Here is a 57,671-nt window from a genome sequence, read left to right as displayed (position 1 = left end):
GGCTTACGCCTACCTGGCCATGAAAGACGCCATTGCTGACTCCGGCCTGACCGAAGAGCAAGTGTCCAACCCGCGTACCGGCCTGGTGGCGGGCTCCGGCGGTGCTTCCACGCTGAACCAGATGGAAGCGCTGGACATCCTGCGCGAGAAAGGCGTGAAGCGCGTTGGCCCATACCGCGTAACGCGGACCATGAGCAGCACCGTTTCCGCTTGCCTGGCCACGCCATTCAAGATCAAGGGCCTGAACTACTCCATCGCTTCTGCCTGCGCCACCAGTGCTCACTGCATCGGTACCGCCATGGAACAGATCCAGATGGGCAAGCAGGACATCGTTTTCGCCGGTGGCGGTGAAGAAGAGCACTGGAGCCAGTCGTTCCTGTTCGACGCCATGGGCGCTCTGTCCAGCAAGCGTAACGACACCCCGGAACAAGCTTCCCGTGCCTACGACGCCGACCGTGACGGTTTCGTCATCGCTGGCGGTGGCGGTATGGTCGTGGTTGAAGAGCTGGAACACGCTCTGGCCCGTGGCGCCAAGATCTACGCGGAAATCGTTGGCTACGGCGCAACGTCCGACGGCTACGACATGGTTGCCCCGAGTGGCGAAGGCGCGATCCGCTGCATGCAGATGGCGATGTCCACCGTTGATACCCCGATCGACTACCTGAACACCCACGGCACCTCGACTCCGGTCGGCGACGTCGCGGAAATGAAGGGTGTGCGTGAAGTGTTCGGCGACAAGGCACCAGCAATCAGCTCGACCAAGAGCCTGTCCGGTCACTCCCTGGGCGCCGCCGGCGTTCACGAAGCGATCTACTGCATGCTGATGATGGAAGGCAACTTCATTGCCGGTTCCGCCAACATCGACGAGCTGGACCCGGAAGTGGCCGATCTGCCGGTGCTGACCAAGACCCGCGAGAACGCCACCATCAACACCGTGATGAGCAACAGCTTCGGCTTCGGCGGCACCAACGCCACGCTGGTACTGAAGCGCTGGGAAGGCAAGTAATTCCCCCCGCTTGAGCCACACATGAAAACGCCCCGACTGGTTCGGGGCGTTTTTTTTCGTCTGTAGAAAACTCATGGCCGACACAAATCCCCTGTAGGAGTGAGCCTGCTCGCGATAGCGGTGGATCAGCCAACAGCGTCGGTGACTGACACTCCGTCATCGCGAGCAGGCTCACTCCTACAGGGGGCTACGGTGTTCTAAAAATGAAACTTCTGTCATGAAACTTTGCCCCCTGCGACCGAATGTCGCGGATTACGCGGGCTGCAGCACTGTTGCAAAAAACGCAACAACACCTTGCACAAATCAGCCGTTTACTTAGCAGGCTAACAAATTCTATAACAGAGTCCTGCACACGCCTTGCTGCAGATAACTTGAGATTTGGAGCTAGCAGATGACTGTAAAAGTAACTGAACGCGACGATTCACACATGTCCCACGAAGGCGTAGCCGCCGGTATCCGCATCTGGGATGTGCATCAACAAGACTTGCTGGTCGGCATGTTCCACAACGAGATCGATGCCCACAACTACAAGGCCGAACTGGAAGTGCAAGAACAGCAGCGGGATCTGAAATCCGCCTGATTCAACCACAGCATTGAAAACGACAAACCCCGCCATGAGCGGGGTTTGTCGTTGTTACAGCTTTATCGATTTACCACATCAGATCATCAGGGATCTGATACGCCGCGTACGGATCGTCCTCGGTGCTGACCTCTTCGGTCTGCACGTTGAGCTGGACGATGCGCTGCGGGTCGCGCTCCTGGATCTTCAGCGCCGCTTCACGCGGGATCACTTCGTAGCCGCCGGCATGGTGGACGATCGCCAGCGAGCCGCTGCTGAGCTTGTTGCGCATCAGCGTGTTGACCGAGATACGCTTGACCTTCTTGTCGTCGACGAAGTTGTAGTAGTCCTCGGTGGTCAGCTTCGGCAGACGCGAGACTTCGATCAATTGCTTGACCTGCGCCGCACGCGCCTTGGCCTCGGCTTTCTCTTTCTGCTGACGGTTCAGCTCCTGGTCGCGTTTGACCTTTTCGGCCATGGCTTCCTGAGCTGCACGTTGCTGCGAGTCATCCAGTTCGATCTGGCCTTTATGGGCCAGACGCTGCTGCTTCTGCTTGTCCTTGCTGACCTGTTTGGCCTGCTTTTGGTTGACCAGGCCTGCTTTGAGCAACTGGTCGCGAAGGGAAATACTCATGGGACTTACTCACTTGGGCAGTTGCTCAGCCGCAGCCGGGCACATTCTTTTCCTGACGTTTGGCTTCACCCCACAGGGCGTCCAACTCTTCGAGGGTGCAATCTTCTATGGGACGGTGGGTGTCGCGCAATGCCTGTTCGATAAATCGGAAACGTCTTTCAAACTTGCCGTTGGCGCCACGCAATGCCGTTTCCGGGTCGACCTTCAAATGCCGGGCCAGATTGACCACGGAAAACAGCAGGTCACCGATCTCGTCAGCCACGGCAACGGGATCGTTTTCGGACATGGCTTCGAGGACTTCATCGAGCTCTTCGCGCACCTTGTCGAGCACCGGCAAGGCGTCTGGCCAGTCGAAACCGACCTGCCCTGCGCGCTTCTGCAACTTGGCCGAACGCGACAATGCCGGCAGCGTGGCTGGCACATCGTCGAGCAGTGACAGTTGCTCAGGCGCGGCAGACTTCTCGGCGCGCTCGTCGGCCTTGATCTCTTCCCAGCGCTGCTTGACCTGTTCCTCGCTCAAGCGCGGAACATCCAGCGGCGCGTACAGATCACCAGTCGGAAACACGTGGGGATGACGACGGATCAGCTTACGGGTAATGCTGTCGATCACCCCGGCAAATTCGAAACGTCCTTCTTCCTTGGCCAACTGGCTGTAATACACCACCTGGAACAGCAGATCGCCCAACTCGCCCTGCAAGTGATCAAAGTCGCCGCGCTCGATGGCATCGGCGACTTCGTAGGCTTCTTCGAGGGTGTGCGGAACGATGGTCGCGTAGGTTTGCTTGATGTCCCACGGGCAACCGTACTGCGGATCGCGCAGACGGCTCATGAGGTGGAGCAGGTCTTCAAGGCTGTACATCATTTAGCTGTCTCACCACAAAATCCTGTAGGAGTGAGCCTGCTCGCGATCGCGGTGTATCAGCCACCATTAATGTTGACTGACACTCCCTCATCGCGAGCAGGCTCACTCCTACATTGGTCATCTTCAGGGCGTACGGTTACGCCGCGTTTCGATGATATTCGGCAACTGCGAAATCCGCCCGAGCAAGCGACCCAGCGCATCCAGACCCGGGATCTCGATGGTCAGCGACATCAACGCGGTGTTGTCCTCTTTGTTCGAGCGGGTGTTGACCGCCAGCACGTTGATGCGCTCGTTGAGCAATACCTGCGAGACATCACGCAGCAGACCGGACCGGTCGTAGGCACGGATGACGATGTCCACCGGATAGGTGAGCACCGGCACCGGCCCCCAGCTGACCTGAATGATCCGCTCCGGCTCGCGCCCGCCCAGTTGCAGCACCGAGGCACAGTCCTGACGGTGAATGCTCACGCCACGGCCCTGAGTGATATAGCCAACGATCGCATCGCCCGGCAGCGGCTGGCAGCAGCCGGCCATCTGCGTCATCAGGTTGCCGACGCCCTGGATCTGAATATCGCCACGCTTGCCCGGTTTGTAGCCGGTGGCTTTGCGCGGAATCAACTCCAACTGTTCGTTGCCGCGTTCCGGCTCGACCAGTTGCTGCGCGAGGTTGACCAGTTGCGCCAGACGCAAGTCGCCAGCACCAAGGGCGGCGAACATGTCTTCGGCGGTTTTCATGTTGGCCTTGTCGGCCAGCTTGTCGAAGTCCACCGCGGGCAGACCGAGGCGTGTCAGTTCGCGTTCGATCAGGGTTTTACCGGCGGCAACGTTCTGGTCGCGCGCCTGCAATTTAAACCAGTGAACGATCTTCGCCCGCGCCCGCGAGGTGGTGACGTAACCGAGGTTGGAGTTCAGCCAGTCGCGGCTCGGCGTACCGTGCTTGCTGGTGATGATCTCGACCTGCTCACCGGTCTGCAGGCTGTAGTTGAGCGGCACGATGCGCCCGTTGATCTTCGCGCCACGGCAGTTGTGACCGATTTCGGTGTGCACGCGGTAAGCAAAGTCCAGCGGCGTCGCGCCTTTCGGCAAGTCGATGGCGTGACCGTCCGGAGTGAAGATGTAGACCCGATCCGGCTCGATATCGACGCGCAGCTGTTCCGCCAGACCACCGATATCGCCCAGCTCTTCGTGCCACTCGAGCACCTGACGCAGCCAGGAAATTTTCTCTTCGTAGTGGTTCGAGCCGGATTTGACGTCGGTGCCCTTGTAGCGCCAGTGCGCGCAGACGCCGAGTTCGGCTTCTTCGTGCATCGAGTGCGTACGAATCTGCACCTCGAGTACTTTACCCTCAGGGCCGATTACCGCCGTGTGCAACGAGCGGTAGCCGTTCTCTTTCGGGTTGGCGATGTAGTCGTCGAATTCTTTCGGGATGTGCCGCCACAAGGTGTGGACAATACCCAGCGCGGTGTAGCAGTCGCGCATTTCCGGGACCAGCACACGCACCGCACGCACGTCGTAGATCTGGCTGAATTCCAGACCCTTGCGCTGCATTTTGCGCCAGATCGAATAGATGTGTTTGGCCCGGCCGCTGATGTCGGCATCGACGCCGGTGGCCTGCAATTCGTCCTTGAGCTGGGTCATCACGTCGGCGATGAAACGCTCGCGATCAAGCCGTCGCTCATGGAGCAACTTGGCGATCTGCTTGTATTGATCCGGCTCGAGATAACGGAAGGACAAGTCCTCCAGTTCCCATTTGATATGACCGATGCCGAGGCGGTGCGCGAGCGGCGCATAGATGTCGAAGACTTCGCGGGCGACACGGTTACGCTTTTCGTCGTCGGCGGTTTTCACCGCGCGAATGGCGCAGGTACGTTCGGCCAGTTTGATCAGCGCAACGCGAACGTCATCGACCATGGCGACGAGCATTTTGCGCAGGTTTTCCACCTGCCCTTGCGTACCCATGACCATCGACTGACGCGGACTGAGACTGGCGCTGATGGCCGCCATGCGCTGCACGCCGTCGATCAGTTTGGCCACCACCGGGCCGAAGCGCTGGCCGACGGCCGCGAGTTCGATCTGGCCTTCGCGCACGCCGCGATACAGGACCGCTGCGACCAGCGAATCCTGATCGAGCTTGAGGTCGGCGAGAATCTCGGCGATTTCCAGGCCCGTACTGAAACTGCCGGAGCCTTCGGCCCACAGATTCTTCCTGGCATTGGACTGTTGTTCGGCCTCGCGAGCGAACTCGCAGGCTTCCTTCAAGGCTTCGCGATCCAGTGCCAGATCGACACTGACCGCGTGATCGAGCCAAGCCTCGAGATTGATACTGCCGTCAGTGTTGATCGGCTGGTGTGCTCTCACCTGTACCATCTTGCTTTACCTTCCCTACGACGCAGATTCAATGCGTCAAATCGCTGATCCTTATTGTCCGTTTGCGCTCGCGGGGCTAAAGCGAGCGCTGCGCGGACAGATCAGACGGATTCAGACGAGCCATCCTGGCTCGCTTCAAATAACGCCATGGCCTCGACATGTGCCGTCTGAGGAAACATATCGAGAATCCCGGCACGTTTTAACCGGTAGCCCTGCTTGATCAATTCGACCGTGTCGCGCGCCAGAGTTGCAGGGTTGCACGACACATACACCAACCGTTTGGCACCCAGGGTCGCCAGCTTGCGAACCACCTCGAAAGCACCGTCACGCGGTGGGTCCAAGAGTACCGCAGAAAAGCCGTTTCCGATCCACTGGGCATCGGTCAAAGGCTGGGATAAATCGGCTTGAAAAAACTTTGTGTTATGCAAATTGTTACTAGCGGCGTTGGCTTCGGCGCGATTGACCATGGTCTGCACGCCTTCAACTGCCACCACTTCGCGCACGGCTTTGGCCAGCGGCAAAGCAAAGTTACCCAGGCCGCAGAACAGATCCAGCACGCGCTCGTCGCTGCCAGGTTTCAACCAGTCCAGCGCCTGCGCCACCATTGCTTCGTTGACGCCGGCATTGACCTGGATAAAGTCGCCCGGCCGGTACGCCAGATCCAGATCCCACTGCTCCAGGCGATAGCCCAGCGACTGGCTGGCATCGACCGGTTGCGGCTCGCCTTCGCCATGCAGCCACAATTGCGCTTGATGGAACTGGCAGAAGTCCTTGAGGATGGTCAGATCCGCTTCGGACAACGGCGCCATGTGCCGCAGCAATACCGCCAGCGACGAGCCACTGAACAACTCGACGTGACCCAGCGCTTGCGGTTTGCTCAAACGACGAAGCATCTCCGGCAAACGGGTCATGATCGGTTGCAAGGGCTGTACCAGCACCGGGCATTCGCTGATCGCGACAATGTCCTGACTGCCAGCGGCACGGAAACCGACTTCGAGTTTCTTCGCCTTCATGTCCCAGCGCACCGCGATCCGGGCGCGACGGCGATAGCCGAATTCGGGACCGGTCAGCGGTGCTGCCCATTCTTCAGGTTCGATACCGGCAACGCGCGACAATTGCTCGGCGAGCATGCGCTGTTTCAGGGCAAGCTGTTCGCTGTGAGGCAAATGTTGAACGCTGCAACCGCCGCAACGGCCGGCGTGCTGACACGGTGCCGGGCGGCGCAATTCGCTGGCCTTGAACACGCGCTCGGTGCGCGCCTCGACCACTTTGCCGTGGGCGCCGAGCACCCGCGCTTCGACCTCTTCACCGGCAAGCGCGCCGAGGACGAACCAGGTTTTGCCTTCGAAAAACGCGATACCGCGACCGTCATTGGCCAGGCGCTCGATGCTCAAGCGCTGCTTTTTACCGGTCGGAATTTGCGCGGCCTTGCTGCCACCCGTGGGCTGGAAGCGCAGGCCTCTCTCGTGCTTGGCCATCAGTTGGGCGCGTCGAAAATGCCGGTCGACAGATAACGGTCGCCACGGTCGCAGATGATCGCGACGATCACCGCGTTTTCAACTTCTTTGGACAGGCGCAGCATCGCTGCCACCGCACCGCCTGAGGACACGCCGCAGAAAATGCCTTCCTCGCGGGCCAGACGCCGGGTGACGTCTTCGGCCTCGCTTTGCGCCATGTCGACGATGCGGTCAACGCGGTCAGCCTGATAGATCTTCGGCAGGTATTCCTGCGGCCAGCGGCGGATGCCGGGAATGGCCGAGCCTTCCATCGGCTGCAGACCGACGATCTGCACGCTGTCGCTCTGCTCTTTCAAGTAGCGCGACACGCCCATGATGGTACCGGTGGTGCCCATCGAACTGACGAAATGGGTGATGGTGCCCTGGGTCTGACGCCAGATTTCCGGGCCGGTGGTGGTGTAGTGCGCTTCAGGATTATCGCCGTTGGCGAACTGATCGAGCACCTTGCCACGGCCTTCGGCTTCCATACGCTGCGCCAGATCGCGGGCGCCTTCCATGCCTTCTTCCTGGCTGACCAGAATCAGCTCGGCACCGTACGCGGTCATCGCCGCTTTGCGCTCGGCGCTGGAGTTGTCCGGCATGATCAGGATCATCTTGTAACCCTTGATCGCAGCGGCCATGGCCAGCGCGATCCCGGTGTTACCCGAGGTTGCTTCGATCAGCGTATCACCGGCGTGGATCTGCCCGCGCAACTCGGCGCGAGTGATCATCGACAACGCCGGACGGTCCTTGACCGAACCCGCCGGGTTATTCCCTTCGAGCTTGAGCAAAAGGGTGTTGCTGGTGGCACCGGGCAGGCGCTGCAAACGCACCAGCGGAGTGTTGCCGACGCAATCGGCGATGGTTGGGTACTGCAAGGTCATGGCGTATTCGCAATCCAGACGTGCGGGGGCGCCTATCATACCGGCAAACCCGCGCAGGCCATATCACGCAAAGTGCGGTGCTTATGGTTTATGGGAATAAGCAGCAATAGTCTCACCACTGGTGAGACTTTTACGCTGGGTCATCTTTTTTTGCGGTGATGCAAATGGCCTCATCGCTGGCAAGCCAGCTCCCACAGTGACCCGAGTTGCTCTATTAATAATGTCAGCAGTGCTGACACTGTCTTGTATTGCTCAAACAATCTGCGGGTAAAACACACTCCCTATGGGATGGGAGTAAGCGATAAAAGTCGCACCAGTGGTGCGACTTTTGTGTTGAGCCATTTTCATTGGTGGTGATGCGCAGAGACTCTTCGCGAGCAGGCTCGCTCCCACAGGGAGTAGTGTCATTCGCAGAATAGTGTCAGCAGTGATGACCCTATTAACTGTTGATCACACAATCTGCGGCGAACAGAGATCCAATGTGGGAGCGAGCCTGCTCGCGAAAGCGTCAGACGGCGCAACACAATCATCCGCCAGCAACCGTAAATTCAGCCGCAACCCCACCCCACCATTCTCCGCCCAAATACTTCCGCCCTGACGCTGCACGGCATTGCGCGCGATGCTCAGCCCCAAGCCAAATCCACCGTCCCCAGGCCGCGAGCCATCCAGCCGGGTGAACGGCGAGAAGATCCGCTCCAGATCCCCTTCCGCCACCCCGCCGCCCTGATCTTCCAGCCACAGATGCCAGTAATCGCCATCGCGCCGCCCATCAAGCCGCACGATCCCACCCGCCGGCGAATGCCGAATCGCGTTACGCAGAATGTTCTCCAGCGCCTGCGCCAGCGTATTCAGGTTGCCACGCACCCAGCACGACGCCTCGACCGAACACTGCAATTGCAGGCTCGGCCAGCCGCTTTCATAACAGGCGTTGTCCGTGAGCATTTCCCACAGGGCCTGAATCTGGATCGCTTCCTCGGGCAGCGGCGTGCGGTCGGTATCGAGCCAGGCCAGTTGCAGAGTGTCTTCGACCAGTCTTTGCATACCGTCGACTTCGCGACCGATGCGCTCGCGCAGTTGCACCAGGCCTTGTTCACTTTCGCTGGCCACGCGCAAGCGGCTCAGCGGCGTGCGCAATTCGTGGGACAGGTCGCGCAGCAACTGCTGTTGCAAAGCAACGGTCGATTGCAGGCGCTCGGACATCGAGTCGAACGCTCGCGCCAGCTCTCCAAGTTCATCCGGGCGCTGGGTGATGCCGCTCGACAACCGCACATTCAATTGATCGGCGCGCCAGGCATTGGCCTGTTCGCGCAGGTTGTTCAGTGGCACAACCAACAGGCGATAGAGTCCGACGCACAGCAACAAGGTGAACAGACCGGGAATCACGCCATTAGTGATAACGCGCCAGAACAGCCGATATTTGCCCGGCAGGAAACGCTCGGGTAGCTCGATCACCAGGCTGCCGGCGGACGGTTCTTTGGGAAAAGGTATGCGCAGCCACGGCCGGTTCTGTTTGTGGATCGGCCAGTCGAGACCGCGCAAGAACGTCAGGTGCTGGATTTCCTGTTCATTCAGCGGATCGCTGCTCAGCGACTGCAAGTTGCCGCCGATGACGCCGACCCAGCTGGCTTCACGCAACTCCATGCTCTGCAACCAGTCATCGACCCCGCTGCGGCCGCCGTGCTGCCACGCCTGTTCCGCTTGCGCGGCATAACGGCTGAGCGTGCCGCGTGCCTCGTCGGAGAGGAACTGGTTGCGCTCCTCCATATAACGACCCCACGACCAGCTCAGCCAGATCATCAGCAGACAAAATGCGACCAGCAGAAACGCCAGTTTCCAGAACAACGAATGCCGCCCCGGCAGTTCAGAGCGTTTCATCGGCGGCGCTCAAGACGTAACCCTTGCCCCACACTGTGCGCACTTCACGCTCGGTGTAACCGATGGCTTTGAGTTTGCGGCGGATCTGGCTGATGTGCATGTCGAGACTGCGGTCGTGCGCCGCGTAGCCGCGCTGCAGAACGTGCTGATAAAGGAAGGCTTTGCTCAGCACTTCCTCATCATTGCGGTTGAGGGTTTCCAGCAAGCGGAATTCGCTGCGGGTCAGACCGGCGGGTTGCTCGCGAAAAAACACATCGCACTGTTCGTCATCGAACCTCAGCGTACCGGCGGCTACGGGCATCGCAGGCGCGGCCGGGCGCCGATCCAGCGCAACCCGACGCAGGATCGCTTCGATGCGCACATGCAACTCGGCCATGCTGAAGGGTTTGGGCAAATAGTCATCGGCGCCCAGACGGAAACCGCTGATGCGATCCGCCTCGGCACCGAGGGCCGACATCAGCAGCACCGGCGTCGAATGGCTCTGGCGCAATTGCGTCAACACCTGCAAGCCGTCCATGCCCGGCAACAGGATATCCATCAGCACCACGTCGAACGGCTGGCGTGTGGCGATGCTCAGGCCCTCCTGGCCATTCTGGCACCAGGTCACCTGAAAGCCGCTGCGGCCCAGATGTTCGTGAACATAGGCGCCGAGAACCGGATCGTCTTCGATGGAAAGAATGCGTGGCTGGCCGACGGAAACAGGAGTCATGAGTATCTGCAAGTAATTCTCAGTTGAGCGCGATTATTCAAGATTGCCGGGCAACGGGCAACACAAGGCTGCCCTTTCTGACAAACGAGCACCGGCGCCCTGACCCACCCTGACAGCATTTTTCCGGAGATTGCCTGCGAGCAAATCGCTACACTGCGCCCATGCCGCGTGCCGGATGCACGCATGAGTCAACAGATCAGCGGGATGCAGGAGATAGGCGTGCTCAAGAAACTGGGAATCAAAGGTCGCGTGTTGTTGCTGACCTTGTTGCCGACCAGCCTGATGGCGCTGGTGCTGGGTGGTTATTTCACCTGGACGCAGCAGTCCGACTTGCAGAGCCAATTGATGCAGCGTGGCGAGATGATCGCCGAGCAACTGGCGCCGCTGGTGGCCCCCGCCATGGGCCACGGCAACAGCGATCTGCTGGAACGCATCGCCACTCAGTCCCTTGAACAACCGGACGTGCGCGCGGTGACCTTCCTCGCCCCGGACCGCTCACCGCTGGCCCACGCCGGCCCGACCATGCTCAATCAGGCGCCGAGCGGCGACAGCGCGCATTTGCAACGGCGCAGCGGCAATGACGCGACGCGTTACCTGATGCCGGTATTCGGCAAACATCGCAATCTCGCTGGCGAACTGATCCCGGAAGAGTCCGAGCGTTTGCTCGGCTGGGTCGAATTGGAACTGTCGCACAACGGCATGCTGCTGCGCGGTTATCGCAGCCTGTTTGCCAGCCTGCTGCTGATTGCCGCCGGTCTGGCGGGCGCGGCGCTCTTGGCATTGCGCATGGGCCGCACCATCAACCGCCCGCTGAGTCAGATCAAACAAGCCGTCGCGCAGCTCAAGGACGGCCATCTGGAAACGCGTTTACCGCCGCTCGGCAGTCAGGAATTGGATGAACTGGCGTCGGGCATCAACCGCATGGCCGGCACCCTGCAAAACGCCCGCGAAGAACTCCAGCACAGTGTCGATCAGGCCACCGAAGACGTGCGCCAGAACCTGGAAACCATCGAGATCCAGAACATTGAACTGGATCTGGCGCGCAAAGAAGCGCTGGAAGCCAGCCGGATCAAATCCGAATTCCTCGCCAACATGAGTCACGAGATCCGCACGCCGCTCAACGGCATTCTCGGCTTCACCCATCTGTTGCAAAAAAGCGAACTGACCCCGCGCCAGCTCGACTATCTGGGCACCATCGAAAAATCCGCCGACAGCCTGCTGGGGATCATCAACGAGATCCTCGACTTCTCGAAAATCGAGGCCGGCAAACTGGTGCTCGACCATATTCCGTTCAACCTGCGTGACCTGTTGCAGGACACTCTGACCATCCTCGCCCCGGCCGCGCACGCCAAACAGCTGGAGCTGGTCAGTCTGGTCTATCGCGACACGCCGCTGTCGCTGGTCGGTGACCCGCTGCGTCTGAAACAGATCCTCACCAATCTGGTGAGTAACGCGATCAAGTTCACCCGCGAAGGCACCATCGTCGCCCGAGCGATGCTTGAAGATGAACAAGAAGACAGCGTGCAACTGCGCATCAGCATTCAGGACACCGGCATCGGTTTGTCGAACCAGGACGTGCGCGCGTTGTTCCAGGCGTTCAGTCAGGCCGACAACTCGCTGTCGCGGCAACCGGGTGGCACCGGTCTGGGGCTGGTGATTTCCAAACGCCTGATCGAACAGATGGGCGGCGAAATCGGCGTCGACAGTACCCCGGGCGAAGGCTCGGAATTCTGGATCAGCCTGAGCCTGCCGAAAACCCGCGACGACGCCGAAGACTTGCCGGCCGCGCCGTTGCTCGGGCGCCGCGTCGCGGTGCTGGAAAGTCACGAACTGGCGCGGCAGGCCTTGCAGCATCAGCTGGAAGACTGTGGCCTCGATGTCACGCCATTCAACACCCTCGAAACCTTGACCAATGGTGTCACCGGTGCCCACCAGACCGATCAGGCGATTGATCTGGCAGTCATCGGTATCACCAGCAACGACATGCTGCCCGAGCGTTTGAATCAGCACATCTGGGACCTCGAACACCTCGGCTGCAAAGTGCTGGTGCTGTGCCCGACCACCGAACAGACGCTGTTCCATTTGTCGGTGCCCAATCCACATAGTCAACTGCAAGCGAAACCGGCCTGCACGCGCAAATTGCGCCGCGCCTTGGCCGATCTGGTCAACCCGCGCCAGCCGCGCAATGAGCCGGGCGAACCGCTGTCGAGCCGGGCACCGAAAGTGCTCTGTGTCGACGACAACCCGGCCAACCTGCTGCTGGTGCAAACCTTGCTCGAAGACATGGGCGCCAAGGTACTGGCGGTGGAAAGCGGCTACGCGGCGGTCAAAGCGGTGCAGAGCGAGTCCTTCGATCTGGTGCTGATGGACGTGCAGATGCCGGGCATGGACGGCCGCCAAAGCACCGAAACCATTCGCCAGTGGGAAAGCGAGCGGCATTGCACGCCGCTGCCGATTGTCGCGCTCACCGCCCACGCCATGGCCAACGAAAAACGCGCGCTGCTGCAAAGCGGCATGGACGACTACCTGACCAAACCGATCAGCGAGCGGCAACTGGCGCAAGTGGTGCTGAAATGGACCGGCCTGGCCTTGCGCAATCAAGGACCGGAGCGCATCAGCGACAGTACGGCGGGCAACCATGAACTGCCAGTGCTCGATCACGAGGAAGGTTTGCGTCTGGCCGCTGGCAAGGCAGATCTGGCGGCGGACATGCTGGCCATGCTGCTCGCCTCACTGGAAGCCGACCGCGAAGCCATTCGTACGGCGTGCGAAAACCGCGACCAGAACGCCTTGATCGAACGTGTCCATCGCCTGCACGGTGCCACCCGTTATTGCGGCGTACCGCAATTGCGCGCGGCCTGTCAGCGCAGCGAAACCCTGCTCAAGCAGGACGACCCGAAGGCCGTGGCAGCGCTGGAAGAACTGGAGCGCGCGATCAACCGGCTGGCGGCGCAAGCGAAGATCAGCGCCTGATCCACGGCAATGCCGGCCGACACCGGCAGCGCTAAAGTGGGTTCGGGTGATTCAATCCGTGTCGATGCTCAAGGAGGATTTCATGCGCACGCTCGTTTTCAGTAGCCAGACCTATGACCGCGACAGCTTCCTCACCGCCGATTGCCCAGCGGCTATCGAGCTGCACTTTCAACCGGCAAGGCTCAGCCTCGATACGGCGGCCCTGGCCGATAAACATGAAGTGGTCTGCGCCTTCATCAATGACGACCTCAGCGCTGCAGTGCTCGAACGGCTGGCCGCGGGTGGCACGCGCCTGATCGCCCTGCGCTCGGCGGGTTACAACCATGTCGATCTGGCCGCAGCGAAACGTCTCGGACTGGCCGTGGTGCGCGTGCCGGCCTACTCGCCGCATGCGGTGGCCGAACACGCCGTGGCGCTGATCCTCGCCCTCAACCGGCGTCTGCACCGCGCCTACAACCGCACCCGTGAAGGCGATTTCAGCCTGCATGGATTAACCGGTTTCGATCTGGTCGGCAAAACGGTGGGGATCGTCGGCACCGGGCAGATCGGCGCGACCTTCGCGAAAATCATGCACGGTTTCGGCTGTGAACTGCTGGCCTACGATCCCTTTCCGAACCCGGATGTTCTCGCCTTGGGTGCGCGCTATCTGAGCCTGCCCGAACTGCTTGCGCAGTCGCGGATCATCAGCCTGCACTGCCCGCTCAACGAGCAGAGCAAACACCTGATCAACCGCGATTCACTGGCGCACATGCAGGCCGGCGCCATGCTGATCAATACCGGTCGCGGTGGACTGGTGGACACCCCGGCACTGATCGATGCATTGAAGGATGGCCAGCTCGGCTATCTGGGGCTGGATGTCTATGAAGAAGAGGCGCAACTGTTTTTCGAGGATCGTTCCGACCTGCCCTTGCAGGACGATGTGCTGGCGCGCTTGCTGACCTTTCCCAACGTGATCATTACTGCGCATCAGGCCTTTTTGACCCGTGAAGCACTGGGGGCGATTGCCGCAACCACCCTGCACAACATCGCGACCTGGGCGGCGGGAACGCCACAGAACCAGGTCGAGGGCTGAGCGCTTTTCAGCTTACTTAGGTGAAAGCGAGGACGCCAGAATCAGCAACGCCAGCCAGCCGAAGCCAAAAAAGCGCTGTTTCATCGAGTGGCCGTTGCGCAGCAGGAACCAGACGAAAAACATCGGCAGCAGGAAGATCATGATCTTCAGCCAGCCTTCCACCGGACGACTGCCGTCGGCATTGGCCTGCTCAGTGGCCGGTTGCTCGGTTGGCTGCTGGCGCCGACGCCGCGCGGCGGCCGGCATGACTTTCGGTAAAGGTTGCGGTTCAGGCGCTGGAGCATTGACTTCGGGCACAGCCTTGTTACGCGGCAGGCTGCCAAACGAGATTGTTGCAGCCTGTACTGGCGCGGCTGCGGTCTGCGCGTGCACTGCTTGCTCCGCCATTGGAGCCCCACAATGAATGCACGCGTTGGCTTCGGAGCTGATGCTCTTCTTGCATTCATAACATTCGATCAGCGCCATGTTCCGTTCCTTCAGAGTCGAGGCCGGCAGTTTGCCATGAGCGTCGCCTCAATTGAACCTGATCGAAGGTCACACGCGCGCATCATTCTGCAATCAAGCCCGTGCTAGCATGTCGCGCATATTTGGAGGACCCATGGTCGAACACGATTTCCGCTACACCCTGATGAACCCGCAACACACCCTCACCGAATGCCGCGCCCTTGTTCCGGGCCGCTATCAGGTCACCGGCAATGGTGGCTCGATTCGCATCGGTGACGCCTTGTTGGTCACCCTCAAAGGCAGCAAGGACTTGTCCATGCGCCTGACCGTTGAAACCGTCCGCCACCTGATCAATCCGCCGGGCCAATGGACCGCGATGACCACGGGCCCGGTATTCGGCGAACTGGCGATTCACACCTGGCAGGTCAACTGCGACAGCTGCGCCAAAGAGCTGAGTTTCGAATTCGCCGTGGACGCCAAACTCGGCAAAGCCGCCGAGAAACCGGCTGCCACCGCGCGCATCGCCGAGCTGGGCTGGAAAGCCGTTGGCGACAAGCACCTGTGCCCGAAATGCCAGGAGCCTGCGTGATGAAACGCTTTGCCCTGACCGCTATGGTCGGTGTGGGTCTGGTGGGTTGCGCGGCAGAGCCTGTGCAACTGCAACAGAACCGCAGCTACATTCTGGAGTGGATCGGCGAGCGGCCGTTGATGGATTACAGCCATCTGACCGTGACCCTGGGCGATGATGGCCGCGCCTACGGCAACGGTGGCTGCAACCATTGGTTCGCGCCGTACACGTTGAACGGTGACAAGCTGACCTTCGGCAAAATCGGCAAGACCCGCAAGCTCTGTGCACCAGCGCTGATGGAGCAGGAACAACGCTTTCTGCAGGCGCTGGAGCATGTCGAGCGCTGGGACATCTCGCCGATCGAGCAGATGCGCTTTTGGCCGGCTGAAGGCAAGCCGTTGCGTTGGTGGCTCGAAGAGGGTTAAGCCTCAGGTCCGCCGATGCCCTCACCCTAGCCCCCTCCCAGAGGGAGAGGGGACTGATTGGGGGATATTGGGGAGCTACGCCGACCTGAAAGGTCTTCATCGAATCCATAATCGACTGGGTCTTTTAGGTCGGTGAGTCGGCCAATGCCCTCACCCTAGCCCTCTCCCAGGGGGAGAGGGAACTGATGGGGGGATATTGGGAAGCTACGCCGACCTGAAAGGCCTATGCCGAATCCATAATCGACCGGATTTTGCTTTGGCGAATCTACAATCGACTCGACCTCTCAGGTCGATGTAACTCGCCAGACACCTCGGTCAGCCCCCTCTCCCCTTGGGAGAGGGCTGGGGTGAGGGGCTTTTGACGTTACTTGGTCGCCTGCAACGCCTCAAGCTTGGCCATCACCCCCGCCGCCGTCTGCTCCCCCATCAACTGCTCACGCACCTTGCCCTTGTTGTCGATGATGTACGTCACCGGCAGTGCCTCACTGCGTGGCAACTCGAACAACTCCGCCGGATCCTGCGCTAGCACGGTGAACTTGATGCCGAGCTTCTCGCTGGCGTCTTTCAGTTCCACGCCCTGCACATTGTCGAAGTTGACCCCGAACACGCCAACGTTCTTGCTCTTCAATTCATCAGCCAGATGATTGAGTTCCGGAATTTCAGTCCGGCACGGGCCACACCATTCCGCCCAGTAGTTCAGCACTACCCATTGTTTGTCCAAGCGCTCGGACGCGACCTTCTGACCGTTCTGGTCAATGCCGTAGTCGTTGCCGCAGCCCCCCAGCATCAACGCCCCGATTACCGTCAATGCCGCTGCCAATCGCCGTGTCATGTCGTGTTCCTTGTGAAAATTTGAAGGCGCCTGCGACCCATTGCCTCCGAAGGTTCTGGATTGCGCGCTGCACAGTTAGAATAGCCGCCACTTTACGCCAGAAGCGACCCGCCATGACCGATCTGACGCTTTATCACAATCCGCGCTGCTCGAAATCCCGCGGCGCGCTGGAACTTCTAGAAGCCCGCGGCCTGACCCCGAACGTCGTGCGTTACCTCGAAACCCCTTTGAGTGCGGCGCAAATCAAGGCCCTGCTCGGCAAGCTCGGGATCAGCGCACGCCAGTTGCTGCGCACCGGTGAAGATGAATACAAAATGCTTCAGCTGGCTGACGAAAGCCTCAGCGAAGCGCAATTGATCGACGCCATCGCCCAGCATCCAAAACTGATGGAGCGGCCGATTCTTGAAGTCGGCGCCAAAGCCATCATCGGTCGTCCGCCGGAAAATATCCTGGAGTTGTTGCCGTGAGCGCGCCGTACATTCTGGTGCTGTATTACAGCCGCAACGGCTCGACCAACGAGATGGCCCGGCAAATTGCCCGCGGTGTCGAACAGGCGGGTCTCGAAGCGCGCTTGCGTACGGTGCCAGCGATTTCCACCGAGTGTGAAGCGGTGTCGCCGGACATCCCGGACGAAGGCGCGCTGTATGCCACGCTCGATGACCTGAAGAATTGCGCCGGCCTGGCACTTGGCAGCCCGACGCGTTTCGGCAACATGGCCGCACCGCTGAAATACTTCCTCGACGGCACCAGTAACCTGTGGCTGACCGGCGCCCTCGTCGGCAAACCGGCCGGCGTGTTCACCTCCACCGCCAGCCTGCACGGCGGTCAGGAAACCACTCTGCTGTCGATGATGTTGCCGCTGTTGCACCACGGCATGCTCATCACCGGTCTGCCGTACAGCGAGTCGGCGCTGCTGGAAACCCAGGGCGGCGGTACGCCTTACGGTGCCAGTCATCACGCTGGGGCTGACGGTAAAAAAGGCCTCGATCAGCACGAAGTGGCGCTGTGCCGTGCGCTGGGTCTGCGGCTGGCGAAAACCGCTCAGAAACTGGTGGGCTGAGATGGCGAAGAAGCCGAAGATTCTGCCGAGTATCGAGTGGCTTGAGCCGCGCGTGAAAGCGATGCGGGTTGTCAGCCTGCTGAGCTTTTTCGCTTTGGCCGGATTGCTCGCTGCGTACTATCTGGTCTTCGCCGACCTGCACGGTGCACGGCCGTGGGTGATTCTGCTGGTCGAGCTGATCCCGTGGATCGTCCTTGCCCCGGCGATGATCATGGGCAGCGCCCGTGGGCATTCATGGATGTGTTTTGTGGTGAATCTGTATTTCATCAAAGGCGCACTGGCGGCGTATGACCCGAACCGACAGTGGTTTGGGGTGCTGGAGATGGTTGCGAGCCTGGCGGTGTTCTGCTCGGCGCTGCTGTATGTGCGGTGGCGGTATCAGTTGAATCGCAAACTGGCTGGCGAAGGCGAAATCTCCGTCGCCTGACGAATAGCTATCGCGAGCAGGCTCACTCCTACAGGGGATCTGTGGCGTTTACAAATCCCCTGTAGGAGTGAGCCTGCTCGCGATAGGCGCGACTCGGTCTCAATGGTTGACGGTGTACGCGAGCATCATCGAAATCTGACTCATCGGCCGGCCGCCGCTCTGCTCATGCCATTGATTGAACGCATCCTGCACAATCGCCAGATCGCGCAGACTGGTCGGCGCCTTTTCGACGATCTTCTGTGCATTCAGCGCCGCGACCACGTCATAGCTCGGCACAAACGTATCCTTGCCGACCATGCGCAAAAACCGTGGCGCCGACAGCCCGCCCAGTTGATGACCGTGCTTTTTCAAGTACGTCCACAGCCCGACGATATCGGTCACCGGCCAGTCGGCAATCAGCGCACCGAAACTGCCCTTCTCCTTCTCCACATCGAGAATGAACTGCGCATTGCGCGGCACGCTTTTCAGTTTGCCCAAATGGCGAATGATCCGCGCATCCTGCATCAGGCGCTCGAGATGTTCGGCGCTCATCAACACAACTTTTTCCGGGTCGAACTTGAAGAACACTTCCTCAAAGGCCGGCCACTTGGCGTCGACCAGACTGTGCTTGAGGCCGGCACGAAATACGCGCAGGGCCATGGTCGAGAGGTAGCGGTCGTCGCTGATCTTGCGCAGTTGCGCCGGGGTCTTGGGAACGGGCAGATGGGCTTCCAGTTCAGCCGCCGAACCGAAGCGGTTCAGACAGTATTCGTGCAGCCACTTGTAATCGCGCATGCCCTCTCCTATTGAATGAAGCGAAGAAACCAATGTGGGAGCGAGCCTGCTCGCGAAGTGGGAGTCTCAGTCAACAAATCAGTTGAATGAAACACCGCTTTCGCGAGCAGGCTCGCTCCCACATTTGAAGGTGTTTACAAATTGACGACGTTAACGAAGCGCGAAGCCGCGGTCTCGTCGATTTTCAGGCTGGTGAAGTCGAACAGGTTGCGGTCGGCCAGTTGCGACGGGATCACGTTCTGCAGACTGCGGAAGATGCTTTCGGTGCGGCCCGGGGTTTTGCGCTCCCAGTCCAGCAGCATTTCCTTGACCACCTGACGCTGCAGGTTTTCCTGCGAACCGCAGAGGTTGCACGGGATGATCGGGAATTCCTTGAGGTCCGAATACGCCTGAATGTCTTTCTCGTTGCAGTACGCCAGTGGACGGATCACCACGTTGCGACCGTCATCGGCACGCAGCTTCGGCGGCATCGCCTTGAGGCTGCCATTGAAGAACATGTTGAGGAAGAACGTCTCGACGATGTCGTCGCGGTGGTGACCGAGGGCCATTTTGGTCGCGCCGATTTCGTCGGCAAAGGTGTACAGCGTGCCGCGACGCAGGCGCGAGCACAGCGAGCAGGTGGTCTTGCCTTCCGGGATCAGCTCCTTGACCACCGAGTAGGTGTCTTTCTCGACGATGTGGTACTCGACGCCCAGCTCTTTCAGATAGGCCGGCAGCACGTGTTCGGGGAAGCCCGGTTGCTTCTGGTCCATGTTCACCGCGACGATCTCGAACTTGATCGGGGCAACCTTCTGCAGGTGCAGCAGCACGTCGAGCATGGTGTAGCTGTCCTTGCCCCCGGACAGGCAGACCATGACCTTGTCGCCATCTTCAATCATGTTGAAATCGGCGACCGCCTCGCCGGCCAGGCGGCGCAGGCGCTTTTGCAGTTTGTTCTGGTTGACCGTAAGAGTGCCCATGACGCGAAATCCGTGAGGTGTGACGAAAGGCCGGCATTTTACGCAAAAACCCCGGCGTTGTGGGCACAGGTTGTCGCGGTCAGCCGACAACGGGTTAACAGACCCCGAGGCGATTACCCGCCCTGTTTACAGCGCGATTTGCTCTAAGCCCCTAATACCTGTGCGGGTAAGTCCTTTCTATACTGCGACATAAGGTCGCACACAATCTGAAGACCTGTATTTGCTCGGCCACCTTGGCCCGTAGGCGCTCCGTTGGGGGGCGATGGCAATAACAAGAGGAGTGACTGGCATGATCCATCACGTAGTGGGACTTTTTACCCACCCCGATCAGGAATGGAAGGAAATCCGTGGCGACCAAGAGGAAAGCATCAGCCACATGTACCTCACCCACACGCTGATTCTGGCGGCAATCCCCGCTGTCTCGGCGTTTATCGGCACGACTCAGGTCGGCTGGGTGATCGGCAACCGCGCACCGGTGATGCTCACTGTCGAAAGCGCAATCTGGATGACCGTCATGTCGTATCTGGCCATGCTGGGCGGGGTCGCGGTGATGGGAGCGTTCGTGCACTGGATGGCGCGCACCTATGACGCCAATCCGAGTCTGGCCCGTTGCGTCGCGTTTGCAACCTACACCGCGACACCGTTATTCGTCGGTGGGCTGGCGGCGCTGTATCCGCATATGTGGCTGGGCATGATCGTCGGCACGGCGGCCATCTGTTACACGGTTTATCTGCTGTATGTGGGTCTGCCGACGTTCATGAATATTCCGTCGGACGAGGGTTTTCTGTTCTCGAGCTCGGTGCTTGCGGTGGGTCTGGTGGTGCTGGTCGCCATCATGGCGTTTACCGTGATTGTCTGGGGGCTGGGCGTAGGGCCCGTTTATACCAACTGACTCGACAGGCTGAATACAGGCCGCCGCAAGGCGGCCTTGTCGTTTCGAGGATGACCATTCGGCAGCTCGATGATTCGCAAGTCTGCGGCGTTGCGGCATACTCGACGCCTCTGGAGATCCATCAAGCATGCCCGAGCAACTCAATACCCGCGTCGAAGATTGTTACCAACTCGCTGAATCCTTTTTCAAACGTTCTTTCCCACGCCCAGTCGTCAGTCTCAAGCTGCGCGGGCAAAAAGCCGGTGTCGCGCATTTGCACGAGAACCTGCTGCGCTTCAACCCGCAGCTGTATCGGGAAAACGCCGAACACTTCCTCAAGCAGACCGTGGCCCACGAAGTTGCGCACCTGATCGCCCATCAGTTGTTTGGCGACCGTATCCAGCCGCATGGCGAAGAGTGGCAACTGATCATGCGCGGGGTTTACGAACTGCCGCCGGAATCGCTGCCACACCTATGCAATCAAGCGCCGCAGCGTGACCCGCTATATCTACAAATGCCCGTGCGCGGACAGTGATTTTCCGTTTTCGGCGCAGCGCCATAGTCTGGTGCGGCAGGGGCGGCGGTATTTGTGTCGTAGCTGCCGGAGTACCTTGGTGTTCAGTGGTGAGATGCGGGTGGAATAGTCAGTGTTGTGTTGCCCTGACTGGCGCCATCGCGAGCAGGCTCACTCCTACATTTGGAATGCATTCCCCTGTAGGAGTGAGCCTGCTCGCGATGGGGCCTGTACAAGCACTAGAGAATTGCCTTGGCCCGCCGCAATTCAGCAATCCGCTCAGCACTAATCCCCAACTCCCCCAACACCTGATCCGTATGCTGTCCCAACACCGCGCCAACATGCCGCGGCGCCGGCAACGCTTCGGAAAACTTCAACGGACAGGCCATCTGCGCCTGCGTCGTGCCATCCCCACGCGGCACCTGCGTCACCAACTCCCGCGCCTGCAATTGCGGATGGCGCACCGCCTCACCCAGGCTCAACACCGGCTCGACACACGCATCGATCCCGGCAAACATCTCGCACAACTCAGCAAAGTCATGCTTTTCAAACTCGACCGTCAGCGCGTATTTCAACGCCCGCTGCTGTTCAGGCTTGGGCGACAAGCCCTGCGCCGCCAACTCCGGCCGCCCCAGCGCCGTACACAGTTGCTGCATGAACCCCGGTTCCAGACTGCCTACCGACATCCAGCGGCCATCGCGAGAGCGGTAATAATCGTAGAAGCTGCCGCCGTTGAGCATCTGGTCTTCCCACTCCGGCTGTTCGCCGCACGCCAGATACCCCGCCCCCGCCATGGCATTCAGGCTGAACGCGCAGTCGGTCATGCTCACATCCAGATGCGTGCCCTGCCCGCTCTGCTGCCGCGCAATCACCGCTGCCAACAAGCCGATCACCCCGTGCAACGAACCACCGGCGACATCCGCCACTTGCATGCCCAGCGGCAGCGGCCCGCTGTCGGCACGGCCGGTGTAACTGGAAAGCCCGGCCAGCGCCAGATAATTGATGTCATGCCCGGCGCGATCCTTGTACGGCCCGGTCTGGCCGTAACCGGTGATCGACACGTAGATCAGCCGTGGATTGATCGCCTTCAGCGCTTCATAGCCCAGGCCCAGTCGCTCCATCACACCGGGGCGAAACTGCTCGAGGACGATGTCGTAATCGGCCAGCAACTGCTTGACCACTTCCACGGCTTCAGGCTGTTTCAGATCCAGCGCCAGGCTGCGCTTGTTGCGATTGAGGTAGGCGTGACTGGCCGAGACTCCGCCATCATGCGGCGGCAAAACGCGCAGCAGGTCCAGGCGCGTCGGTGACTCGATGCGCAACACCTCGGCGCCCATGTCCGCCAGCAACAACGAGGCAAACGGCCCCGGCAGCAGCGTCGAGAAATCGAGGATTTTCAGTGAGGCCAGCGGTGCGGACATGGGCGAACTCCTTGGGCGATGCACTCAGCCTAGGCAGCGATACCGCGCACGGCAATCACCGCAAATGTCAGCGGGTGTGACCGTTACGCTCAAACAGCAGGCAAGAAAAAACCCGCCGAAGCGGGTTTTTCATGAAGCGAGGGTTACTTGACGCTGCTAGGCGTCGGGCCTTCAGCCACACCCAGGTCATCTTCCGGACGGGTATCAGCGATACCACGACCGCCCGAGGCCAGCTCGGTTTGCAGCGTGTCGGTGTCCAGCTCTTTCACCCACTTGGCAACCACGATGGTCGCTACAGCATTACCAACGAGGTTGGTCAGGGCGCGTGCTTCGGACATGAAGCGGTCGATACCGAGGATCAGCGCCAGACCGGCCACTGGCAGGTGACCTACCGCCGACAGGGTCGCTGCTAGCACAATGAAGCCCGAACCGGTTACACCGGCCGCGCCTTTGGAGGACAGCAGCAACACTACCAGCAGAGTGATCTGGTGAGTGATGTCCATGTGCGTGTCGGTGGCCTGAGCAATGAACACGGCGGCCATGGTCAGGTAGATCGCGGTACCGTCGAGGTTGAACGAGTAACCGGTCGGGATCACCAGACCCACTACCGATTTCTTCGCGCCCAGACGCTCCATCTTGATCAGCATGCGTGGCAGTACCGATTCCGACGAGGACGTGCCGAGGACGATCAGCAGCTCTTCACGGATGTAACGGATCATCTTCAGCACGCTGAAGCCGTGCATGCGGGCGATACCGCCAAGGACGATGAGGATGAACGCCAGGCAAGTGATGTAGAAGCAGATCATCAGTTGACCCAGCTGCACCAGCGAACCAACACCGTAGGCACCGATGGTGAACGCCATTGCACCGAAGGCACCGATTGGCGCGAGCTTCATGATCATGTTGATGATGTTGAACATGACGTGGGCAAAGCGATCGATGAAGTCGAGGATCGGCTTGCCGTAGGCGCCCAGGCGATGCAGGGCGAAACCGAAGATCACCGAGAACATCAGCACTTGCAGGATGTCACCGGTGGCGAACGCGCCGACGATGGTGGTCGGGATCACGTTGAGCAGGAAACCGACAACGCTTTGGTCAGCGCCAGCCGCTACATAAGAAGCGACTTTCGAAGCGTCGAGGGTGGCGACGTCGATGTGCATGCCGTTGCCCGGTTGCACAACGTTGACCACGACCAGACCGACCAGCAGCGCGATGGTCGAAACGATTTCGAAGTACAGGAGTGCGTAACCGCCGGTCTTGCCGACCGACTTCATGTTCTGCATGCCGGCGATACCGCTGACCACGGTGCAGAAGATGATCGGGGCGATGATCATTTTGATCAGCTTGATGAACCCGTCACCCAGTGGCTTAACCGCGACACCGAACTGCGGGTAGTAATGACCAAGCGCAATACCGATGATGATTGCGATGATCACCTGGAAATACAGGGATTTGTACAGTGGCTGACGAGTCGTCATTGCAGATTTCCTCAAGAGCCTCGCGTGGCAACATCCATCTGTTGACCGCGAAACCTGAATTGCGAACCCTCCTGCACTGGAGGGATTTGTTGTTGGAGCAGCGTTTTCCATCTGGGCCAAACGCACGCTTCTGTGGCTTGTATCGCAAACGTCGTGCCACTTTGGTGCGATTGCCTGCAAGCCTTTTGATATCAGGGATCACAGGTGCATGGATGTCACCATCCGGTGACTCAAGTGTGGCGGATTTCCGCCAACTCGCCGCTTCTCGTCCTACAATTTGGCGGAAATCCGCCTTGTAGGCATGTCCAGCCGCCGGCTACCATCCGGCGCCTGAGGAAGGATCTGCCGCTTATGCGCGAACGCACCATCGCCAGTCATTTTGCCCGTGCCGCCCTCGGCGGCGCACGCCGCGTGGGTTTCGATTACTCGGGCCTGCTGCTGCAACTGGGCATCAGCCCGGAATTGCTCGATGAACCGCGTGCGCGCATTGCTCCGGAACAATTCACCCGGTTGATTCAGGGCCTGTGGCTGGCGCTGGACGACGAATACCTGGGTTTCGGCAACGCCCCGAGCAAGCCCGGCAGTTTCGCGATGATGTGCCATGCCTCGATTCACTGCCGCAATCTGGAGAAGGCACTGCAACGCGGTTTATTGTTTTATAGCCTATTCCCCGAAGCCCCGCGCCTGAGCCTGACGCGCGAAGACGAATGGGTGCGTTTGAGCGTCGATGATTCGCAGATATGGGACCCGGATCACTTTCTCACTGAAAGCCTGCTGGTGATCTGGCATCGCCTCGGTAGTTGGCTGATTGGCCAGCGGATTCGCCTTGAACAGGCGACTTTCAGCTATCCGCGCCCCGAACATGGTGCCGAATACGACCTGCTGTTCCCCTGCCCCATGACCTTCGGCACTGAGCAGAGCAGCCTGTTGTTTCACAGTCGCTATCTGTCTATGCCGCTGTTGCAGGACGAACGCACGCTCAAACATTTCCTCGAACGCTCGCCCGCCGACCTGCTCTCACGCCCGGACGACGGCGACAGCCTGAGCAGCCGCCTGCGTCGTTTGCTCAGTCGTGACAGTGCGAACTGGCCGGATCTGGAAGCGGTGGCGGCGCATATGCACATCAGCCCGCAAACCCTGCGCCGGCATTTGCGTGAGGAAGGCACGAGTTTTCAGGAGTTGAAGGATCAGTTGCGGCGGGATATCGCCATTTATCATTTAGGCCGGGCGGATCTGTCGTTGCAGCAGATTGCCGAGCAGTTGGGATTTTCCGAACCGTCGGCGTTTCATCGGGCGTTCAAGAAGTGGACCGGGCTGACGCCGGGGGCTTATCGGGCGCAGGAACAGTGAGGCGCTAAATCAAAAGCCCCTCACCCTAACCCTCTCCCGGAGGGAGAGGGGACTGATTGGGGGTTGCTCAAGATGTACGCCGACCTGAACGCTCTCTACTGAATCCAAAATCGACTGGCTATTTCAGGTCGATGTAGAACGCCAGACACCCTCAGGATCGGCGTTTCATCGGGCGTTCAGGAAGTGGACGGGGCTGACGCCGGGGGCTTATCGGGCGCAGGAGCAATGAGGCGATAAATCAAAAGCCCCTCACCCTAACCCTCTCCCGGAGGGAGAGGGGACTGATTGGGGGATGCTCAAGATATACGCCGACCTGCAAGCTCTCTATTGAATCCATATTCGCTGCAAATCGCTCAGGTCGATCATTTTCGCAAGACACTTCGGTCAGTCCCCTCTACCTCTGGGAGAGGGTTAGGGTGAGGGCAACTCCCAATCACACCGCAGGAAAATGAATCCTGAACGCCGCCCCGCCCATCGGCGAGTCGCCCAACGCCAGTTTGGCGTTGTAGCTTTCAATAATGTCCTTGACCACCGCCAACCCGATGCCCTGCCCCGGATGCTGGGCATCCAGCCTTTCACCGCGCTCGAGAATCCGCGCACGCTGATCCGGCGGCACGCCCGGGCCGTCATCTTCAACGCACAATTCAATCCCGGCGAGGGTCTCGCGCACGCTGATGCGCACTTCACCCAGACACAGTCGATAGGCGTTTTCCAGCAAGTTACCCAGCATCTCCAGCAACGCGCCCTGCTCGATCGGCACATAACAGTGTTCAGGCAGATCGAATGCCACGCGCACATGCTTGTCGCGGTACACCTTGTCGAGGGTGTCGCAGAGGCTTTTCAGCACTGGTTGCAGGCGCACCTGGTGGCGCACCAGTCCGCTTTTGCGCAAGCTGGCCCGTTGCAGTTGGTAGCTGATCTGCTGGCTCATGCGTTCGATCTGACTCTGCAGCACCCACGCTTGATCGCGTTCTTCGGGACGCTGGGCCATGTCCTCGCTAACCCCTTGCAGTACCGCCAACGGCGTTTTCAAGCTGTGCGCCAGATCATCGAGAGAATCGCGATAACGACTACGTTGCTGGCGTTCACTGTGCAGCAAACGGTTGAGCGAGCCGGTCAGGCGCAGCAACTCACGCGGATGCTGCTCGGTGAGGCTTTCACGGGTGCCGCCTTCGATTTCGTCGAGTTCCTGACTGAGCCGGCGCAAGGCTTTGAGGCCCCAGGTCAGGCCGATCCACAACAGCGCCAGCAGTACGAGTAGCGCAGCGCCGAAGCCCAGATAGAGATTCTCGCGCAGCCCCTCAAGGGTGGTTTCGTACTCGCGCACCGGTTGCAGGGCGACGATGCTGAACGCCGCGCTTTTGCCACCGAGCAATTTCACTTCCACGTCGTAGACGAAGAATTCCTGCCCGTTGGTTTCACGGATCCGCGCGAACTCGTTACCGAGTCCGTCGTAGCGCGGCTTGTAGTTGATCTGCTCTTCCTGGGTGGCTTTCGAGCGCCAGACCAGATGCCCTTCGCGGTCGTAGATGTAGCCGAGCAAACGGAAGTCGGTGAGATTGAAGCGCTCATCCGGCAACTGATTGGGCATCACCAGCCGACCGTTTTCGATGCGTGCGGCCGAGATCAGCGTAGTGACGTCCGAAGCCAGGCGCTGCTCGATCGAGTCCTGCAACGCGAGGCTGAACGCGCCTTGCATCGCCGGCAGCAAGGCGAGCATGAACAACACCGCCAACGTGGTGGCGGCGAGCATCAAGCGAACGCGAAGGGAACGAATCAAGTGCAGCGCTCATTGAACAGGTAGCCGAGGCCGCGCACGGTATCAATCGGCTTGAACCCGGCCGGGCCTTCGAGTTTACGGCGCAGACGGCCGACCAGCACTTCGATGACATTCGGGTCGCGCTCGTCGTCGTCCGGGTAGAGCTGCTCCATCAAGCGATCCTTGGGCACCACTTGTTGATGGTGGCGCATGAGATATTCAAGGATGCGGTACTCGTAGGCGGTCAGCGCCAGCGGTTGCTCGTCAAGGGTCGCCTGTTTGCGATTGAGGTCGAGCAGCAGCGGACCGGCGACGATGGTCGACTGGGTGAAACCGCTGGAGCGGCGCAGCAAGGCATTCAGGCGCGCATCGAGTTCTTCGAACTGGAACGGCTTGACCACGTAATCGTCGGCGCCGGCGGCGAGGCCTTCGACCTTGTCCTGCCAGTTGCCGCGCGCGGTGAGGATCAGGATCGGGAAGGTCTTGCCGCCCGCGCGCAACTGGCGGATCAAGTCGAGACCGCCCATGCCCGGCAGGCCGAGATCAATCACCGCCAGGTCGAAGTTGAACTGTCCGGTCTGGTACAGCGCCTCTTCGGCATTGGCCACGGACTCGACCACATGACCGCTTTCAGTCAGGCGGGTTTGCAGGTGATGGCGCAACAGCGCTTCATCTTCGACGACCAACAGTTTCATAACGCTCTCCCGGGTAAATCCAGAATCTCCAAAAACACACCTGTGGGAGCGAGCCTGCTCGCGAAGGCTGTGTGTCAGTCGATAAATTGATCGACTGATTCACCGCTTTCGCGAGCAGGCTCGCTCCCACATTGAACCTGCTGGCAACTCCTTAGAAATTGTAGTTAGCCGACAGGTAAGTCTGCGCGCTGCTGTTCAAGTCCAGCGAACCTTGCTTGCTGCCACCGCTCTCTTTCATCTCGGTGCTGGCGTTGCTCATCAGGTAACGGTAACCGAGTTCGACCGAGGTGTTCTGCGAGACTTGCTGCAATACACCGAACTGACCGCCGACGGCGTAACCGATGTCACTGTCGCGGCTGTAGCCTGGCGAATCCTGAGTCAGCTTGGTCAGACCCGCCGTGGCACCGCCGAACAGCTTGGTGCTGCCGCCCACCGGGTAAAACAGATCGTAGCTGCCCAGCAGATTTTCCTGACGCAGTTTAATGCCATTGTGCGAGCCCGACACGTTGTCGTAGGTGGCGTAGTAGCGGCCCTGGCTGTTTTGCTGACCGAGGCGCACGCCGTAGGTGTTGTTACCGTCGATGGCGCCGGTGGCGTTCGGGTGGTCGAGGTTGTTGTTGAGTGCGTGGGACTTGTCGATCTTGTCGCTGGTCTGGCCGAAGGACAGGCCGGCGAAGTTGGAAGTGGTATCGGCCTGGGCCGCGATACTGGCGCTCATTACGGTCAATGCCAGCAACAGTTTGTTAAAAGTCATGGGTATTTCCTCTTTCACAGTTGCTGTTTGGGTATGGCGCAAGGTTACTGACCCTCCCCTGTACCGCCCCTGAACCGTCTCTGAACCTGACCTGAACCAAATGAACTAGGCTGTTTTGACCTTTTATTGTCAGGAGACCCGACCATGCGCCTGTTCCTCGCCCTCACCTTGCTGGCTGTCAGCAGCCTTGCTCAGGCTGCGATCAAGACTGAAGAAATCCCCTATCAGAGCGCCGACGGCACGAAACTGATCGGCTACTACGCCTATGACGACGCCATCAAAGGCAAGCGTCCGGGCGTCGTCGTTGTGCACGAATGGTGGGGGCTGAACGATTACGCCAAGCGCCGCGCGCGCGATCTCGCCGGGCTCGGCTACAGCGCCCTGGCCATTGATATGTACGGCGAAGGCAAGAACACCGAGCACCCGAAAGACGCGATGGCGTTCATGCAGGCGGCGACCCAGGATGCGGCGGCTTCCAGCAAGCGCTTCGAGGCAGGGCTGAACTTGTTGAAGAAACAGCCGCAGACCGACGTGAATAAAATTGCCGCCATCGGTTACTGCTTCGGCGGTGCAGTGGTGCTGAACGCGGCGCGGCAAGGTGAGCCATTGGCGGGCGTGGTGAGTTTCCACGGTGCGCTGGCGACCAAGACCCCAGCAACGCCTGGCAGTGTGAAAGCGAAGATTCTGGTCGAGCACGGCGCGCTGGACAGCATGGTTACGGCGGATAACGTCACGGCGTTCAAGGCGGAAATGGACAAGGCCGGGGCTGACTATAAATTTGTCAGCCTTGATGGCGCCAAGCATGGATTTACCAATCCGGATGCCGATCGCCTGAGCCATGGCGAGCACGGTGGCCCGGACATCGGGTACAACAAAGCAGCGGATGAAAAATCCTGGGCGGACATGAAAGCGTTCTTGCAGAAAATCTTTGGCTGATCAGCGACACCGCGGCGCGGCCTTCGCGAGCAGGCTCGCTCCTACAATTGAAATGCGTTCCCCTGTAGGAGTGAGCCTGCTCGCGATAGCTTCACCGCTATCTCGACCTCGGCCCGACTAACCGGCAAAATGCCCGCCATGAATCTCACCCCCACCCTGCCCTCCTGCTGCACCGCACTCGACAGCCACTGGCCGTTGCCGACGGTGTTGCCCGACACCGTGCTGCTCAGCACCCATTTCGACCCGACCCGACTGCTCGGCGATGACTTTCAGCGCAGTGCCGTCGTTGCACCGCCAAGCATTCAGCGTTCGGTGGCCAAGCGTCAGGCTGAGTTTCTAGCCGGGCGAATTTGCGCCCGGGCGGCGTTGCAGCAATTGGAAGGCAGCAGCGTGGTGCCGGCGATTGGTGAAGACCGCGCGCCGATCTGGCCCGGGCATATCTGCGGCTCGATCACCCACAGCACCGGCCGTGCGGCAGCGATTGTCGCCAACAAGCAACACTGGCGCGGTTTGGGCATGGATCTGGAAAACCTGCTCAACACCAAACGCGCCGAGCGCCTGGCTGCGGAGATTCTGACGCCGCCTGAAATGCAACGCATGACGGCCGCTTCGCGGGATCAGTTGGCGTTGTGGGTGACGCTGACCTTTTCGGTGAAGGAGAGTCTGTTCAAGGCGCTGTATCCGATTGTGCAGCAGCGCTTTTATTTCGAGCATGCTGAAGTGCTGGAGTGGACTGAGGCGGGTGAGGTGCGGTTGCGGTTGTTGACGGACTTGTCTGCCGAATGGCGCAACGGCACTGAACTGGACGCGCAGTTCGGGGTGCAGGATGGACAGTTGTTGAGCCTGGTCAGCATTCAGGCCTGAAGATTTGTGTTGCGGGCACTGACCCTATCGCGAGCAGGCGAAGGCCTACATTTGAAATGCGTTCCCCTGTAGGAGTGAGCCTGCTCGCGATGAGGCCAGACCCGCCACCACACATCTCAACGGCGTTCCTGATTCCTCGGCCAACTCAGGCTAAAACAAGCCCCGCCCAGACTCTTGCTCTTGCCAATGATCGCCCGGCCGTCATGCCAGTGAATGATCCGTCGCACAATCGACAACCCCAGACCATGCCCGCCCGACGCCCGTGTGCGGCTGTCGTCCAGACGTAGAAACGGTGTAAAAATCCGCTCCCACGCCACTTCCGGCACGCCCGGCCCGTCATCTTCGACATCCACGCGGCAGCGCAATTGCCCGACCTGATAACTCACCGTCACGTTCGAACGTGCATGGCGCATCGCGTTGCTCACCAGATTCTGCAGCGCTCGATGCAGATAGCGTGGCTCGGCTTCGACCCAGGCATCATCGTTGTCCGCAGCAGACAGGCACAAACCCCGCTGCACGGTGACCTCGGCGCGCAACGGCGCCAGCTCTTCAATTACCTGATTGACCAGCGCATCCAGATCGATGCGCTGGAAGGTCAGCGCCGGCGAACCTTGCTCCAGTCGCGCATAGGTGAGCATTTCATCGACCAGCTTATCGAGGTCTTCGATGTCGTGATCCATGCCTTCGCGGTACTTCTCCAGCGCTTGCGGCGTGGTCGCCGAGCCGATCATTTCCAGACCGAAACGCAGGCGTGCCACCGGCGTGCGTAATTCATGGGACACCGCGCGCACCAGTTCGCGCTGGATCGCCAGCAACTGTTGCAAGTGCTCGGCCATGCCGTTGAACGCCGACGCCAGACGCCCCACCGAGTCGGCACCGCGCGCCGGCACACGGGTTTCCAGGCTGCCCTTGGCAATCCGCGTGGCCGCTGCTTCGAGGCCGCGCAAACGGCGTTCGAGCTGACGCACCAACAGATAAACGATAAGGCCGATCAGGCTCAGACCAAGTGCCGCAATCAGCACCAGCCATTCCGGCGGGTACGGGTTCATCTGATACAGCGGGCCGATCTCCAGCACCCACGGCGTGCCGACCATGCCGGCAAACACGCGAATCGAATCGCCGCCCTTGCCCAGCGCCATTACCGTATCGCCTTCGGCCACGCGGCGGCTCTGGTCTTCGTCCATGTCGGCGTCATTCACCGTGACCAGGCGCAGATCAAAGCCGAAGCCTTTCTCTTCCTTTATCTGCGCGAGGCGCTTGGGTTGCTCGCCGACCGGTACGCGCACCAGCTCATCGGCCAACAGGTAAATAGTCGCGCGAGCCAGTTGTTCGCTGATCTGCTGCACTTCCCCCACCAGCACCAGTTGCTCTTTGTCGCTGACCATTCGATAGACCTTCGCCGCGTGCGGTCCGGTCTGCTCGACCAACGCCTGACCACGCTGCACGCGGGTGCGCTGGGTCAGATCAAGGTCGGTTTCGGCAAATTTCTTCAGCGCCAGCGGAATCCCCAGTAAACGCTCCCACACCAGCAACGCGCGATGACGCTCGGTTTCGTTCATCGGCTGCAGGTTGCCGGCCATCAGCGAGAACGTGCCGTGGGCCAGACGTTCGCGGTACTGCTCGCTGCGCACCTGGTTGAGCAGGTTCAGCGCCAGCACCCCGAGCACCGCCACCAGAATGATCGCTGCGCACATGCCGCCGTAGATGCGCAGGAAGATCGAATTCACAGCGGCAGATCTACGCAGGCTTCGGGGACGAACAGGTAGCCTTTGCTGCGAATGGTCTTGATCAGGCGTGGATGGTCGGGGTCGTCACCGATTTTCGGGCGAATGCGCGAAATGCGCACATCGATCGAGCGGTCCTGGCCGTCATAGCCGATGCCGCGCAGGGCGGTGAAGATTTCTTCGCGGGACAGAATGCGCCCGGCGTTGGACACCAGCAGCCATAACAGATCGAACTCGGCGCTGGTCAGTTCGATGCCATTGTCACTCAGCCACGCCTCGCGCAAGGCGTCGTCGACCACCAACGGACCAAATTGCAGACGACGGGATTTTTCGGCGACCGGTTCAGGTGTGTCGCTACGTCGCAGCAACGCCTGGATGCGCGCCAGCAACAGACGCGGGCGCACCGGTTTGCACACGTAATCGTCGGCACCGAGGTCGAGCCCCTGGATCTGATCGGCATCGTCGGTGCGCGCGGTGAGCATCAGAATCGGCCCATCGAAATGATTGCGCACCTTACGGCAAATGCTCAGGCCATCTTCGCCGGGCAGCATCAGGTCAAGGATCACCAGATCCGGCTGCTCCTTGATGATCCGTGCCGCCGCCAGCGCACCGTTGCCTTCGATGTCCACGCGCAGTCCATTGGCTTGCAGGTAGTCGCGCGTCAGTTCGGCCAGTCGCTGGTCATCCTCGACGATCAATACCTGAAAGGCTTGTTGCTCCACCGATGACCTCTGCTTTCTATTGTTATTAATAAAGGAAGAACATCTGACCCAACACAATTCCCTGTGGGAGCGAGCCTGCTCGCGAAGGCATCCTGTCAGCCAACATCTGAGTCATCTGACATAGCGCATTCGCGAGCAGGCTCGCTCCCACAGTTTTGGATCCTCCCGTCCTTTTGTCATGTTTCTGGAGGATAACAATGCCTGCGCATGGGCCGATGTATAAACGGCGTACCGCCAGAACACAAGTCGGTAAATGCGTTCGGACAAGGCGGTTTTTTGTGATAGGGTTCGCGCCCTTAAAAATCCGCTGAAGCGTTTTTCTCGGTGAAAAAACAGTGACAGACGGTCTAGCTCAGCAGGTTCGCGGCCTACACGCGAATTCCGGATTTCTTACACAATTTACGCACAGGTTTATCCACAGCTAGTACGTTGCAAGCACCCTTGAAACGCATTATCTTGTAGCACGGCGCAAGGAGAGACCCTACATATAGGGTTTTACGCTCAAACGCCCAACCACATTTAGGGCCTGAAACTCAAGTGCTTTATTGCCAGTTTCCGGTTGAACCAAGCAAGTTTTTCAAAGCCCAAACCGCACTTGCGGATGGCACCGTTTTTTAGGCCGGAAACGACCGGAACGGTACGGGTGTTGCAGTCATTACTGTCACCCTGGAAGGAGTTTGGCTCGAGCCTTGGTTCGGCGCCAAAGACTTCGGCAAGGATGCGGCGTTACAAGCCTTTTTCCTACTGTTCCGAAGTTGTTACGCCGACGCTTGTCGGTTGCAGTGCTTCGGTACAGAACGGTGAGCACCATGACGGTGCCAAACAAACATAGAGAATGTGGAGACCACCCCCCATGCAAACCGACACAACTCGCGAGAACCCGCAGGGCACCTTGCCGCAGGCCGCTGATTCGAATTCGGATCTGGCAGCCACCGCGCCTGGCCAACTGCGCGTGATCAAGCGTAATGGCACTGTCGTTCCTTACACCGATGACAAGATCACCGTCGCTATCACCAAAGCGTTCCTCGCAGTTGAAGGCGGCACCGCTGCCGCTTCGTCGCGAATCCACGACACTGTTGCGCGCCTGACCGAACAGGTCACCGCCACCTTCAAGCGTCGTATGCCGTCGGGTGGCACCATCCACATCGAAGAAATCCAGGACCAGGTCGAACTGGCCCTGATGCGTGCCGGCGAGCAGAAAGTTGCGCGCGACTACGTGATCTACCGTGACGGTCGTTCGAAAGAACGCGCTGCCCACGCGCCGGCCGAAGAAGCGGTCAACGCTCACCCGTCGATCCGCATCACCCGTGCTGACGGCAGCCTGGCGCCGCTGGACATGGGTCGTCTGAACACCATCGTCACCGAAGCCTGCGAAGGTCTGGAAGAAGTCGACGGCGACCTGATCCAGCGCGAAACCCTGAAAAACCTCTACGACGGCGTGGCCCTGACCGACGTCAACACCGCCCTGGTGATGACCGCTCGTACCCTGGTTGAGCGTGAGCCGAACTACTCGTTCGTGACCGCCCGCCTGCTGATGGACACCCTGCGTGCCGAAGGTCTGGGTTTCCTCGGTGTGGCCGAAAGCGCCACTCACCACGAAATGGTCGACCTGTACGCCAAGGCTCTGCCGGCCTACATCGCCAAAGGTATCGAGTTCGAACTGCTGAACCCTGTGCTGGCCTCCTTCGACCTGGAAAAACTGGGCAAGGCGATCAACCACGAGCGTGATCAGCAATTCACCTACCTGGGCCTGCAAACCCTGTACGACCGTTACTTCATCCACAAGGATGGTATTCGTTTCGAACTGCCGCAGATCTTCTTCATGCGCGTGGCCATGGGCCTGGCGATCGAAGAGAAGCACAAAGAAGACCGTGCGATCGAGTTCTACAACCTGCTGTCGTCCTTCGACTACATGTCGTCGACCCCGACCCTGTTCAACGCCGGTACCCTGCGTCCACAGCTGTCGAGCTGCTACCTGACCACCGTGCCGGATGACCTGTCGGGCATCTATCACGCGATCCACGATAACGCCATGTTGTCGAAATTTGCTGGCGGCCTGGGCAACGACTGGACGCCGGTGCGTGCACTGGGTTCGTACATCAAGGGCACCAACGGCAAGTCGCAAGGCGTGGTTCCGTTCCTCAAGGTAGTGAACGACACCGCGGTAGCCGTTAACCAGGGTGGCAAGCGCAAAGGCGCTGTCTGCGCTTACCTGGAAACCTGGCACATGGACATCGAAGAGTTCATCGAACTCCGCAAGAACACCGGTGATGATCGTCGTCGTACCCACGACATGAACACCGCCAACTGGATCCCTGACCTGTTCATGAAGCGTGTCTTCGATGACGGCAAGTGGACCCTGTTCTCGCCATCCGAAGTGCCGGACCTGCACGACCTGACCGGTAAAGCCTTCGAAGAGCGCTACGAGTACTACGAAGCCCTGACCGAATACCCAGGCAAGGTCAAACTGTTCAAGACCATCCAGGCCAAAGACCTGTGGCGCAAAATGCTCTCCATGCTGTTTGAAACCGGCCACCCATGGCTGACTTTCAAAGACCCGTGCAACCTGCGCAGCCCGCAGCAGCACGTCGGCGTGGTTCACAGCTCGAACCTGTGCACCGAGATCACCTTGAACACCAACAAGGACGAGATCGCCGTTTGCAACCTGGGCTCGATCAACCTGCCGAACCACATCGTCAACGGCAAGCTGGACACCGCCAAGCTGGAACGCACCGTGAACACCGCTGTTCGCATGCTCGATAACGTTATCGACATCAACTACTACTCGGTGCCACAAGCGAAGAACTCCAACTTCAAGCACCGTCCGGTCGGTCTGGGCATCATGGGCTTCCAGGACGCTTTGTACCTGCAGCACATCCCTTACGGTTCCGACGCTGCCGTCGAGTTCGCCGACAAGTCGATGGAAGCGGTCAGCTACTACGCGATCCAGGCTTCCTGCGACCTGGCTGACGAGCGTGGCGCGTACGAGACGTTCCAGGGTTCGCTGTGGTCCAAAGGCATCCTGCCGCTGGATTCGCAACAGATCCTGATCGAGCAACGCGGCCAGAAGTACATCGATGTCGACCTGAACGAAACCCTGGACTGGGCACCGGTTCGCGCCCGTGTACAGAAAGGCATTCGTAACTCGAACATCATGGCCATCGCACCGACCGCGACCATCGCCAACATCACTGGCGTATCGCAGTCGATCGAACCGACCTACCAGAACCTCTATGTGAAATCGAACCTGTCGGGCGAATTCACCGTGATCAACCCGTACCTGGTTCGCGACCTCAAGGCTCGCGGTCTGTGGGACTCGGTCATGATCAACGACCTGAAGTACTACGACGGTTCGGTTCAGCAGATCGAGCGCATCCCGCAGGAACTCAAAGAGCTCTACGCGACCGCGTTCGAAGTGGACACCAAGTGGATCGTTGACGCGGCCAGCCGTCGTCAGAAGTGGATCGACCAGGCCCAGTCGCTGAACCTGTACATCGCTGGCGCATCGGGCAAGAAGCTCGACGTGACCTACCGCATGGCCTGGTACCGTGGTCTGAAAACCACTTACTACCTCCGTGCCCTGGCCGCGACCAGCACCGAGAAGTCGACCATCAGCACCAGCAAGCTGAACGCTGTTTCCAGCGGCGGCAACCACGGCGACGATTCGGTTCTGGCTGCTCCTGCCGGTCCTGCTCCAGTGCCAAAGGCTTGCGCCATTGACGAGCCGGATTGCGAAGCTTGCCAATAAGCTGAGCTGAGTCAGGCGTTGCGAGACGCCTGATACTCTTCAGGCAAAAGAAAACCCCCGACAGACTTCTGGTGTGTCGGGGGTTTTCTTTTGTCTGGAAAAAACCACAGGCATAAAAAACGGCGAAGCCCTGATTGCGGGCCTCGCCGTTTTTATGTTGCAGCCTCCGTCAGCTCATCAAGGACTCGGCCATTGCCTGCCCTACCACCGGGATGGTGAAAGAATCGCCGTTGTTGGTGTAGAAGGTTTCAATGGTGTTGGCCCCCTTGTTCCAGTCCTTCAGGAAAAGACCGGAGTCCAGGTTGCCGCTCTGCACGTCCGCAGCATTGAAGATGTAGACGCCTTGGTCGTTGGTCATGATGCGGACATCATTGAAGCTCTGGATGTTTTTCAGGGTGACGATATCGATGCCCGCGGTGCCGTCATCGGAAATCGCAACCATGGTTTTGGAAGAGACGAAATATGCATCGCTGCCCTCGCCACCATACGCGTCACCCGAAGCATTCAGGTACAGCTTGTCCGCGCCCGCCCCGCCATGCAGTTCGTAGCCATGACCCGAGCCCGTCAACGTATCGTTACCGTCGCCTCCGTTGGCAATGCCTGAAAAGACCGTGATGTTGTCATTACCGGCTTCACCATAAAAGACCGACCCCACATCGCGCGCGTAACCCATGATGTAATCATCGCCATTACCGCCATAAATGGTGTCGGACTGGTTTTGCGTCGAGACAGCTACGGCCAGAGCGCTGATATCCGTGAAGCTATGTCCGTACAGAGTGTCGTTGCCATCACCGCCATACAAGACGTCGTTACCGTCTCCACCCTCCAACACGTTGGCGTAGGTGTTACCGGTCAAGGTGTCATTGAACGCCGAACCGATCAGATTATCGATATTGATGAGCACATCACCTTGGGCATCGCCGCCGGAGATGGAACCTGTCAGAAGATTGATCTGCACTGCATCGGAACTGTTGACGTACCAGGCGCCATCACCTCGACCCACACCAGTCAAGGTATCCGCACCGCCACCTCCAATGAAACTCTCGGCGGCTCTGGCACTGCCGGTAAAAGTGTCGGCATAACTTGTGCCCTGGAACGCCTCGATCGAGGTGTAGGCGTCGCCCGCAGCAATACCGGTAAGCACTGTTGGACTCAAATCCAGCGTGACGCCGGAAGTCTCACTCGCAAAGCTGAGGATGTCGGTGCCGCCGCTCCCGTCGAAATTATCCGCACCCAGCCCACCGACGAAGATATCGCCGCTATTTGATCCACGAATTTGCTCGATACCGACATACGTATCACCCAAGGCGATGCCGGAGTTCACGCCGGTCTTGGTGTTGATCGTCACACCGGTCGGGCTGTCGATATAGCTGGCGACGTCAAAACCATTGCCACCGATAAATTGGTCCGCCCCCGCACCACCCGACAATACGTCGTTGTTTGCGCCGCCAGTAATGACGTTGTCCAGACCGTTGCCGAACCCGACAAAACTGCTGTTGCCGACGTAAGTCAGACGCTCAACGTTGTCGGCCAGACGCAGGTTGGTGACCACGGTGCGTACTTCGTCATCGCCACCGCCGGCGGTTTCGATCACGTTCACTGCCGAGCCGTTGACGAAATACACGTCGTTGCCCGCGCCGCCGATCAGTTTGTTGCCTGCAAGGCTCGCGGTCAGCGAGTCGTCAAATGACGAGCCGATCACGGTTTCGATGTTCCACAGTCGGTCGCCCTGCGCATCACCGCCGACACCGACCGCGCCACTGAGCAGGCTCGCCGTCACACCGCTTGCCGAACCCGAGTAATCAACGGTGTCGTTGTTGCCCATCGAGCCATCGAACGTATCGGCGGCTGCGCCACTGATGAAAATGTCGTCGGAGTTCGAACCTTGAATCACCTCAATGCCAACGAACGTATCACCCTCGGCAATGCCGGTGTGGACGCCGGTTTTGGTGTTGATGGTGATCGAGCCGGGACTGTCGATGTAGCTCACGGTATCAGTGCCCGCACCGCCGATGAACTGGTCAGCGCCTGCACCACCCGACAGGGTGTCGTTGTTGGCGCCGCCAGTAATGACGTTGTCCAGACCGTTGCCGAACCCGACAAAACTGCTGTTGCCGACGTAAGTCAGGCGCTCGACGTTGTCGGCCAGACGCAGGTTGGTGACCACGGTGCGTACTTCGTCATCGCCACCGCCGGCGGTTTCGATCACGTTCACTGCCGAGCCGTTGACGAAATACACGTCGTTGCCCGCGCCGCCGATCAGTTTGTTGCCTGCAAGGCTCGCGGTCAGCGAGTCGTCAAATGACGAGCCGATCACGGTTTCGATGTTCCACAGTCGGTCGCCCTGCGCATCACCGCCGACACCGACCGCGCCACTGAGCAGGCTCGCCGTCACACCGCTTGCCGAACCCGAGTAATCAACGGTGTCGTTGTTGCCCATCGAGCCATCGAACGTATCGGCGGCTGCGCCACTGATGAAAATGTCGTCGGAGTTCGAACCTTGAATCACCTCAATGCCAACGAACGTATCACCCTCGGCAATGCCGGTGTGGACGCCGGTTTTGGTGTTGATGGTGATCGAGCCGGGACTGTCGATGTAGCTCACGGTATCAGTGCCCGCACCGCCGATGAACTGGTCAGCGCCTGCACCACCCGACAGGGTGTCGTTGTTGGCGCCGCCAGTAATGACGTTGTCCAGACCGTTGCCGAACCCGACAAAACTGCTGTTGCCGACGTAAGTCAGGCGCTCGACGTTGTCGGCCAGACGCAGGTTGGTGACCACGGTGCGTACTTCGTCATCGCCACCGCCGGCGGTTTCGATCACGTTCACTGCCGAGCCGTTGACGAAATACACGTCGTTGCCCGCGCCGCCGATCAGTTTGTTGCCTGCAAGGCTCGCGGTCAGCGAGTCGTCAAATGACGAGCCGATCACGGTTTCGATGTTCCACAGTCGGTCGCCCTGCGCATCACCGCCGACACCGACCGCACCACTGAGCAGGCTCGCCGTCACACCGCTTGCCGAACCCGAGTAATCAACGGTGTCGTTATTGCCCATCGAGCCATCGAACGTATCGGCGGCTGCGCCACTGATGAAAATATCGTCGGAGTTCGAGCCTTGAATCACCTCAATGCCAACATACGTATCACCCTCGGCAATGCCGGTGTGTACGCCGGTTTTGGTGTTGATCGTGATCGAGCCGGGACTGTCGATGTAGCTCACGGTATCAGTGCCCGCACCGCCGATGAACTGGTCAGCGCCGGCGCCGCCCGACAGGGTGTCGTTGTTGGCGCCGCCAGTGATGACGTTGTCCAGACCGTTGCCGAACCCGACAAAACTGCTGTTGCCTACGTAAGTCAGGCGCTCGACGTTGTCGGCCAGACGCAGGTTGGTGACCACGGTGCGTACTTCGTCATCGCCGCCGCCGGCGGTTTCGATCACGTTGACTGCCGAGCCATTGACGAAATACACGTCGTTGCCCGCGCCGCCGATCAGTTTGTTGCCTGCAAGGCTCGCAGTCAGCGAGTCGCCAAATGACGAGCCGATCACGGTTTCGATGTTCCACAGTCGGTCGCCCTGCGCATCACCGCCGACACCGACCGCGCCACTGAGCAGGCTCGCCGTCACACCGCTTGCCGAACCCGAGTAATCAACGGTGTCGTTGTTGCCCATCGAGCCATCGAACGTATCGGCGGCTGCGCCACTGATGAAAATGTCGTCGGAGTTCGAGCCTTGAATCACCTCAATGCCAACGAACGTATCACCCTCGGCAATCCCGGTGTGGACGCCGGTTTTGGTGTTGATCGTGATCGAGCCGGGACTGTCGATGTAGCTCACGGTATCGGTGCCCGCACCGCCGATGAACTGGTCAGCGCCGGCGCCGCCCGACAGGGTGTCATTGTTGGCGCCGCCAGTGATGACGTTGTCCAGACCGTTGCCGCACCCGACAAAGCTGCTGTTGCCGACGTAAGTCAGACGCTCGACGTTATCGGCCAGACGCAGGTTGGTGACCACAGTGCGTACTTCGTCATCGCCGCCGCCGGCGGTTTCGATCACGTTCACTGCCGAGCCGTTGACGAAATACACGTCATTGCCCGCGCCGCCGATCAGTTTGTTGCCTGCAAGGCTCGCAGTCAGCGAGTCGTCAAATGACGAGCCGATCACGGTTTCGATGTTCCACAGTCGGTCGCCCTGCGCATCACCGCCGACACCGACCGCACCACTGAGCAGGCTCGCCGTCACACCGCTTGCCGAACCCGAGTAATCAACGGTGTCGTTATTGCCCATCGAGCCATCGAACGTATCGGCGGCTGCGCCACTGATGAAAATGTCGTCGGAGTTCGAACCTTGAATCACCTCAATGCCAACATACGTATCACCCTCGGCAATGCCGGTGTGGACGCCGGTTTTGGTGTTGATGGTGATCGAGCCGGGACTGTCGATGTAGCTCACGGTATCGGTGCCCGCACCGCCGATGAACTGGTCAGCGCCTGCACCACCCGACAAGGTGTCATTGTTGGCGCCGCCAGTAATGACGTTGTCCAGACCGTTGCCGAACCCGACAAAGCTGCTGTTGCCGACGTAAGTCAGGCGCTCAACGTTGTCGGCCAGACGCAGGTTGGTAACCACGGTGCGTACTTCGTCATCGCCACCGCCGGCGGTTTCGATCACGTTCACTGCCGAGCCGTTGACGAAATACACGTCATTGCCCGCGCCGCCGATCAAACTGTTGCCCGCCAGACTTGCGGTCAGGTTGTCGTTGAACGCAGACCCGACGACCGTCTCAATGGAGGTCAAGGTGTCACCCTGCGCATCCCCGCCAATACCCGTGCCTGAAACCAGGTTAACGGTTACCCCGGCTGTCGAGTTGGCATAAGACGCGGTATCGATACCGTTCCCGCCATTCAAGACATCAGCACCTGCCCCGCCATCCAGCAGGTCATTGCCCTCGCCACCACTCAGCGAGTCATTTCCTGCAAACCCATACAACTCATCCGCACTTGACGTGCCTACCAGTGTGTCCGTACCCGACGTTCCGTTTATAACTGCCATTGTTTCTTCCTTGCCTTTTTGATGAATCGATAGTCAACGCAATGCTTCAGAATCGCCTCGATAAGGCCGAGTACTTTTGCGCGTGGTCATTGATGAGACGTTTAACCGCCCTGCAACCAGAGGTCTCCATGACCTGCGGAAGTTTGACGCGCCCCCTCCTTTGCTCGGGGCATCTGCAATTACTGCACCACAGCTTCCGACGAACGGTAGGTATCTAAGCAAAGCCTGATAGCAGGCAAAAAAAAACCGACGCCCAAGGCGTCGGTTTTCAGTGCAGCTATTCGAACACATCAGGTCATCTGAATGATGGTCTGCATGATGGTGCTCTGGGTCGAAATGGTCTTGGCGTTCGCCTGATAGTTGCTCTGGCCCTTGATCAGGTCCACCAGCTCATTGGTCAGGTTAACGTTTGACTCTTCCAGCGAGTTGGACTGAATCGAACCCAAGGTGCCGGTTTCCGGAGCGTCATAACCCGGAATACCCGAAGCGAAGGTTTCCTTCCAACTGGTGCCGCCCACTGCTTGCAGACCTTGCTCGTTAGTGAAGCTGGCCAGTGCAACCTGGCCGATCGCCTTGTTCTGGTTGTTGCTGAAGTTGGCGAACAGCGTTCCGGTGCCGTCGATGGTCAGGTTGGTGATCTGGCCAGTGGCGTAACCATCCTGAGTCGGGATGGTACGCGAGGTATCCGCGTTGTACTGAGTGGTCTTGGCCAGGGAAACGGTCACGCCATTCGGGTTGGCAGCCGCGCCGTTAGGCGTGAAGTTGCCATTGGTCACGGTGCCCGGCACCCAGTTTTTCAGTGTGAGATCGCTGCTGATGATCGGGTTCGGAGCCGGCGGCGGCAGAGTGCTCGGTGTGCTGACCTGAAGCAGCTTGCCGGAACTGTCGAACGTCAGAGTCGATGCAATCGGCGGAGTGGCAGCTTTGCTTGGATCACTGCCGGTCGCGTCCGGGTTGCGCCCGTCCACCAGCGTGTACACCTTCCAGGTGTTTTCGCCCGTCTTCACGACGTACTGATCCATGTTGTGCTTGTTGCCCTGCGTGTCATAGATCGGGGTGCTGAACGACTCGGTGTAAGTCTCGACCTTGGACGGATCGAACTTGACAGCGGTGGCGCCGGTATCAACGATCACGGGAGCCGACGAGTTCAGGTTGATGCTCGACCCCACGGCCGAAGTCGACTTCGGGGCCAGGTTCGAGGTGTCGATCTTCAGGTCGGTCAACACGCCCTTGATGATTTTGCCGCTGGAATCCACAGCGTAACCTTGCAGGCGCGAGGTGTAGTCGGTGTTGGTGATGAAACCGGCGTCGTCGACTTTGAAAGTACCGGCACGGGTGTAGGAAATCGAACCGTTGTTGCTCATGGTGAAGAAGCCGGAACCGTTGATACCCATGTCCAACACGTTGCCGGTGTTGTTGATGTCACCCTGGGTGAACTGCTGGGAAACGTTGGCCAGGCGCACACCGTTGCCGATGACTTTGCTGCCGGTGCCCAGACGGGTCGCCGAGTAAACGTCTTCGAATTCTGCACGGGACGATTTGAAACCGGCGGTCGCGACGTTGGCGATGTTGTTGCCGGTCACGTCCAGTTGTTTGTTGGCTGCATAGAGACCGCTAAGGCCGATATTGAAAGACATATTCCACTCCTTTGTTGCCGGTTAGTCGGCTCTATATACCAATGGTTTGTACTTTGGACAGGGCAACGGAGCCCTTGCCAGCCAGGTTGAGCATCAGCTCGCCACCGGTCTGGCTGATCGTCACGCTGTTGACCGTTGCCGGCAGGTAAGTGGCCAGATCGGTCGCGGTGCCGTTGATCGGTGCGCTCGCCTTGAAGGTGTAGGTACCGGTCGGCACGAGGGTGCCGGACGTGTCCTTGCCGTCCCAGGTGAAGCTGGCACTGCCAGCGGCGCGACTGCCCAGATCGATGGTGCGAACCGTCTTGCCGCTGCTGTCGGTGATGGTCACGGTACCCTCAGCAATGGACGTCGACAGGTTCACCGAACCGGTCAGGCCTTTGCTCGGATCGTCGAGCTGCGCGGTGTTGGTCTGCACGATCACATTGCGACCGACCAGCGACGAAGCTTGCAGCGCCTGCGACGAGTTGTAGTTGCCGGCCAGGCCACTCACGGTGGAGTTCAGCGTGGTGATGCCTTCGAGGCTGCTGAACTGCGCCAACTGCGCAACGAATGCGCTGTTGTCCTGCGGGTCGAGCGGGTTCTGGTTTTTCAGCTGGGTGACCAGCAATTGCAGGAACGCATCCTTGCCCAACGCTTGACCGCCGGTGGCACTGTTGGTCGCCGAGGCGATGCCGCCCGTCGTGGTGCTGCTGGTCTTCGCCGAGTTGGCGAGGATGTCCTTCAGGCTCGGCGTAGCGGTGGTATCGGTAACACTCATGGCAGTCGCCCCTTATTACTGACCGAGGGTCAGTACCTTCTGCATCATGGTTTTGGCGGTGTTCATCATTTCGGCGTTGGTCTGGAACGAACGGCTCGCGGAAATCATGTCGGCCATTTCTTCCACTACGTTGACGTTCGGGTAGTAGACGTAGCCTTTGGCGTCAGCCGCCGGATGGTTCGGCTCGTAGCGCGCTTCGAGGTTGCTCTGGTCTTCGACCACACCGAGCACCTGTACGCCCTGACCGGCCGCGTCCTGGCTCTGGAACAACGAGTTGCTGCCACTGTTCTGGCCGCCCTGGAACATGGTGGCGAATACCGGGTGACGGGCGCGATAGGTCTGGTCGATGCTCGACGAGACGGTTTCGGCGTTGGCGATGTTCGACGCCACGGTGTTCAGACGCGTGGTCTGTGCGCTCATGCCGCTGCCGGCAATGTTGAAAACGCTGGACAGGGACATGGATTACTCTCCGCGCAGGGCTGACACCAGCCCTTTGAATTTGCTGTTGAGCAGGGTGAAGCTGGCCTGGAAGCCGACGGCGTTTTCCGCGTAGTTCGACTGTTCCAGTTGGGCGTCCACAGTGTTCTGGTCGATCGAAGGTTGCATCGGCGTGCGATACATCAGCGATTCGTCGCCGTTGCCCAGGCCTTCAGCTTCGATGTGACGGCTGTTGGTCATGTTCAAAGCGATGGTGCCGTTGGCGTTCTTCTGGGTCTGTGCTTCAAGCACTTTGGAGAAGTCCAGATCCCGAGCCTTGTAGTTCGGGGTGTCGGCGTTGGCGATGTTGTTGGCCAGCACTTCGGCACGCTGGGCGCGGAAGCCCAATGCCTTTTCGTGAATGCCGAGCGCTTTATCGAAGCTGATGCTCATGTCGGGAACCTTCAGGTGACCGGTTTTTCGTAACTGAGCTTTAGCAAGCGCCGTGCCAAACCATAAAACCCCCGTAAACCGGGGCCTTGCCGGACGTCGGCAAAGCGGCAATGCCAGAAAAGCGGCAACCGGTTTCCGCCGGATGCCGCTTTTCTGCCGCTTGCCTTCTCCCTCATCCACACCACAGCCTCCTTGTAGGAGTGAGCCTGCTCGCGATAGCGGTGTGTCAGGCACCGATGATGTTGGATGTGCTACCGCTATCGCGAGCAGGCTCACTCCTACAGGGGTTTTGTGGTGTCAGGGAGAATTTCTTCGGGCACAAAAAAACGGCAGGCCTTTGCGGGCCTGCCGTTTTTTGTATTGCCGATGCAATCATTTCGCCTGGTAAATGATCCCCGGGCTGCACTGCACCATCTGGTAATGGTCCGGCAAACCGTTCAACGCTTCGGAAGCGCCAAGGAACAGATAACCGCCCGGCTTCAACGTGCTGTGAATGCGCAACAGGATGTCTTTCTTCACTTCGGCAGAGAAGTAGATCAACACGTTGCGGCAGAACACGATGTCGAACTTGCCCAGCGCGGCATAGCTGTCGAGCAGGTTGAACGAACGGAACTCCACGCGGTTCTTGATCGGTGCCTTGATCACCCAGCGCCCCGGCCCTTTCGGGTCGAAGTAACGCTGCAGACGTTCCGGCGACAAACCACGACCGATCGCCAGGCTGTCGTACTCGCCCGTCTTGCAGTTGGTCAGCATAAGGCCGGACAAATCAGTGGCAACGATTTGCACACCCATCTTCAACTGGCCTAGGTTGCTGCGCTCGAACTCGTCGATCGACATCGACAGCGAGTACGGTTCCTGGCCCGACGAGCACGCCGCCGACCAGATCCGCAGGCGCTGGTTGGGGCTGGCCTTGATCGCTTCAGGCAGTACCTTGTTCTTCAAGACTTCAAACGGATAGGTGTCACGAAACCACAGGGTTTCGTTGGTCGTCATGGCATCGACCACTTGCTCGCGCAAACCGCTGCGCGGCTGGGTCTGGATGCGCTGAACCAGCTCACCCAGGGATTTGATGCCTTGCTGCTCCATCAGTTTGTTGAGACGGCTCGAGACCAGGTATTGCTTGTTTTCACCGAGCAAAATGCCACAGGCTTTTTCCAGGAAGACCCGGAACTGTTCGAAATCCAAATTACCCGTAGACAATGATGCCGCCTCTTAAATCGTGTTGACCGCCAGGAGCAAAACGCTCCTAGCTGATATCTGCTGCTTTGATCCGGTCGACTACCCGGGATGCCAGGTCATCAGGGCGGAACTTGGCCAGGAAGTCATCAGCACCGACTTTCTTGACCATCGCCTGATTGAATACCCCGGACAACGAAGTATGCAGGATGATATGAAGCTTTTGCATGCGTGCGTCGCCGCGGATTTCCGCCGTCAGGGTGTACCCGTCCATCTCCGGCATCTCGATGTCGGAAATCATCATCAGGAACTCTTCTTCCGGCTTCTTGCCCTCGTCGACCAGCTTGCGCAGGTAATCCAGCGCCTGCTTGCCGTCGTTCAGCGCCACCACTTCGACACCGATCGTCTGTAGACAACGCGTGACCTGCTTGCGCGCCACCGACGAGTCATCGACCGTCAAGACACGCAACGACAGTGCCTTGGTCTGGGTCTCGACATCGACCACGCCCACCGAAATCGCTTCCGGTGTCGGCGCAACTTCCGCCAGCACTTTCTCGACGTCGATGATTTCGACTAACTGATTGTCCACCCGAGTCACAGCGGTCAGGTAATGATCGCGACCCGTGCCCTTGGGCGGTGGATGAATCTCTTCCCAGTTCATGTTGACGATGCGCTCCACCGAGCGGACCAGGAAACCCTGGGTCTTGGTGTTGTACTCCGTGATGATCACGAACGGGTTGTTCTTGTCTTTCAACGCTCCGGAACCGGTCGCCATTGCCAGATCAAGGATCGGAATGGTCGCCCCCCGGATATTTGCCACCCCACACACGACAGGACTGGACTTGGGCATCAACGTCAGCGACGGGCACTGCAACACTTCCCGCACCTTGAACACGTTGATTCCATAGAGCTGCTGACCGTCAAGACGGAACAACAACAGCTCCAGGCGATTCTGCCCTACCAGTTGCGTGCGCTGGTTCACCGAATCCATTACACCAGCCATGCCCAGACTCCTACATCAACGCCAAGTGTTGTTGCGACGCACATTCATTGCTAAACGGCACGGCGCTTGCTTTTTAACTCGTATGAACGCTCAAACGACATTTTTTCGACGCCTGACATCTCCCCTCCGCAGAGGGCTCTGTGCTGCGGGCGCTATTTGCTGCTTTTTTGCTGGCAGCCCTGCCATTGCTGATGCGGTTACCTTGCCTGACATGCTTATCGGCGTCACTCAGGGCTTTCTTGAGTTCACCGTAGAAGACTATCTGGCAACCAGTCAAACGGAAGGCCGCTACGAAATCGAAGTTAACCAGCTCGACCCCCGTATGCGCATGCCTATGTGCGACAAGGAATTGACAGCGACTTTGGAGAGCCCGGCACGTCCGTTGGGCCGGGTCACGGTGAAGGTCCGCTGTGAAGGCGCCTCGCCCTGGACCGTGTTCGTGCCCGCTCAAGTCCGCCTGTTTCGCGAGATTGTGACCACCACCCGACCGCTCAAACGTGCAGGGATTATCGAACCGCAGGACGTGACCCTGCGTGAGCGCGACGTGAGTACGATCAACCAAGGCTTTCTGACCTCGGTAGACGAAGCGATCGGGCAGAAATTAACCCGACCAACGGTAGCCGATCAGGTCATTACCTTGGTTCATCTGGAACAGGCGGAAGTCATTCGCAAGGGCGATCAAGTGGTCATCACTGCGCGCAGCGGCACGCTCGCTGTGCGCATGCCCGGTGAAGCGCTGGCCAATGGCGGTTTGAAGGAACAGATCCGGGTGAAAAACCTCAACTCGCAACGGGTCATCAAGGCGCAAGTCACCGCGCCCGGCCAAGTGGAAGTCGCGATGTAGAAAACTGGCGCTGACCCCGGCTGTTCCCTAAACTGTGCCGCAGCAGGACACGCGCCGGCGCATGCAAGGCTCATTGTAAATGTGCCTAAAGTTTTCCAGGGGATGGCCGAAAACATGGCAAGCGTCCAAATTCCCAGAGGTTTTTATCATGGTCATCGATTTCAGCCGTTTGAACAGCTCCTCGTCACTTACGGGCAGTACACGTACCAGCAACGCCAAGGAAACCGCCGAAACCGGCACCTCCGCGCCGCTGAATACCCAGGCCGAACCGGCCAGTACCGCAAAAAGCGGGGAATCGGTACACCTCAGCAATGAGGCTCAACAGTTGCAGAAGGTCACTGACAAGCTGCGCGATCAACCTGCTGTCGACAAAGCCCGTGTGGCCGAGTTGAAAGCCGCGATTGCCGATGGCAGCTATAAAGTCGACAGCAACCGTGTAGCCAGCAAACTGCTCAACTTCGAAGCCCAGCGCTAGGCCTTTGCCGGCGCGAGGCTTTTGGACGCTTAACACCCAAGGCCAGCCATGCACGACACTAATTTATTGCAACTGATCAACGACGACTTTGCTCCAGCTCAACAATTGCTGGAGTTGCTGCAAACCGAATCTCTCGCGTTGCACGGTCGCGACATGCCCCTGCTGGAAGAAATTCTGGCGCACAAACAGGCATTGATCATTCTGCTTGAACAGCATGGCCGCAAACGCAGCGAAATCCTCGCCAGCCTCAACTTGCCGACAGACCGCAGCGGTCTGGAGCAACTGGCTGGCCAGTCGAGCATTGGCGAGCAGTTGTTGACGCAAGGCGACGCATTGACCGATCTGATCGCGCAATGCCAGGCCGCCAACCTCAAGAATGGTCAGTCGATCCAGATCCAGCAGGCCGCCACGGCCAATCAGCTGAAGATCCTCACCGGTGGTGAAGCGCCAGCGCTTTATAACGCCAGCGGTACATTTGCCAAACCCGCCACGCCGCGTCCGCTCAGCCAGGCATGAGCCGTTGATGCGCCAGCTCTATCAACCCGCGAAACATGCTGGCAAAATGCTGGCTAGTCGTCATATTTTGTCTGGAGATTGATAAACCGTGTCCAACGCCCTCAGCGCGGATGATGCTCCGCAGCCCCCTAAGGTGCTTACCACGCCACTGGAAATCTCCAGCAACCTGCGCCAGCTGCAAGAAAGCCACGATCCGCTGATCATCACCTTTCATGAGCGCAGCCAGCGCTTCCAGAGCTACCTGATCAAAGTCGACCGCGACAGCGCTTCGATCGCGCTGGACGAGATGATCCCGCGTGACGGCGAACGCTTTCTGCTGGCCGGCGAACCATTCAAGGTCGAAGGTTTTCATGAAGGTGTGCGCATTGCCTGGGAATGCACCGGCACGCTGAATATCGAAGAGTCCGAAGGTGATCGTTTCTACACCGGCGAGCTGCCGACTGAAGTGGTTTACCACCAGCGCCGCAATGCCTTCCGCGCCGCGCTGAAACTGACCGATCTGGTCAGCGTTGAACTGGGCGGCGAAAAGCTCAAGGCACCGATCAACGGCAAACTGCTGGATATCTCCGCGACCGGCTGCAAGCTGCGTTTCGAAGGTGATATCACCGATCGTCTGCAATTGGGCCAAGTCTATGACCGCCTGATCGCGCCGCCACTGTTCGGCAACCAGCCGACCTCCGTCGAATTGCGCTATCTGCACTTCGAAGAAAAACTCAACATCACCTTTGCCGGCCTGCGCTTCCACAACATCAGTGGTCAGGCAGCGCGCAACGTTGAGCGTTTCGTGTATCAGTTGCAACGTGAAGCACGCCGTTTCGACAAAGACGATATGTGATTCGCAGCGACAATAAAAAGGGCAGCCCCTGGTGGGACTGCCCTTTTTTATGCGCAGTGCTTTTTGCTCAGTTCAGGGTCTGCCGCCACTGAGATCCGGTGCAGGCTTGTCGCTGCCACTTTCCGGTTCCGCTTCTGCTGCAGGCTCTGGCTGAGCATCGGCGTCAGGCTCCGGCTCGGGAGTCGGCGGCGCTTGCACAGGGTCCTGCACCATCTGCTCCTGCACCACCTGTTCGTCTACCCGAGGGTCGAGGGCCGCCACCAGTGGCGAGCTGGACATGCTGTCGGGCATGGCCACGTGATGCAGCGGCGCATCGTCGACCTGATGCAGATTGGTCACGGCTTTCGGCCGGATCCGCCATACCAGCACCAGCGCGAAAAAGCTGAAAAACGCATACAGGCTCTGACTGCCAAACAGCTTCATCAGCACACCCGCGAGCAACGGCCCGATGCTCGCGCCGACCCCGTAGGTCACCAACAACATTGCTGTCAGCGACACCCGGCGATCCCCTTCCACGTGGTCATTGGAAAACGCAACCGCCAACGGATACAGACAGAACTGCACCAGCGAACAGAGAAAGCCAACCCCGAACAACACCTCAAGCGGCACTTGCGGCAGCACCGCCAACGGCAACGCCGCCACCGCGAGGAAGCCGGCAAAGCAGCGAATCAGCAGCGCCCGATCGTAACGGTCGGACAACCAGCCCAGCGGCCACTGCACCAGCAAACCGGCAAAGATGCAGCTACCCATGAACAGACCGACCTGCTCGGTCGACAGCCCTTGTTGCGAGGCATACAACGGTGCCAGACCGTAGAACGAACCGATGATCAAACCGGCACCAAGCACCGTACTCAGCGACTGCGGGACCCGTTTGATAAAGAAGCGCGGCTCCATCGGCGCCGGATGCAGGGGCGCCGGGTGAATCCGTCGAGTCAACGTCACAGGCACCAGACACAGCGCAAAGCACAGCGCGACCAGCATCAGCAGTTCCAGACCCAGCCCGGGGTGCATGACCAGAATCAATTGACCCAGCACCAGGCCAAGGTAAGACGCGATCATGTAACCGCTGAACACCAGACCTCGCTGATTGGCGTCAGCCTGCTCGTTGAGCCAGCTCTCGATCACCATGTATTGGCACATCATGCCCAGACCGACAATGGTCCGCAGCACCAGCCACGCCGGCAGCCAATCGACCAGCCCGTGGCCCAGCACCGCCGCCCCGACGATCCCGGCACAGGCGGAATAAGCACGAATATGCCCGACACGGGCGATCAGCCGGTGACCGATCTTGCCGCCCAGCACCAAGCCGAAATAGTTGGCCGCCATCAGCGCACCGACCCAGAGGCCGTCGACATTGTCAGCGGCCAGACGCAAGGCCAGATAAGTGGATAGAAGGCCCGAGCCGATCAACATCATCAGCGAGGCGAAATACAGCGCTCGAAAGGATTTCCAGATTTGGCGCATCGGCGTTCCGAGCGGCTCCTTGCAGTAAATATCGGGCTACCAGAACGATAGCCCGATGGCGGCGGTACGTCAGGCCTGGGCTGCTAGAACACGTCGTTCCCAGGGAGTGATTTCATCAAAGAAGCTGGTCAACTCCATGGTCTTCGAAGCGATGTAGCCTTCGATGAACTCCTGTCCGAACAGTTCCCTCGCCAATTGGCTACGTTTCAGACGTTCGAGCGCGGCATGCAAAGTACACGGCAGCGAGAGGTTGTCCGGCGATTCGAACTCGCCCTGAATCTCCTCGCTCGGTTCCAGCTCATGCTCGATGCCATGCAAACCGGCAGCCAGACTGGCCGCAATCGCCAGATACGGATTGGCATCGGCGCCCGGCAGACGGTTTTCCACGCGACGAGCGACCGGCGCACTCGCAGGAATTCGCAGCCCGGCCGCACGGTTGTCGTGGGACCAGCACGCATTGTTCGGCGATGCATAGGGATGGCACAGCCGCTGATAGGAATTCACATTCGGTGCGAACAGTGCAGTGAAATCGGCCATGCCCGCTTGCTGGCCACCAACGAAGTGGCGGAACATCGCCGTCGGCTCACCGTTCGCGTCACTGAAGAGATTCTTGCCGCTGCCGACCTCGACGATGCTCTGGTGAATGTGCATCGAACTGCCCGGCGTGTGTGCCAGCGGTTTAGCCATGCACACCACGGTCAGGCCATGCTTGAGCGCGACTTCCTTGAGCAGGTGTTTGAACAGAAAGGTCTGGTCGGCGAGCAACAGCGGATCGCCGTGCAGCAGATTGATCTCGAACTGGCTGACACCCATTTCGTGCATGAAGGTATCGCGCGGCAGTCCGAGTGCCGCCATGCATTTATAGACTTCGTTGAAGAATGGCCGCAGACCGTTATTGGAGCTGATGCTGAACGCGGATTGGCCATCCTCGCGGCGACCGTCGAGACCGACGGGAGGCCGGAATGGTTGGGTCGGATCGGTGTTCGGCGCGAAAACAAAGAATTCCAGCTCGGTCGCCACCACCGGCGCCAGGCCGCGCGCGGCGTAACGGGCAATGACTTTTTTCAACTGGCCACGGGTCGACAGATTGGAGCTTTCGCCGGTCAGTTCATCGGCATCGCAAATGGCCAGGGCGCGCGGGTCGTCACTCCACGGCAAGCGATGGATCTGGGTCGGCTCGGCGACCAGTGCCAGGTCTCCGTCATCGCTGCCGTAAAACCGCGCTGCCGGATAACCGCCCATGATGCATTGCAGCAGCACACCCCGCGCTAACTGCAAACGCCGTCCTTCGAGGAACCCCTCGGCGGTCATCACTTTGCCCCGGGGTACGCCATTCAAATCCGGCGTGACACATTCAATCTCATCAATGCCCGTCAATCGCTGCGCGAGTGAACGCTGGCCATCGGTTGTCATGACGCAATCCTTGTTATTGTGCGAGCCGCGAACGGCGACCCGTACAAAATAGGCTTCGGCTGTTCGGAATATCAAGCAGCGTCAAACAAAAACCTGTGTCACGGCAGATAAAGGCTGAACACCCCGCCGCCAAGCGGTCCGCCATTGCGGATTTCGGTGCGCCCTTCGACACCGTTGCGCTGATGCAGCGCGGCGATACGATTGGCGAAATACAAACCGAGCCCGGTGCTGCCGCTGCTGTGATTGATGCCCTGCACGTAATCGGCCTGACGCTCGAGCATCTCGGCCGGATAACCGTCGCCGTCGTCATTGATGCTTAGCACCAGTTGCCCGGCTTCGTCACTGACGGTGATCAGCAACGATTCGCGGGCATAACGAATCGCATTGTTGATGCAGTTTCCGAGCACTGAGGCAATCAGTTCGCGGTCGAAGAAACCCAACGGACTCAACGGATCGACTTCATAGGTGGCGATGATCCCGCGACTGGCAAACACCTCTTGATGCGCCGCCAGTTGCGCCTCGATAAAGTCATCGAGTTCGTGATACGCCGGTTGTAGCGGCATCTGGTTGACGCCGAGCTTGTACAGCCCGAGCAACTGCACCAGCATGCCATTGAGGTGGGCGAACTCGAAGTCGATGACGCCCTGCTCCGAACCTTCGCGCTGCGCTTGCGGCAAGCGCGCGAGCCATTGGCTGTGGGCCTGCATCAGCAAGGCCAGCGAGTTCTTCATGTCGTGGACGGTGGAGGCGATCACCGTGGAAAAATCCAGCGCCTGCTTGTCGTTGCTCATTCGCCAAACGCCTTGCTTTTCAGCTTCTGATAACGCGCAAAACGCGCGTCGGTGTCGGGCATCAGGCCAACCATCTTCAGGCAGGCCCGACATTCTTCCAGCTCCGCCGACGGCACACTGGTGTCGGTGCCGTGGAGCAGCGACTGGGCCATGTTCAGCGCGATACTGATGTTCTTCGGTTGCATCTTCAGCGCCTTGCGGAAAACCTCGCGAGCCTCCACCAGGTTGCCGGTCTTGTACACCCGCACGCCCTGACGGTTGAGGTCGGCAGCAGCGTTGCTGGAGCTGAGAATAGTCGGGTCATCGGTGAGCTTGGCGATGTCTTTCATCACCGCAGGGTCATCCCCGTAGATCTCCGCACAGCTCTTGAGCATCGAGGTGCCCGCCTCGGCCTGCCCGAGCATCTGCAATTGCTTGGCGACCAGCAACGCCGCCTCCGGGCTCATGAATTGCTCCATGCCGTCGAGGCGCATCAGCGCTTGTTCGGTGAGCTTGTCAGCGGTTTCCGCATCGTTGAGGAGCAGACTGGTGGCCTTCATCAGACGCGCTCGAATCTGCAGGCCCGGGTCGGTCGGGTTTTCTTTGGCCACGGCGCTGAGGGTGGTGTTGATCTCAAGACGCGTGCGCGTATCGAGACCACGTTCGCTGCCCTTGCTGATCAGCGCGTGGGCCAACCCGAGGTTGCTTTCCGGGTCCTTGAAGCGCGACTGTGCACCTTGCGACACCGCTTGGCGGTAAGCACGCGAGGCGGTGTCGAAATCTTCGTTGGCCATCGCCAGTTTGCCGAGCAAAGCCTGTCGGCGCACCGCCAGTGGCGAAAGACGAATGGCCTCTTCGAGCACCTGTTGCGCGCCTTTGGTATCCCCCTCGGACACCAGCACGTCGGCCATGCCGTCGTACAGCGACGGCATCATCGGGAACACCTTCAGCGCTTTCTCATAAACGCCTTTAGCCTGTGCAACCTGACCGCGCTTGAACAACAACTTGCCCAGCCCGGCAAATGCCCACGGCAATGGGCGGTCAGCAATGATGCTGTCGTAGAGGCGCTCCAGCGCTTCGTTCTGGTTCATGTCGCGTAGCGCATCAGCGCGGTAGCGCAGGCACAGCGGCGAATAGCGGATGTCCTGCTTGCACAGGGCGATGCAAGCGTTGAGCACCTCGACCGGTTTGCCACGGTCGAGGGCTTGCAGAATCGGTTTGAGCAACGTCTTGCGCTGCTCCAGACGCTCCAGGCGCTGGGCCAGACCGGAACGGTTGAACGGCTTGGTCAGGTACGCATCCGGCTCATGCTCGAGGGCACTGAGCACCATCGCCTGACTGGTCTCGGCGGTGACCATGACAAACACGGCTTCATGGCTGATGAGCTTTTCCAGCATCAGGTCTTCGAGAACCTGTTGACCGTTCTTCTTGCCGTCGCCGAGATGGAAATCCTGCAGGATGAAATCGTAGGACTTCTGTGCGCACATCTTCAGCGCCTGCTCACCGGTGTCGGCCGTATCGACGTCCTTGACCCCAAGCTCACGCAGCATCGAACGCACGGAACTGCGGAAATCCGAGAAATCATCGACGATCAGAAAACTCTTTTGGTGATACGACAGCATCGAAGATTTCCAGGCAATTGAAGTGAGGGCAATTTCAGGCGCGCAGATGATAGCTGGCGGCCAAATGCTATCAAGCGATTTCGCGCGACTTTTAAGTCACCGAATGGGTTATCGGCCAGAAGTGCTGTTCCCTGAAGTCGGCACTTCAAGATTCCTCTGCGAGCATTTACCCTGCGCGCCAGGACAACTTTCCACTACAAGGTTTACATCGTGTACATCAAAGGACGCTGCATCGTTTCCGCCTGCGCTCTGCTGCTTGTTCAGCAGGCAATGGCGGCTGGAATGGACTGCACAAAAGCGGCGAATGCTGCCGAAAACACTGTTTGCGCGGGCAAAGGACTTTATGAACAAGATGTACAGATGGGCTCTGTTTATCGAGCGTTAATAAAGGCGTCCGCCCAGGTACAACCGGAACTGAAACGTACTCAACGACTGTGGTTAAAGGCTCGCAATGAATGCGCCGACGATGTCTCGTGCCTGAATCAGCGTTATGACGAGCGCCTGAAAGTCCTTCAGGCACTGTTGACGGAGGCGCTTGCCTACCCACCGGATGACCTCGATACGCAAGTGATGCATGAACTGAGCAACAGCATTCAAGCAGCGAGCAAGGACAATCCGGAGTTTGCCCTGGAGCGTACGCTTGAAGCCTTTGGCATCCGCGCGGGCAAGACCTCGTTCTCTGGAGAGGTCGACAAGGATGATCCAAGCGACACGCACTTTCCGACATCGACGCCCGCCGGTCTCACGCCAGACGAGTGGCAGGCGCTGAGGACGTCGGACATTTCCGGCGCTGCCGATTTCGGTCACTCCACGTACACCCTGCTGGACATGGACGACGATGGTCAGCGCGACCTTATCGTCGATACCTACACCGGCGGCACAGGTCTGTTTACCTACACGGAGACCTGGCGGCGAACCGGCGAGCGTTTCATCAAGAGAAGCCCCGCCGCTGAAAGCTCGCTGTTTCACATCAATGATCGCGGCGCCAACCAGTCAGCGAATTGGATAAACATCCGTGGAAAAGTGTATGCGGCGTATCGCAGCGGTGCCTACGGAGTTGATCAGCTTTACTTGCTAAACCCGCTCAGAATCAACAATCGGGTACCGACGATAGCGGTTCATTACCGTTACGACCTGAAGGTGCCCACCCTTCAACATAAGGAAGACGGCACCACCACTTACGAGTTGGAGCCCGCTCTGCAACAGACACTTGACCGGGCGATAAGCAAAGCGACGCAGGCTGGAGAAGTCAGTTCAGCGAACACGCCGCTCTGCCCTGTCCCGGCCAGTGGCGCAGGAGAAAACAACTATTACAGCTATGGCATGGCGCCCTACACCCTCGAAGTTGTCACGAATCTGGGGGTTGTCATTGGCAATGATTGTTATATCGGCGCGTTGATCAACTGGTTCGGCAGCTACTACGAAAAGGAAGGATTGTCGGCACAACTGGTATTGCGCAAACCGGATGCCGAAGCCACTGGGCGTAGTTATGACGTGAATGGCAAACGCCATGTCAGCGCCGTGAGCGCAGCACTAGGTAAAGTTGAAACGGACGACGGCGCGTAGCATGACTTCTCGCGCTCAAGGTTAGCGACGGTTGGGGCAGGTAATACGTTGGTGAACGTATTACCTGTCGCGAGCCAAAACTTTCCTGCGGGCAAAACAAAACCCCAACTGCTTTCGCAATTGGGGTTTCGGAATTTAATCTTGACGATGACCTACTCTCACATGGGGAAACCCCACACTACCATCGGCGATGCATCGTTTCACTGCTGAGTTCGGGATGGGATCAGGTGGTTCCAACGCTCTATGGTCGTCAAGAAATTCGGGTACTGAGTCGTGGCCAGTTGGCCTCGCTTCAGCAAATTGGGTATGTGGTAGTTTTCGGTGTTTTGTGCTGCTTTTTTAAGTGCAGTCGAACTTTCGGTTCGTTTCGTCTTCACACACCGCAACTTGGCCTTTCGACGCAAATTGCTTGGGTGTTATATGGTCAAGCCTCACGGGCAATTAGTATTGGTTAGCTCAACGCCTCACAGCGCTTACACACCCAACCTATCAACGTCGTAGTCTTCGACGGCCCTTCAGGGAACTCAAGGTTCCAGTGAGATCTCATCTTGAGGCAAGTTTCCCGCTTAGATGCTTTCAGCGGTTATCTTTCCCGAACATAGCTACCCGGCAATGCCACTGGCGTGACAACCGGAACACCAGAGGTTCGTCCACTCCGGTCCTCTCGTACTAGGAGCAGCCCCTCTCAAATCTCAAACGTCCACGGCAGATAGGGACCGAACTGTCTCACGACGTTCTAAACCCAGCTCGCGTACCACTTTAAATGGCGAACAGCCATACCCTTGGGACCGGCTTCAGCCCCAGGATGTGATGAGCCGACATCGAGGTGCCAAACACCGCCGTCGATATGAACTCTTGGGCGGTATCAGCCTGTTATCCCCGGAGTACCTTTTATCCGTTGAGCGATGGCC

The 57,671-nt window shown here is 59.2% G+C and carries 48 protein-coding genes, 2 rRNA genes and 2 pseudogenes (2 of these 52 cut by a window edge); 21 read left to right on the top strand and 31 right to left on the bottom strand.

Annotation, left to right across the window (positions count from 1 at the left end):
- Positions 1 to 1,006 carry the 3' portion of a beta-ketoacyl-ACP synthase I gene (gene fabB, locus KBP52_RS26175; protein WP_034155815.1) on the top strand. It extends 215 nt beyond the left edge of the window, so 1,006 of the gene's 1,221 nt are visible here — the last part of the coding sequence; the start codon falls outside the window, past its left edge; it ends in the stop codon at positions 1,004 to 1,006.
- A 391-nt stretch (positions 1,007 to 1,397) separates the two neighbouring features.
- On the top strand, positions 1,398 to 1,586 hold the full coding sequence (locus tag KBP52_RS26170; RefSeq protein ID WP_007917473.1) for a hypothetical protein: 189 nt from the start codon (positions 1,398 to 1,400) through the stop codon (positions 1,584 to 1,586).
- A gap of 70 nt (positions 1,587 to 1,656) precedes the next feature.
- Here KBP52_RS26170 and KBP52_RS26165 read toward each other — a convergent pair whose 3' ends face one another.
- The 7 genes from KBP52_RS26165 to KBP52_RS26135 all read right to left on the bottom strand — a co-directional run bounded on the left by KBP52_RS26165 (position 1,657) and on the right by KBP52_RS26135 (position 10,392).
- Positions 1,657 to 2,199 (bottom strand): DUF2058 domain-containing protein, encoded by a 543-nt coding sequence (locus KBP52_RS26165; RefSeq protein WP_016987455.1) that lies wholly within the window; start codon positions 2,197 to 2,199, stop codon positions 1,657 to 1,659.
- Positions 2,200 to 2,224: 25 nt separating this feature from the next.
- On the bottom strand, positions 2,225 to 3,058 hold the full coding sequence (gene mazG, locus KBP52_RS26160) for a nucleoside triphosphate pyrophosphohydrolase (RefSeq protein WP_116033253.1): 834 nt from the start codon (positions 3,056 to 3,058) through the stop codon (positions 2,225 to 2,227).
- 126 nt (positions 3,059 to 3,184) lie between these two features.
- Positions 3,185 to 5,428, bottom strand: coding sequence for a GTP diphosphokinase (gene relA, locus KBP52_RS26155; RefSeq protein WP_077574114.1), 2,244 nt, complete (start codon positions 5,426 to 5,428; stop codon positions 3,185 to 3,187).
- Positions 5,429 to 5,529: 101 nt separating this feature from the next.
- Complete coding sequence (rlmD, locus tag KBP52_RS26150) at positions 5,530 to 6,906, bottom strand: 23S rRNA (uracil(1939)-C(5))-methyltransferase RlmD (protein WP_212621285.1); 1,377 nt, start codon at positions 6,904 to 6,906, stop codon at positions 5,530 to 5,532.
- Complete coding sequence (gene cysM, locus KBP52_RS26145; RefSeq protein ID WP_026000780.1) at positions 6,906 to 7,808, bottom strand: cysteine synthase CysM; 903 nt, start codon at positions 7,806 to 7,808, stop codon at positions 6,906 to 6,908. Before cysM ends, rlmD begins: the two co-directional genes overlap by 1 nt.
- A gap of 450 nt (positions 7,809 to 8,258) precedes the next feature.
- On the bottom strand, positions 8,259 to 9,683 hold the full coding sequence (locus KBP52_RS26140; protein ID WP_212621284.1) for a sensor histidine kinase: 1,425 nt from the start codon (positions 9,681 to 9,683) through the stop codon (positions 8,259 to 8,261).
- On the bottom strand, positions 9,670 to 10,392 hold the full coding sequence (locus tag KBP52_RS26135; RefSeq protein ID WP_116033229.1) for a response regulator transcription factor: 723 nt from the start codon (positions 10,390 to 10,392) through the stop codon (positions 9,670 to 9,672). The genes KBP52_RS26140 and KBP52_RS26135 overlap by 14 nt, the downstream gene beginning before the upstream one ends.
- A gap of 219 nt (positions 10,393 to 10,611) precedes the next feature.
- Here KBP52_RS26135 and KBP52_RS26130 point away from each other — a divergent pair, with 219 nt between their 5' ends.
- Together KBP52_RS26130 and KBP52_RS26125 are read left to right on the top strand one after the other, a co-directional pair.
- Positions 10,612 to 13,365: a response regulator gene (locus tag KBP52_RS26130; protein WP_212623165.1), complete on the top strand. Its 2,754-nt coding sequence runs from the start codon at positions 10,612 to 10,614 to the stop codon at positions 13,363 to 13,365.
- An 82-nt stretch (positions 13,366 to 13,447) separates the two neighbouring features.
- Entirely contained in the window at positions 13,448 to 14,437 is a 990-nt protein-coding gene (locus tag KBP52_RS26125) for a 2-hydroxyacid dehydrogenase (RefSeq protein WP_212621283.1), read from the top strand.
- 12 nt (positions 14,438 to 14,449) lie between these two features.
- Here the strand turns inward: KBP52_RS26125 and KBP52_RS26120 are convergent, their stop codons facing one another.
- Positions 14,450 to 14,902: a hypothetical protein gene (locus KBP52_RS26120; protein ID WP_212621282.1), complete on the bottom strand. Its 453-nt coding sequence runs from the start codon at positions 14,900 to 14,902 to the stop codon at positions 14,450 to 14,452.
- 133 nt (positions 14,903 to 15,035) lie between these two features.
- Here KBP52_RS26120 and KBP52_RS26115 point away from each other — a divergent pair, with 133 nt between their 5' ends.
- Both KBP52_RS26115 and KBP52_RS26110 read left to right on the top strand, forming a co-directional pair.
- The gene (locus KBP52_RS26115) at positions 15,036 to 15,470 is read left to right on the top strand and encodes a hypothetical protein (RefSeq protein ID WP_093442198.1); all 435 of its coding nucleotides are present in this window, start codon (positions 15,036 to 15,038) and stop codon (positions 15,468 to 15,470) included.
- Positions 15,470 to 15,874 carry an META domain-containing protein gene (locus tag KBP52_RS26110; RefSeq protein ID WP_212621281.1) on the top strand — a complete coding sequence of 135 codons (405 nt, stop codon included), beginning with the start codon at positions 15,470 to 15,472 and terminating at the stop codon, positions 15,872 to 15,874. The genes KBP52_RS26115 and KBP52_RS26110 overlap by 1 nt, the downstream gene beginning before the upstream one ends.
- A 364-nt stretch (positions 15,875 to 16,238) precedes the next feature.
- Here the strand turns inward: KBP52_RS26110 and KBP52_RS26105 are convergent, their stop codons facing one another.
- Complete coding sequence (locus tag KBP52_RS26105; RefSeq protein WP_160059061.1) at positions 16,239 to 16,706, bottom strand: TlpA disulfide reductase family protein; 468 nt, start codon at positions 16,704 to 16,706, stop codon at positions 16,239 to 16,241.
- Positions 16,707 to 16,819: 113 nt separating this feature from the next.
- Here KBP52_RS26105 and arsC point away from each other — a divergent pair, with 113 nt between their 5' ends.
- Genes arsC through KBP52_RS26090 form a run of 3 tightly spaced genes read left to right on the top strand, consistent with a single transcriptional unit; the run spans position 16,820 to position 18,193 of the window.
- The gene (gene arsC / locus KBP52_RS26100; protein WP_212621280.1) at positions 16,820 to 17,173 is read left to right on the top strand and encodes an arsenate reductase (glutaredoxin); all 354 of its coding nucleotides are present in this window, start codon (positions 16,820 to 16,822) and stop codon (positions 17,171 to 17,173) included.
- Positions 17,170 to 17,766 (top strand): NAD(P)H:quinone oxidoreductase, encoded by a 597-nt coding sequence (wrbA, locus tag KBP52_RS26095; RefSeq protein WP_134178227.1) that lies wholly within the window; start codon positions 17,170 to 17,172, stop codon positions 17,764 to 17,766. The genes arsC and wrbA overlap by 4 nt, the downstream gene beginning before the upstream one ends.
- Before the next feature lies 1 nt (position 17,767).
- A complete protein-coding gene (locus tag KBP52_RS26090; RefSeq protein ID WP_212621279.1) occupies positions 17,768 to 18,193 on the top strand; it encodes a DUF2069 domain-containing protein in 426 nt (141 codons plus the stop codon).
- Positions 18,194 to 18,292: 99 nt separating this feature from the next.
- Here KBP52_RS26090 and KBP52_RS26085 read toward each other — a convergent pair whose 3' ends face one another.
- Positions 18,293 to 18,967 (bottom strand): DNA-3-methyladenine glycosylase I, encoded by a 675-nt coding sequence (locus KBP52_RS26085; protein ID WP_212621278.1) that lies wholly within the window; start codon positions 18,965 to 18,967, stop codon positions 18,293 to 18,295.
- Between the two features lie 134 nt (positions 18,968 to 19,101).
- Complete coding sequence (gene ttcA / locus KBP52_RS26080) at positions 19,102 to 19,926, bottom strand: tRNA 2-thiocytidine(32) synthetase TtcA (RefSeq protein WP_038367448.1); 825 nt, start codon at positions 19,924 to 19,926, stop codon at positions 19,102 to 19,104.
- A gap of 289 nt (positions 19,927 to 20,215) precedes the next feature.
- Between ttcA and KBP52_RS26075 the strand changes: the two genes are divergently transcribed.
- The gene (locus tag KBP52_RS26075) at positions 20,216 to 20,818 is read left to right on the top strand and encodes a Yip1 family protein (protein WP_007917515.1); all 603 of its coding nucleotides are present in this window, start codon (positions 20,216 to 20,218) and stop codon (positions 20,816 to 20,818) included.
- A 127-nt stretch (positions 20,819 to 20,945) separates the two neighbouring features.
- Positions 20,946 to 21,441 (top strand): annotated as a pseudogene (locus tag KBP52_RS26070) (SprT family zinc-dependent metalloprotease).
- A 109-nt stretch (positions 21,442 to 21,550) separates the two neighbouring features.
- Here the strand turns inward: KBP52_RS26070 and KBP52_RS26065 are convergent.
- Together KBP52_RS26065 and KBP52_RS26060 are read right to left on the bottom strand one after the other, a co-directional pair.
- Positions 21,551 to 22,732 carry a CaiB/BaiF CoA-transferase family protein gene (locus KBP52_RS26065; protein ID WP_212621277.1) on the bottom strand — a complete coding sequence of 394 codons (1,182 nt, stop codon included), beginning with the start codon at positions 22,730 to 22,732 and terminating at the stop codon, positions 21,551 to 21,553.
- Between the two features lie 143 nt (positions 22,733 to 22,875).
- On the bottom strand, positions 22,876 to 24,210 hold the full coding sequence (locus tag KBP52_RS26060; protein ID WP_077574129.1) for a dicarboxylate/amino acid:cation symporter: 1,335 nt from the start codon (positions 24,208 to 24,210) through the stop codon (positions 22,876 to 22,878).
- Between the two features lie 351 nt (positions 24,211 to 24,561).
- On the opposite strand from KBP52_RS26060, the gene KBP52_RS26055 reads away from it, so the two are divergent.
- Complete coding sequence (locus KBP52_RS26055; protein ID WP_212621276.1) at positions 24,562 to 25,560, top strand: AraC family transcriptional regulator; 999 nt, start codon at positions 24,562 to 24,564, stop codon at positions 25,558 to 25,560.
- Positions 25,561 to 25,993: 433 nt separating this feature from the next.
- Here KBP52_RS26055 and KBP52_RS26050 read toward each other — a convergent pair whose 3' ends face one another.
- From KBP52_RS26050 to KBP52_RS26040, 3 genes are all read right to left on the bottom strand, one after another.
- The gene (locus tag KBP52_RS26050; RefSeq protein WP_116033317.1) at positions 25,994 to 27,340 is read right to left on the bottom strand and encodes an ATP-binding protein; all 1,347 of its coding nucleotides are present in this window, start codon (positions 27,338 to 27,340) and stop codon (positions 25,994 to 25,996) included.
- Positions 27,337 to 28,014 carry a response regulator transcription factor gene (locus KBP52_RS26045; protein ID WP_016987432.1) on the bottom strand — a complete coding sequence of 226 codons (678 nt, stop codon included), beginning with the start codon at positions 28,012 to 28,014 and terminating at the stop codon, positions 27,337 to 27,339. The genes KBP52_RS26050 and KBP52_RS26045 overlap by 4 nt, the downstream gene beginning before the upstream one ends.
- A gap of 151 nt (positions 28,015 to 28,165) precedes the next feature.
- Entirely contained in the window at positions 28,166 to 28,768 is a 603-nt protein-coding gene (locus tag KBP52_RS26040; protein ID WP_077574131.1) for an outer membrane beta-barrel protein, read from the bottom strand.
- 144 nt (positions 28,769 to 28,912) lie between these two features.
- Between KBP52_RS26040 and KBP52_RS26035 the strand changes: the two genes are divergently transcribed.
- Together KBP52_RS26035 and KBP52_RS26030 are read left to right on the top strand one after the other, a co-directional pair.
- On the top strand, positions 28,913 to 29,704 hold the full coding sequence (locus tag KBP52_RS26035; RefSeq protein ID WP_212621275.1) for a dienelactone hydrolase family protein: 792 nt from the start codon (positions 28,913 to 28,915) through the stop codon (positions 29,702 to 29,704).
- Between the two features lie 138 nt (positions 29,705 to 29,842).
- Entirely contained in the window at positions 29,843 to 30,568 is a 726-nt protein-coding gene (locus KBP52_RS26030) for a 4'-phosphopantetheinyl transferase superfamily protein (protein WP_212621274.1), read from the top strand.
- A 116-nt stretch (positions 30,569 to 30,684) separates the two neighbouring features.
- On the opposite strand, the gene KBP52_RS26025 is transcribed toward KBP52_RS26030, so the two are convergent.
- Both KBP52_RS26025 and KBP52_RS26020 read right to left on the bottom strand, forming a co-directional pair.
- The gene (locus tag KBP52_RS26025) at positions 30,685 to 32,295 is read right to left on the bottom strand and encodes an ATP-binding protein (protein WP_077574134.1); all 1,611 of its coding nucleotides are present in this window, start codon (positions 32,293 to 32,295) and stop codon (positions 30,685 to 30,687) included.
- The gene (locus KBP52_RS26020; RefSeq protein WP_116033307.1) at positions 32,292 to 33,014 is read right to left on the bottom strand and encodes a response regulator; all 723 of its coding nucleotides are present in this window, start codon (positions 33,012 to 33,014) and stop codon (positions 32,292 to 32,294) included. The genes KBP52_RS26025 and KBP52_RS26020 overlap by 4 nt, the downstream gene beginning before the upstream one ends.
- Positions 33,015 to 33,038: 24 nt before the next feature.
- Between KBP52_RS26020 and KBP52_RS30610 the strand changes: the two are divergent.
- Positions 33,039 to 33,167 (top strand): annotated as a pseudogene (locus KBP52_RS30610) (metal ABC transporter ATP-binding protein); the annotation flags it as partial.
- A 700-nt stretch (positions 33,168 to 33,867) separates the two neighbouring features.
- Positions 33,868 to 36,762, top strand: a complete 2,895-nt coding sequence (locus KBP52_RS26015; protein WP_116033302.1) for a ribonucleoside-diphosphate reductase subunit alpha — start codon at positions 33,868 to 33,870, stop codon at positions 36,760 to 36,762.
- Between the two features lie 169 nt (positions 36,763 to 36,931).
- Here KBP52_RS26015 and KBP52_RS26010 read toward each other — a convergent pair whose 3' ends face one another.
- From KBP52_RS26010 to KBP52_RS25980, 7 genes are all read right to left on the bottom strand, one after another.
- A complete protein-coding gene (locus KBP52_RS26010; protein WP_212621273.1) occupies positions 36,932 to 41,812 on the bottom strand; it encodes a calcium-binding protein in 4,881 nt (1,626 codons plus the stop codon).
- A 290-nt stretch (positions 41,813 to 42,102) separates the two neighbouring features.
- Complete coding sequence (gene flgE, locus KBP52_RS26005) at positions 42,103 to 43,449, bottom strand: flagellar hook protein FlgE (RefSeq protein WP_212621272.1); 1,347 nt, start codon at positions 43,447 to 43,449, stop codon at positions 42,103 to 42,105.
- A gap of 31 nt (positions 43,450 to 43,480) precedes the next feature.
- Positions 43,481 to 44,206 carry a flagellar hook assembly protein FlgD gene (flgD, locus tag KBP52_RS26000; protein ID WP_077574149.1) on the bottom strand — a complete coding sequence of 242 codons (726 nt, stop codon included), beginning with the start codon at positions 44,204 to 44,206 and terminating at the stop codon, positions 43,481 to 43,483.
- Between the two features lie 15 nt (positions 44,207 to 44,221).
- The gene (flgC, locus tag KBP52_RS25995) at positions 44,222 to 44,665 is read right to left on the bottom strand and encodes a flagellar basal body rod protein FlgC (protein WP_003227217.1); all 444 of its coding nucleotides are present in this window, start codon (positions 44,663 to 44,665) and stop codon (positions 44,222 to 44,224) included.
- A 3-nt stretch (positions 44,666 to 44,668) separates the two neighbouring features.
- A complete protein-coding gene (flgB, locus tag KBP52_RS25990; RefSeq protein ID WP_007917581.1) occupies positions 44,669 to 45,076 on the bottom strand; it encodes a flagellar basal body rod protein FlgB in 408 nt (135 codons plus the stop codon).
- 372 nt (positions 45,077 to 45,448) lie between these two features.
- Positions 45,449 to 46,276 carry a protein-glutamate O-methyltransferase CheR gene (gene cheR / locus KBP52_RS25985; RefSeq protein ID WP_007917583.1) on the bottom strand — a complete coding sequence of 276 codons (828 nt, stop codon included), beginning with the start codon at positions 46,274 to 46,276 and terminating at the stop codon, positions 45,449 to 45,451.
- 46 nt (positions 46,277 to 46,322) lie between these two features.
- The gene (locus KBP52_RS25980) at positions 46,323 to 47,255 is read right to left on the bottom strand and encodes a chemotaxis protein CheV (RefSeq protein ID WP_007917585.1); all 933 of its coding nucleotides are present in this window, start codon (positions 47,253 to 47,255) and stop codon (positions 46,323 to 46,325) included.
- Positions 47,256 to 47,337: 82 nt separating this feature from the next.
- On the opposite strand from KBP52_RS25980, the gene flgA reads away from it, so the two are divergent.
- The 4 genes from flgA (at position 47,338) to KBP52_RS25960 (ending at position 49,925) form a co-directional block, all read left to right on the top strand.
- Positions 47,338 to 48,099 carry a flagellar basal body P-ring formation chaperone FlgA gene (gene flgA, locus KBP52_RS25975; protein WP_095123060.1) on the top strand — a complete coding sequence of 254 codons (762 nt, stop codon included), beginning with the start codon at positions 47,338 to 47,340 and terminating at the stop codon, positions 48,097 to 48,099.
- A gap of 148 nt (positions 48,100 to 48,247) precedes the next feature.
- Positions 48,248 to 48,574 (top strand): flagellar biosynthesis anti-sigma factor FlgM, encoded by a 327-nt coding sequence (flgM, locus tag KBP52_RS25970; RefSeq protein ID WP_077574151.1) that lies wholly within the window; start codon positions 48,248 to 48,250, stop codon positions 48,572 to 48,574.
- A gap of 48 nt (positions 48,575 to 48,622) precedes the next feature.
- Complete coding sequence (locus KBP52_RS25965) at positions 48,623 to 49,090, top strand: flagellar protein FlgN (RefSeq protein ID WP_116033289.1); 468 nt, start codon at positions 48,623 to 48,625, stop codon at positions 49,088 to 49,090.
- Positions 49,091 to 49,178: 88 nt separating this feature from the next.
- Positions 49,179 to 49,925, top strand: a complete 747-nt coding sequence (locus tag KBP52_RS25960; protein ID WP_077574153.1) for a flagellar brake protein — start codon at positions 49,179 to 49,181, stop codon at positions 49,923 to 49,925.
- Between the two features lie 72 nt (positions 49,926 to 49,997).
- Here the strand turns inward: KBP52_RS25960 and KBP52_RS25955 are convergent, their stop codons facing one another.
- From KBP52_RS25955 to KBP52_RS25940, 4 genes are all read right to left on the bottom strand, one after another.
- The gene (locus KBP52_RS25955; RefSeq protein ID WP_077574154.1) at positions 49,998 to 51,389 is read right to left on the bottom strand and encodes an MFS transporter; all 1,392 of its coding nucleotides are present in this window, start codon (positions 51,387 to 51,389) and stop codon (positions 49,998 to 50,000) included.
- A gap of 69 nt (positions 51,390 to 51,458) precedes the next feature.
- Entirely contained in the window at positions 51,459 to 52,700 is a 1,242-nt protein-coding gene (locus KBP52_RS25950) for a glutamine synthetase family protein (RefSeq protein ID WP_212623164.1), read from the bottom strand.
- Positions 52,701 to 52,900: 200 nt separating this feature from the next.
- Complete coding sequence (locus KBP52_RS25945; RefSeq protein WP_077574156.1) at positions 52,901 to 53,593, bottom strand: HAMP domain-containing sensor histidine kinase; 693 nt, start codon at positions 53,591 to 53,593, stop codon at positions 52,901 to 52,903.
- Positions 53,590 to 55,194 carry a tetratricopeptide repeat-containing response regulator gene (locus KBP52_RS25940; RefSeq protein WP_212621271.1) on the bottom strand — a complete coding sequence of 535 codons (1,605 nt, stop codon included), beginning with the start codon at positions 55,192 to 55,194 and terminating at the stop codon, positions 53,590 to 53,592. Before KBP52_RS25940 ends, KBP52_RS25945 begins: the two co-directional genes overlap by 4 nt.
- Positions 55,195 to 55,404: 210 nt before the next feature.
- Between KBP52_RS25940 and KBP52_RS25935 the strand changes: the two genes are divergently transcribed.
- Positions 55,405 to 56,760, top strand: coding sequence for a lysozyme inhibitor LprI family protein (locus KBP52_RS25935; protein WP_212621270.1), 1,356 nt, complete (start codon positions 55,405 to 55,407; stop codon positions 56,758 to 56,760).
- A gap of 139 nt (positions 56,761 to 56,899) precedes the next feature.
- Here KBP52_RS25935 and rrf read toward each other — a convergent pair.
- Positions 56,900 to 57,015: ribosomal RNA gene (gene rrf / locus KBP52_RS25930) — 5S ribosomal RNA — on the bottom strand.
- A 165-nt stretch (positions 57,016 to 57,180) separates the two neighbouring features.
- Positions 57,181 to 57,671: ribosomal RNA gene (locus KBP52_RS25925) — 23S ribosomal RNA — on the bottom strand (it continues 2,403 nt past the right edge of the window).

Source organism: Pseudomonas sp. SCA2728.1_7, from assembly GCF_018138145.1.
Taxonomy (GTDB): Bacteria; Pseudomonadota; Gammaproteobacteria; order Pseudomonadales; family Pseudomonadaceae; genus Aquipseudomonas; species Aquipseudomonas koreensis_A.
The sequence above is the reverse complement of the archived record's forward strand: the minus strand, read 5'-3'. Positions and strand labels throughout refer to the sequence as shown.

Coding starts and splice junctions, on each gene's coding strand:
- KBP52_RS26035 (WP_212621275.1), top strand. CDS start 28,913: ATGCGCCTGTTCCTCGCCCTCACCTTGCTGGCTGTCAGCAGCCTTGCT.
- ttcA (WP_038367448.1), bottom strand. CDS start 19,926: ATGGGCACTCTTACGGTCAACCAGAACAAACTGCAAAAGCGCCTGCGC.
- KBP52_RS26040 (WP_077574131.1), bottom strand. CDS start 28,768: ATGACTTTTAACAAACTGTTGCTGGCATTGACCGTAATGAGCGCCAGT.
- KBP52_RS25940 (WP_212621271.1), bottom strand. CDS start 55,194: ATGCTGTCGTATCACCAAAAGAGTTTTCTGATCGTCGATGATTTCTCG.
- KBP52_RS25950 (WP_212623164.1), bottom strand. CDS start 52,700: ATGACCGCCGAGGGGTTCCTCGAAGGACGGCGTTTGCAGTTAGCGCGG.
- flgM (WP_077574151.1), top strand. CDS start 48,248: ATGGTCATCGATTTCAGCCGTTTGAACAGCTCCTCGTCACTTACGGGC.
- KBP52_RS26120 (WP_212621282.1), bottom strand. CDS start 14,902: ATGGCGCTGATCGAATGTTATGAATGCAAGAAGAGCATCAGCTCCGAA.
- KBP52_RS26045 (WP_016987432.1), bottom strand. CDS start 28,014: ATGAAACTGTTGGTCGTCGAAGATGAAGCGCTGTTGCGCCATCACCTG.
- flgC (WP_003227217.1), bottom strand. CDS start 44,665: ATGTCCCTGTCCAGCGTTTTCAACATTGCCGGCAGCGGCATGAGCGCA.
- arsC (WP_212621280.1), top strand. CDS start 16,820: ATGACCGATCTGACGCTTTATCACAATCCGCGCTGCTCGAAATCCCGC.
- KBP52_RS26135 (WP_116033229.1), bottom strand. CDS start 10,392: ATGACTCCTGTTTCCGTCGGCCAGCCACGCATTCTTTCCATCGAAGAC.
- flgD (WP_077574149.1), bottom strand. CDS start 44,206: ATGAGTGTTACCGATACCACCGCTACGCCGAGCCTGAAGGACATCCTC.
- KBP52_RS26110 (WP_212621281.1), top strand. CDS start 15,470: ATGAAACGCTTTGCCCTGACCGCTATGGTCGGTGTGGGTCTGGTGGGT.
- KBP52_RS26085 (WP_212621278.1), bottom strand. CDS start 18,967: ATGCGCGATTACAAGTGGCTGCACGAATACTGTCTGAACCGCTTCGGT.
- KBP52_RS26125 (WP_212621283.1), top strand. CDS start 13,448: ATGCGCACGCTCGTTTTCAGTAGCCAGACCTATGACCGCGACAGCTTC.
- KBP52_RS26015 (WP_116033302.1), top strand. CDS start 33,868: ATGCAAACCGACACAACTCGCGAGAACCCGCAGGGCACCTTGCCGCAG.
- cysM (WP_026000780.1), bottom strand. CDS start 7,808: ATGACCTTGCAGTACCCAACCATCGCCGATTGCGTCGGCAACACTCCG.
- KBP52_RS26115 (WP_093442198.1), top strand. CDS start 15,036: ATGGTCGAACACGATTTCCGCTACACCCTGATGAACCCGCAACACACC.
- KBP52_RS26055 (WP_212621276.1), top strand. CDS start 24,562: ATGCGCGAACGCACCATCGCCAGTCATTTTGCCCGTGCCGCCCTCGGC.
- KBP52_RS26170 (WP_007917473.1), top strand. CDS start 1,398: ATGACTGTAAAAGTAACTGAACGCGACGATTCACACATGTCCCACGAA.
- KBP52_RS25965 (WP_116033289.1), top strand. CDS start 48,623: ATGCACGACACTAATTTATTGCAACTGATCAACGACGACTTTGCTCCA.
- KBP52_RS26140 (WP_212621284.1), bottom strand. CDS start 9,683: ATGAAACGCTCTGAACTGCCGGGGCGGCATTCGTTGTTCTGGAAACTG.
- KBP52_RS26010 (WP_212621273.1), bottom strand. CDS start 41,812: ATGGCAGTTATAAACGGAACGTCGGGTACGGACACACTGGTAGGCACG.
- KBP52_RS25945 (WP_077574156.1), bottom strand. CDS start 53,593: ATGAGCAACGACAAGCAGGCGCTGGATTTTTCCACGGTGATCGCCTCC.
- KBP52_RS25980 (WP_007917585.1), bottom strand. CDS start 47,255: ATGGCTGGTGTAATGGATTCGGTGAACCAGCGCACGCAACTGGTAGGG.
- KBP52_RS26030 (WP_212621274.1), top strand. CDS start 29,843: ATGAATCTCACCCCCACCCTGCCCTCCTGCTGCACCGCACTCGACAGC.
- flgE (WP_212621272.1), bottom strand. CDS start 43,449: ATGTCTTTCAATATCGGCCTTAGCGGTCTCTATGCAGCCAACAAACAA.
- relA (WP_077574114.1), bottom strand. CDS start 5,428: ATGGTACAGGTGAGAGCACACCAGCCGATCAACACTGACGGCAGTATC.
- mazG (WP_116033253.1), bottom strand. CDS start 3,058: ATGTACAGCCTTGAAGACCTGCTCCACCTCATGAGCCGTCTGCGCGAT.
- rlmD (WP_212621285.1), bottom strand. CDS start 6,906: ATGGCCAAGCACGAGAGAGGCCTGCGCTTCCAGCCCACGGGTGGCAGC.
- KBP52_RS26075 (WP_007917515.1), top strand. CDS start 20,216: ATGATCCATCACGTAGTGGGACTTTTTACCCACCCCGATCAGGAATGG.
- flgA (WP_095123060.1), top strand. CDS start 47,338: ATGAACGCTCAAACGACATTTTTTCGACGCCTGACATCTCCCCTCCGC.
- KBP52_RS26105 (WP_160059061.1), bottom strand. CDS start 16,706: ATGACACGGCGATTGGCAGCGGCATTGACGGTAATCGGGGCGTTGATG.
- KBP52_RS26165 (WP_016987455.1), bottom strand. CDS start 2,199: ATGAGTATTTCCCTTCGCGACCAGTTGCTCAAAGCAGGCCTGGTCAAC.
- KBP52_RS26060 (WP_077574129.1), bottom strand. CDS start 24,210: ATGACGACTCGTCAGCCACTGTACAAATCCCTGTATTTCCAGGTGATC.
- KBP52_RS25955 (WP_077574154.1), bottom strand. CDS start 51,389: ATGCGCCAAATCTGGAAATCCTTTCGAGCGCTGTATTTCGCCTCGCTG.
- KBP52_RS26090 (WP_212621279.1), top strand. CDS start 17,768: ATGGCGAAGAAGCCGAAGATTCTGCCGAGTATCGAGTGGCTTGAGCCG.
- flgB (WP_007917581.1), bottom strand. CDS start 45,076: ATGAGCATCAGCTTCGATAAAGCGCTCGGCATTCACGAAAAGGCATTG.
- KBP52_RS26065 (WP_212621277.1), bottom strand. CDS start 22,732: ATGTCCGCACCGCTGGCCTCACTGAAAATCCTCGATTTCTCGACGCTG.